Raw genomic sequence first — 56570 nt, forward strand, 5'->3', positions numbered from 1 at the left:
AGGCGCACCGCATGTCCTTCCATGAGATCTTCTCGCTGGACGAGCTCGAGCCCCGTACCATGCGCATCCTGGAGCCCGCCGCCGACGCGCCGGCCCTCACGGACCCGGCCGAGCTCGTGGGCTCCATCTGCCTGGTCCCGGGCCTCGTCTTTGACGGCGCGGGGCACCGCGTGGGCTACGGCGGCGGCTACTACGACCGCTTCCTCGCCTTCTATCCCGGTGACAAGGTGGGCCTCGCGCGAGCCACGCAGCTCTCCTCGAACCCGCTGCCGACCGACCCCCACGACGTCCCGATGGACTTCATAGCCACGGAGGGCTCCGTCTGGAGCTGCCGCGACCGCTGAGCGAGCGCGCGGCCCCGCGCCGGCGCTAGAGCCCGATGTGCTCCGCGAGGTCGTGGATGGCCTTGCGGTAGCCCGCGACCCCCATGCCCATTACGGTCTCGAAGCAGGCCGCGCGGATGTAGGACACCTGCCGGAAGTCCTCGCGCTCCTCAACCTTGGAGATGTGGAGCTCGACCATGGGCAGCCCCACCGCCTTGGCGGCGTCGAGGATCGCGATGGAGGTGTGGGTGTAGGCGCCCGGGTTGATGACGATGCCGTCGTAGGAGCCGTAGGCGTCCTGGATGGCGTCGATGAGGTCGCCCTCGTGGTTTGACTGGAAGCAGGTGCACTCGCTGAAGCCCGCCTCGCGCGCGGCGTCGTGGCAGATGCGCAGGAGCTCCTGGTAGCTCTCGGAGCCGTAGATGTCGGGCTCGCGGATGCCGAGCATGTTGATGTTGGGCCCGTTGATGACGAGCACGCGCGCGTCCGACTCGTCGAGGCCGCCCTCGACGTCGTCCCCGAGGTCGTCGAGCAGGCTCACGAGCTCGTCCACGGAGGTCTCGCCGTCCTCCCCGTCGTCCTCGAGCGGCTCGTCGAGCGGCTCCACGTCGGACTGGGTGAGCGCGGCGTCGCGCAGGGGGTTGGGCGTGATGTGGACGTGAAGCGCCTCGGCGCCCGGCGCGTCCGGCCGCTCGAAGACGCCCTCGGAGGAGTCGATGCCGGTGATGCGCGCGATGGCGTCATGCACGGCCTCGACCTTGCCGGGGCCAAAGACGACCTCGATGCCGCTCGCGCCCCGCTTGACAAATCCGAGGACGCCGCGGGCGGCGGAGAGCTGCTCGGTGTCGACGAGCGTGGGGTCCTGGGTGAGAAGCCTGAGGCGCGTCATGCAGATGTCGTTGGCGACGACGTTTTCCTTGCCGCCCACGGCCGCAAGGACCTCCTCAGCGATCTGTTGCCTGTCCACTTCGCGATCCTTCCCGTCGTAGAACCGCGAGTCAGAGCCCCGTCTCCACTCACCTCTACGCTAGCGTGCGTTGTCTTGCGAGGGACAGTATACGTGGCCCCTCGGGGGGCGTCGCCCTGACCGGCGAGCGACTCGGCGGGCGGTACCGCTTTCGAGAAAAACGCCACAAACCTCAGCCCGCGGCCCCCGAGAGCCCCAGGAGCTCGCAGACGCGCTCCGCGTCGCCCGCGGGCGAGCCCGTGCACGCCACCGTGACGTCTGACCAGGCCCGGTAGAGCCCCATGCGCTCTTGCGCCACCTGCTCGACGCCCCGCGCCTGCGAGACGGGGCGCCCCTCCGTCGAGAGCTCGGCGAGCGGGCGGTCGAGAAGGACCACGCGCCCGTTCTGCCTCAGGAGGTCGCGGTTCTCCGGGCGCGTGACGACGCCGCCGCCGCAGGCGATGACGAGGCCGGAGCGCGCCGCGTAGGAGCCCGTGACGCGCGTCTCGATGGCGCGGAACGCGTCCTCGCCGTCCTCGCGGATGATCTGGGCGGCGTCGCGCCCGCACTCGGCGGCGATGGCCTCGTCGATGTCGACGAAGGGACGGCCGAGCGCCCGGGCGAGCCTTCGGCCGCAGCTCGTCTTGCCGGCCCCGGGCATCCCGATGAGCACGACGTTTTCCGTCTGCGAGGAGAGCTCGCGCTCGATGAGCCCCACGAGGGCGTCGTCGAGCCTGCGCCCCTGGAAGCGCTCGCTCGCGTAGAGCGCCTGCGCGACGAGCATGGCAAGGCCGCTCTCGAAGGGGAGGCCCAGCCGCTCGGCGGCCAGGCAGATCCCGGTGCGGGCGGGGTTGTAGACCACGTCGAGCACGCCCCTGAGCCCTCCGAGCGCACCGAGCGTCGCCTCGTCGACGGGGGAGGCAGGGCAGTTCGGGTACATGCCCACGGGCGTCGTGTTGACGAGCAGGACGGCGTCGGCGTGGCGCTCGGCGAGGGTCTCGTAGGTGTTCTCCCCCGAGCGCGAGACCACGACGACCCGCGCGCCGGCGGCGTGCTCGAGCGCGTCCGACACGGCCTGGCTCGCGCCGCCGCTGCCCAGGACGAGGACCTTCCTCCCCTCGAGCGCGCCCCGAGCGTCCCGCCCGAGGCGCTCGCGGCAGAAGCGCTCGAGCATCCAGGCAAAGCCGAGGACGTCGGTGTTCTCGGCCAGGACGGAGCCGTCGCTCCCGCGCACGAGCGTGTTGGCCACGCCGAGGCGCTCGACGGCCGGGGAGCGGACGTCGGCGAGCTCGGCGGCGAGCCGCTTGTAGGGGATGGTCACGTTGAGGCCGCGCCAGGCGCCCTCGCGGACGAAGGGCGCGACCTCCTCGGGCTCGAGCTCGAGGAGCGCGTAGGGCGCCGAGCCCAGGCGAGCGTGGATCTCGCGCGACCAGCTGTGGCCGAGCGTGCGGCCGAGCAGCCCGAAGGGCGCCCCCCCGAGGTTCTTCTCGCCGGGCACTAGACCACCTCCGCATAGCTTCCGAGAAAGCGGAACTCCTGGCAGAGCCCGCCGATCGTGGACACGAGCGAGGCGAACTCGGGGGAGGCCACGGGGCAGGCGACGTCGAAGTAGAACATGAACTCGAAGTCGCGGCCCGGGATGGGGCGGCTCTCGAGCTTGAGGAGGTTGATGTCGAGCGCGTAGAACTTGGCGAGGAGCTTGTAGAGCGCGCCCGGCTCGTGGCTGAGCACGATCATGAGCGAGGCGCGGTCGGCGCCCGGGTAGACCTCGAGGCGCTTGGAGATGCACGCGAAGCGCGTGTAGTTGTTGTCCGTGTCCTGGACCCCCTCCGAGAGGGGCGCAAGGCCGTAGAGGGCGGCGCAGGAGCGCGAGGAGAGGGCGGCCGCGTCGGCCCGGCCGGACTCGGCGACGCGACGCGCCGCGACGGCGGTGTTCTCGCAGACGTGGACGCGGACGTCGGGCAGGCCCGAGAGGAACTCGGCGCACTGGCTGATGGCCTGCTCGTGGCTGTAGATGTCGCGGATGCCGGCGAGCGTGGCGCCCGGGAGGGCGAGGAGGCTGTGGTCGACCTTCACGCGCGCCGTGCGCACGACGTAGAAGTCGTGCTCCATCATGAGGTCGAAGACCTGGTTCACAGAGCCGGCGGTGGAGTTCTCCACCGGGAGCACGCCGTAGTCGGCCAGGCCCGCCTCGACGTTGCGGAAGACCGCGTCGAAGGTCGGGGCGAAAGCGATGAGCGGCCGTCGGAAGATCCGCTCGGCGGCGATCTGGGAGTAGGCGCCCTCGGTGCCCTGGCAGGCCACGCGCGCGGAGGGCGGGAAGAGCTCGGGGGTCGCCCGGCGCGCGGCCTCGATGCGCCCGAGCAGCTCGTCGTCGCCCGCGTCGCCGAGCAGGGCGTGCTGGCGCGAGCGCGAGGCCTCCATGAGGAGCTCCATGAGCACCTGGGCGTAGGTGCGCAGGTCCTCGGGCGCGCGCGAGGCGGCGTCGGCCACCTTGGCGCGCTCTCGCGTGGGGTCGAAGACGCGCATCCCGTGCGCGCGCTTGTAGGCCGCGACCCCCTCCGAGACCTCGGCGCGCTCTGAGAAGAGGCGGAAGATCTCTGAGTCGATGCGGTCGATTTCGCGTCTGAGGTCGGAGAGCTCGGGCATGGGCTGCCTTTCTTCCTCGGGGGTGGGCACGGGCGTCACTCGGCGGGCCAGGCGAGAAGGACGTCGGCGAGGGCGAGGGCGCAGACGGCCTCGACCACCGGGACGGCGCGGATGACGGCGGTGGTGTCGTGGCGCCCGTGGACCTTGAGCCGCGCGGGCTCCATGCGCGAGAGGTCCACGGAGTCCTGCTCCACCATCACGCTCGAGATGGGCTTGAAGGCGCAGCGCACGAGGACGGGGGCGCCGGTGGTGATACCGCCGAGGATGCCGCCCGCGTTGTTGGTGACGGGCGCGCAGGCTCCGTCGCGCACCTCGTACGGGTCGTTGTTCTGGGTCCCCGTGAGGCGCGCGGCCCCGAAGCCGCGCCCGAACTCCACGCCCTTGACGGCGGGGATGCCAAAGAGGGCGCGCGCCATGACGTTCTCCACGCCGTCGAACATGGGCGAGCCCGCTCCCGCGGGAAGGCCCAGGGCCACGCACTCGACGACGCCGCCCACGGTGTCCTTGCGGGAGCGCGCGTCCATGACGGCCTCGACCATGCGCCGGCCGGCGTCGGCGTCCACGGTGGGCATGCGCCTCCCGTCGGTCACGGCCTCGACCTGCCCCGCGAGGCGCGCGAGCCCGGCGGGGGAGTTGTCGTAGGCGCAGAAGGGCTCGTCGGGGATGCCGGCGAGCTCGGCCACGTGGGCGCAGACGCGCACGCCCCGCCCGGCGAGCCACTGGAGGGCGAGCCCGCCCGCCACGCAGAGGGGGCCCGTGAGCCTGCCGGAGAAGTGGCCGCCGCCGGGGACGTCCTGGGCGCCGTGCCACTTGGCCCAGGCCGTGAAGTCGGCGTGCCCGGGGCGCGGCACCTCGAGGAGGTTGTTGTAGTCCCGCGAGCGCGTGTTGGTGTTCTCGATGACGGCGGCGAGCGGGGCCCCGCAGGTCTCGCCGTCAGGGTTGAGGCCCGAGACGATGCGCGGAAGGTCGGGCTCGCGCCGCGGCGTGCCCCACGGGTCGTTGCCGGGCGCCCGCCGCGCCACGAAGGCGGCGAGCGCCTCCTGGTCGACGTGCATGCCGGCGGGGAGCCCCTCCACCACGCAGCCGACGGCGGGGGAGTGGGACTGGCCGAAGACGGTGACCCTGAGCGCGGTGCCAAAGGACGAGGGCATCAGCTCTCCTTTCCCTGGACGGACCCGCCGAGCGCGGCGAAGTCCTCGAAGAAGGCGGGGTAGGACTTGTTGACGCACTCGGCGCCGAGGATGGTGGTGGGGCCCGCGCAGCGCGTGGCGAGCACCGCGGCCATCATCGCGATGCGGTGGTCGTTCGCGGCGTCCACGACGCCTCCGGCGAGCTCGCCCGCCCCCTCGATGACGAGGCCGTCGTCCATGACGCGCGCCGTGCCGCCAAGGGCACAGATCGCGGCGGAGACCGTCTCGAGGCGGTCGGACTCCTTGAGGCGCAGGCGCGCGGCCCCCGTGATCTGCGTGGTCCCCTCGGCGAGGGCGGCCACGGCGGCGAGGGGCGGGACGAGGTCGGGGCACGACTCGACGTCGATGACGCGGCCCGCGAGACGGTCGGGCGCGCAGGCCGCGCCGTCCGACCCGCGCAGGACGCGGGCGCCGAGCAGGGCGAGGGCGGCCAGGACCTGACGGTCGCCCTGCGTGCTCGCGAGGTCGACGCCGCGGACGGCCACGCCGGCGGTGCCGGGGGCGGCGAGGGCGCCCGCCGCGAGCCAGAAGGCGGCGTTGGACCAGTCGCCGCCCACGGTGACGGAGCCGGGGGAGGAGAGGCCCGCCGGCGCGCTCGCGACGAAGGCGCGCGCCGGGCGCCCCCCGGACTCGGCCCGGGACTCCGAGACCTCCGCGCCGAAGCGCTCGAGCGCGCGGATGGTGAGGTCGATGTAGGGGCGCGACTCGACGGGCTCGGTGACCACGACCTCCACGGGCGCGCGCAGGAGCGGGGCCGCCATGAGCAGGCCGCTCACGTACTGCGAGGACACGTCGCCGGGCAGGGAGAAGCTGCCGGCCCGGAGCCTGCCGCCCACCAGGAGCGGCATCTCGCCCTGGGGCGAGAGCACAGAGCCATGGGCGACGAGCTCCTCGTAGAGGGGGGAGAGCGGGCGCTGGGGGAGCCTCCCTCTGCCGGTGAGGCGCGCCTCGCAGCCGAGTGCCGCCACGACGGGCAGGAGGAACCGCAGCGTCGAGCCCGACTCGCCGCAGTCGAGAAGCGCGCCCCGTCGCGCCTCGGGCAGGTTGTCGGAGGCCGAGGTCCCCGGGACCGGGCGCACGCGGAAGCCGCGGGAGGTCCGGGCAACGCGCGCGCCGAGCGCCTCGAGGCAGCGCACCGTGGCCTCGATGTCCTCGGAGGTGGTGGTGCAGTCTATGTCCGTCACGCCGGGCGCGAGCGCGGCGCAGATGAGCAGGCGATGGGCCTCGGACTTTGAGGAGGGGGCGCGCACCTCGCCGGTCAGCGTCCCGGGCAGGATGGTCACGTTCATGGGCGCACCTCGCCTCGTCCGTCCTCGACGATGCGGGCGAGCTCGTCAAGGGAGACGCGCCGCACCGTGACGCGTCCGATATCCTCCGGCACGACGAGGTTCACGCCGTCGCCGTGCCGCTTCTTGTCGTGCGCCAGGTAGCGCACGAGGGTCTCCGCCGGCAGGTCGCTCGTGGTGGGGAGGCCGTGGGCCGCAACGCAGCGCTCGATGCGCCGGCGCGCGTCGGCCGAGCACCACCCCCTCGCCTCGGACGCGCGGGCGACCATGCAGAGCCCGGCGGCGACGCACGAGCCGTGCCCGAGGGAGAGCTCGCTCGCCGACTCGATGGCGTGGCCGATGGTGTGCCCGAGGTTGAGGGTCTGCCGCAGGCCGCGCTCGCGCTCGTCCGCCTCGACGACGTCGCGCTTGATCTGGACGTTACGGGCCACCACGCGCGTGAGCCGGCCCTCGTCAAGCCTGCTCTGGGTGAGCGGGCGCGCGGCGAGCTCGTCAAGGAGCGACGGGTCGGCGAGGACGGCGTGCTTGACCACCTCGCCGCAGGAGTCGCGGAAGAGCTCGGGCGGGACCGTCGCGAGGCAGCGCACGTCGGCCACGACGGCGGCGGGCCGCCAGAACGCGCCGGCGAGGTTCTTGCCGGCCGCGAGGTCGACGGCGGTCTTGCCCCCCACGGAGGAGTCCACCATCGCGAGAAGCGAGGTGGGCACCTGCACGACGGCGCAGCCCCTCAGGTAGAGGGCCGCCGCAAGGCCGGCGATGTCGCCCGTGACGCCGCCGCCCAGGGCCACGACGAGGTCGTCGCGGCAGAGCTCGCGCGCGGCGAGCCCCTCGAGCAGCTCGGAGAGGGTGGCGAGGTTCTTTGAGGCCTCGCCGGCCGGGAAGGTCAGCCTCCCGGCCACCTCGAAGCCCGCCTCGGCGAGCGAGGCCTCGGCGACGTCGGCGTAGAGGGCGGCCACGGTCTCGTCGGAGATGACGCAGCAGCGGCTCCCGGCGCACGCGCCCCGGGCGACCTCGCCCAGGCGGCCGAGCGCGCCCGGGCCCACGTGGACCTCGTAGACGCCCGTGGACGTCCGCACCGGGACGGTCTCGAGGGCGTCCGGGTTCTTCTCGCTCTTATCGCTCGTCTGCGTCATCGGCCCTCGATCTCCCTCTTGATCCGGTCGCCCTCGGCGAGCAGCGCCTCGAGGCCCTCGGCGTCGCGCGCGTCGAGGGCGCGCTTGTAGGCGGACAGGGCCTCGATGATGCCGCCGAGCTCCTCGGAGAGGTAGTCGGCGTTGTCGAGGAAGAGCTCGGTCCACATGGGGGCGTTGAGGCGCGCCACGCGGGTGAGGTCGCGGTAGGAGCCGGCCGAGAAGCCGTGGTGCTCGCGGGCTGTCGGGCTCTTCACGTAGGCGTTCGAGACCACGTGGGCGAGCTGGGAGGTGAAGGCGATGATGCGGTCGTGCTCGGCGGCGGTGGCAAGGGTGAAGCTGCCAAAGCCGCAGGGCTCGAGGAGCTCCTTCAGGCGCTCGAGCACGTCGGCCCGCTCGAACTCGTCCATCTGGGGCGGCACCACGACCATGGGGGCGCCGCGGAACATCGTGGCGCGCGCGTGCGCGTAGCCGGAGTACTGCGTGCCGGCCATGGGGTGGCAGCCCACGAAGGTGAAGGGCCGGCCGGCGCTGATGGCCTCGCAGCGCTCGCAGACCGCGCGCTTCACGCCCACGGCGTCGATCACGATGGCGCCGGCCGAGAGGAGCGGGGCGTGCTCCTCGAGCCACGCCACGGCTGAGGCGGGGTAGCCGGCGAGGATGACGAGCTCGCAGGTGGGGATGGTCGTCTCGTCGAGCTCGCCGGCGAGGGTGTCGATGAGGGCGAGCTCGAGCGTGGCGCGCGTGCGGTTCCAGGCGAAGGCCTTGGCGCCGGCGGCGGCGAAGGCCTTGGCGAAGGAGCCGCCCATGAGCCCGAGCCCGACGATGCCCACGCGCCCGGGGACGACCTCGGGCGCGAGCGTCCGCGCCGCCACCTAGGCCTCCTCTACGTCGGCCGTGACGGCCTCGCGGATGAGGGCGAGGCGGCGCATGGCGTCGGCGAACTGGGACGGGGTGAGCGCCTGGGCGCCGTCCGACCACGCCTTGGAAGGGCAGTCGTGGACCTCGATCTCAAGGCCGTCGGCGCCCGCGGCGCAGGCGGCGTAGGCGGCCGGGCGCACGTAGCGCGTGTAGCCCGTGGCGTGGCTCGGGTCGCCGATGACGGGCAGGTGCGTGAGGTGGTGGAGCACCGGGATCGCGTTCACGTCGAAGGTGTTGCGGGTGCGCGTCTCGAAGGTGCGGATGCCGCGCTCGCAGAGCATGACGTTGAGGTTGCCCTCGCTCATGATGTACTCGGCGCCCATGACGAGCTCGTCGATCGTCTCCGACATGCCGCGCTTGAGCAGGACCGGCACCTGGGTCTTGCCCACCTCCTTGAGCAGGGTGAAGTTCTGGGCGTTGCGCGCGCCGACCTGGAGGACGTCGACGCCGCGGTCAAGGAAGGCGCCCACGTCGCGCGGGTCCATGATCTCGGTCACGACGGGCATGTCGAGCTCGGCGCCCGCCTCCATGAGCAGGTCGAGCCCGCGCTCGCCCATGCCCTGGTAGGCGTAGGGGGAGGTGCGGGGCTTGTAGGCGCCGCCGCGCAGCATCGTGGCGCCGGCCTCCTTGCACGCGCGGGCGATGCCGATGAGGTTGTCCCCCTCGACCGAGCACGGGCCGGCGATCACCTGGAAGTGGCCACCGCCCACGAGCACGCCGTGGCCGCAGTCGACGACGGTGTCCTCGGGGTGGAACTTCCTGTTGGCGAGCTTGAAGGGCTCGGAGACGCGCTGGACGCGGTCGACGATGTCCATGCTCTCCAGGAGGAAGGGGTCGATCTGGGTGGTGTCGCCGATGATGCCCACGATGGTCTCGTTGGCGCCCTGCGACACGTTGGTGCGAAAGCCCCGGTCCTCGATCCAGCGAACGAACTGGTCGAGCTGCTCGGCGCTCGCGGTCTCCCTGACTACTGCGATCATGTGCTCTCCTGCACTCGTGGCCAAAAGTGGTCGCGATGATACCACGGGCGTGTGACCGCCAGGTTACGGCGCGCCCGGGCGCGGGGGCTGCGCGGCGGGTGCGTACGGTCCCGTCGGGCACGGTCCCGCCGGGTACGTACGCTTGCGGCGGATACGTACACTTTTTGCGGGTACGTACACGAAATGAGGTCCTTCTCGCAACGCCGTTCTTTATTTCTGCAGGTAGAGAGCTTGCTGAGGAGTGTACGTAACCAGCCTGGGTGTACGTAACCGTTGGAAGTGTACGTACCCGGCGGGAGTGTACGTAACCCACCGGGAATGAGGGCCGGGGCGCGCCGGCAAGAGGGGCGAGAAGGACCTCGTCCCATCGGGGCGCACAAAAGAAGCCCGGGCCCCTTACGGGACCCGGGCGGGCTCTGCGTGGTGCGCCCAGGGGGATTCGAACCCACGACCTTCTGCTCCGGAGGCAGACGCTCTCATCCACTGAGCTATGGGCGCGCGCAGGGGCCAGTATAGCGGATTTCCGGCGCGGCGGGCGCGAGGTTGTCCCAAGTGCGCGCGCCGCCCACGTCCCGGGCGGGCGCGGCCCTCCCTTTCGTAGGCTTTCGGTGGGCGCCCCAAGGGCGTGGCACAATGGTCCGCACCCGGAGCGAGAGGGGAGAGATGGCCCAGACCAACCAGACCAGGCAGAGCCCGGCCGCCCGTGGCCTCACCGACGAGGAGGTGGCGGCCCGCGTGGCCGACGGGCGCACCAACGCCAACACCGACGTGCGCACCAAGTCCGTGGGGCAGATCGTGGCCGAGCACGCCCTCACGCTCTTCAACGCCGTGAACCTCCTGCTCGCGGTGCTCGTCCTCCTCACCGGCCAGTACCGCAACATGCTCTTCATGTGCGTGGTCGCGGCGAACCTGCTCATCGGCGTCGTCCAGGAGGTCCGCGCCAAGCGCATGGTCGACCGGCTCACCATCCTCACGCAGAAGGAGGTGACGGTCGTGCGCGCCGGGGGCGAGCGGACGCTGCCTCCCGCCGAGCTCGTGGCCGACGACCTCGTGCGCCTTGCCCACGGCGACCAGGTGCCCGCCGACGCCGTCATCGTGGAGGGCTTCGTCTCCATGAACGAGAGCCTGCTCACGGGCGAGTCAAAGCCGGTCTCCAAGGGGCCGGGCGACGAGCTGCTCTCGGGCAGCTTCGTGGACGCGGGCAGCCTCCTCGCGCGCGTGACGCGCGTGGGCGCCGAGGGCTACGCGGCGCGCATCAACGCGGAGGCCAAGTACGTCAAGGCCGTCCGCTCGGAGATCCAGGACACGCTCCGCGCGATCATCCGGCTCGGCACGGCGGTCCTCGTGCCGCTGGGCCTGGGCCTGTTCCTGCGCACCCGCCTCATGGACGGGGCCGCGCTCGAGGACGCGGTCCTCACCTCCGTGGCCGCCGTCATCGGCATGATCCCGCAGGGGCTCGTCCTGCTCACCTCTTCGGTCCTCGCCATCGCGACCTTCCGCCTGGGCCGGCGCATGGTCCTCGTCCAGCAGGCCTACTGCGTGGAGACGCTCGCGCGCGTGGACACGCTCTGCCTCGACAAGACCGGCACCATCACGACGGGCGAGATGGAGGTCGGAAGCGTCGTGGCCGCCCCGGGGGCCTGCGAGGGCGACGTCGAGGACGCCCTCGCCCGGATCGCGCGGGCCAACGAGGCGGACGCCAACGAGACCTCGCGCGCACTGCTGCGGCACGCGGCCGAGAAGGACCTCGCGCCGGAGCCCGCCCGCCGCGCCGTGCCCTTCTCCTCGGCCCGCAAGTACTCCGGCTGCGTCACCGCGGACGGCCGCGCGCTCGTCATGGGCGCGGCCTCCTTCGTGCTCGGGCGGGGGCGCACGGGCGAGGCCGACGCGCTGGCGAGGGCCTTCGACGCCACCGAGCGTGTGCTCGTGGTGGGGGAGTGCGCGTCCTTCTCGGACGAGGGCGAGATCGTGGGCGAGGTGCGCCTGCTCGGGTGCGTGGCCATCCGCGACGAGATCCGCGCGACCGCGGGCGAGACGATGCGCTTCTTCCTCGAGCAGGGCGTGGAGCTGCGCGTCATCTCCGGCGACGACCCGCGCACCGTGGCCGCCATCGCCGAGCGGGCGGGCGTTCCCGAGGCCGGGCGCTACGTGGACGCCACGACGCTCGACACCCCCGAGAAGCTCGACGCGGCGGTCGACGAGGCGCGCGTCTTCGGCCGGGTGACGCCGCAGCAGAAGCGTGACCTCGTGCGGGCGCTCCACCGCCGCGGGCGCACGGTGGCCATGACGGGCGACGGCGTGAACGACGTGCTCGCGCTGCGCGAGGCGGACTGCTCGGTGGCCATGGCCTCGGGCTCGGCCGCGGCGAGAAACGTCTCCGAGATCGTGCTCGCCGACAACGACTTCGCCCACATGCCCGAGGTCGTGGCGGAGGGCCGCCGCTCGATCAACAACCTCCAGCGCTCGGCCTCGCTCTTCCTCGTGAAGACCGTCTTCACGGCCGTGCTCGCGCTCGTCTGCATCGTGATGCCGCCCTACCCCTTCATCCCCATCCAGATGTCGCTGCTCTCCACGGCGGTGATCGGCATTCCGTCCTTCGTCCTGGCGCTCGAGCCCAACCACGAGCTCGTGCGGGGCAACTTCCTCGTCAACGTGCTCGCGCGCTCGCTTCCCGCCTCGGCCGCCATCGTCTGCGCGCTTCTCGCCGAGCTCGTCTGCGGGCGCGCGCTCGGCCACTCCTTCGGGGAGATCTCGTCGGTCTGCACCGTGCTCGTGGCCTTTGTGGGGGTCGCCCTCGTCTGGCGCATCTCCCAGCCGATGACGCCCCTGCGCGCGGCGCTGCTCGCCGTCATCATCGCCATTGTTGCGCTTGGGTGTACGCTCCTGGCCCCGTTCTTCGAGATCGTGGACTTTACGGGTAGCATGGGAGCGGTGATCGTCGCGGCGGGGATCGTCGCCGTGGCCTTCTTCTGCTGGCTGTACGACCGCTCGCTCGCCAGGCTCGGCTCGAGCGAGCGCTTCCTTGAGTTCGTGAGAAAGGTGGAGGGCAGAAATGACAGCAACTAGCAACCTTGCGGCCGCGGTGCGCGCGGCGCGCCGCCCCGTCACCCTCGAGGCCGGCGGCATCGAGCGGCACGCGCACGTGGTGTCCGGCATCCCCGGCGCCGAGCGGCTGCCCCGCTCCCTCGTCGTCCTTCTCGAGAACGTCGTGCGCCGCGCCGCCAGCGACGACGACGCCGTCCGCATGGCCGAGGCCGTGGTCTCGGCGGGCCTTGCGGGCACGGCCGGCGACGAGATCGAGTTCATGCCCGCCCGCGTGCTCTTCCAGGACTTCACGGGGGTGCCCGTCTTCGTCGACTTTGCCGCCATGCGCGACGCGATGGTCGAGCTCGGCGGGGACCCGCTGCGCGTGAACCCGCAGATCCCCTGCACGCTCGTGGTGGACCACTCCGTCATCGCCGACGACGCCGAGTGCGCGGGCGCCGTCGAGTCAAACCAGGAGACCGAGGCCGCCCGCAACCGCGAGCGCTTCGCCTTCCTCAAGTGGGCGAGCCGCTCCTTCCAGAACGTCGAGATCGTGCCGCCCGGCGGCGGCATCTGCCACCAGCTCAACATCGAACGCTTCGCGAGCGTCGTGACGACCGACGCGCTCTGCCGCTCCGAGACCCCCATGGCCTGCTTCGACACGCTCGTGGGCACCGACTCGCACACGCCGACCGCCAACGGCGCGGGCGTCCTCGGCTGGGGCGTCGGCGGCATCGAGGCCGAGGCCGCCGCGCTCGGCCAGCCCGTCTCCATGCTCGTCCCGCCCGTGGTGGAGCTGCGCCTCACGGGCGCGCTCTCGGCGGGCGTCTCCGGCATGGACGTCGCGCTCACCGTGGCCGAGCGCCTGCGCGCCGAGGGCGTCGTCGGCTCCTTCGTCGAGGTCACGGGCCCGGGCGCGTCCGAGCTCTCCGCGACGCAGCGCGCCTGCGTCTCCAACATGACGCCGGAGTACGGCGCCACGGTCACGCTCTTCCCCGTGGACGACGTCACCCTGGGCTACCTCGCCCTCACCGGGCGCGACGCCGGCGAGCTCGCCTTTGCGCGCACCTACCTCGAGGCGCAGGGCGTCCTCGGCGACGCCGGCGGCCGCGTCTACGCCCGCACCATCGAGCTCGACCTCGCCTCCGTCGAGCCGTCGCTCGCCGGCCCCTCGCGCCCGCACGACCGCGTGGGCGTCTCCGGCGTCCGCGAGCGCTTCGAGTCCGCCGCGCGCGCGGCGGGCCGCGACCTCTCCGCCACCTTCGAGGTCGAGGGGGCGGGCGAGCTCTCCCACGGTGCCATCGCCATCGCCGCCATCACGAGCTGCACCACGGCGACCGACCCGGCCATGATGGTCGCGGCCGGGCTCCTCGCGCGCCACGCCCGCGAGCGCGGCCTCGCGCCGCGGCCCTGGGTCAAGAAGATCCTCGCCCCGGGCAGCCAGGCCACCGAGCTTCTGCTCGAGCGCTGCGGCCTCACCCGGCCCCTTCGCGAGCTAGGCTTCTTCACCTGCGGCTTTGGCTGCATGAGCTGCATCGGCAACTCCGGCGACATCAAGGCGTGCCTCGCGCCCCACGCCGCCGAGATGGAGCTCACGAGCGTGCTCTCCGGCAACCGCAACTTCGAGGGCCGCATCTCGCCGGACGTGAGCCAGAACTACCTCTGCGCGCCCGCGCTCGTGGTGGCCTACTCGATCGCGGGCACCATGGACGTGGACCTCACGCGCGAGCCGCTCGGCATGGACGCGGACGGCCGGCCGGTCATGCTCGCCGACGTCATGCCGACCGACGAGGAGGTCGCCTCCGCCCTCGCGGCGAACCTCGACGCGGGCCTGTTCGCCGAGGCGTCCGCGGGCCTCATGGAGGGCTCGCCCGCCTGGCGCGCCATCGAGTCCTCCCAGTCCGCGACCTTCCCGTGGGACCCCGACTCCACCTACGTCCGTCGCGCGCCCTACTTCGACATCGCCCGCGCCCAGGACGTGGTCGAGGTGGCGGGCGCCCGCGCGCTCGCGCTGCTCGGCGACTTCGTCACGACCGACCACATCTCGCCCGCGGGCTCCATCGCCGCGGACTCCCCGGCGGCCCGCTACCTCGAGGCCCACGGCGTCGAGCGCCAGGACTTCAACACCTACGGCGCCCGCCGCGGCAACCACGAGGTCATGGCGCGCGGGACCTTCGCCAACGTCAAGCTCAGAAACGCGCTCGCCGACGGGCGCGTGGGCGGCTGGACCAAGAACCTGCTCACCGGCGAGCTCCAGCCGATCTTCGACGCCGCCGAGGCCTACCGCACGGCGGGCGTGCCGCTCGTCGTGGTGGCCGGCAAGCTCTACGGCTCCGGCTCGAGCCGCGACTGGGCGGGCAAGGGGCCGCTGCTCCTCGGCGTGCGCGCGGTCATCGCGGAGAGCTTCGAGCGGATCCACCGCTCCAACCTCGTCCAGATGGGCGTGCTGCCGCTCCAGTTCGCGGAGGGGGAGGGCGCCGAGTCGCTCGGCATCCGGGGCGACGAGACCTTCGACGTCGCGCCCGTGGACCTCACGGGGGGCCTGCCCGCGAGCCCGCGCACCCGCGTCGTCGCCACCAGGCCCGACGGCACCTCCTTCAGCTTCGAGTGCGTTGTGCGCATCGACACCCCGATGGAGGGCGCCTTCCTCGCAAAGGGTGGTATCCTCCCTTACGTTCTTGACGTCCTGCGCTCGGCGTAAAGGGGGCTGCCGCGCACATGATCTGCTCCACCTGCGGTTCTCGCATCCCTGACGGCTCGCACGTCTGCCCGATGTGCCACGCGCCCCAGGACACCACCCAGAGCCTCTCGCTCGACGGCGCCACCTGGTGCCCCGGCTGCGGGGCCCTCGTCGGCCCCGGGGTCGAGGTGTGCCCCAAGTGCGGCACCACCGTCGCGCCGTCCGGCCCCGGCCGGCCCGTGCGCGACCTCGACCTCCCCGAGATCGGCAACACCGACGCCCTCGACCTCACGGCCGTCCCGCAGATCGAGAGCGCCATCCCCTCCGCCGACGACGCCGCGACCCCGGGCGCCCTGCGCGACCGCATCCCGCGCCCCCGCGCCTTTGCGTTCGCCGCCCTTCTCGCCCTGGTCGTGGTGGGCGGCGTCGCCCTCTACATCACGCACCCCTGGGACCCCAGCGCCACGAGAATCTCCGCCGAGGTCCCGGCCGACACCTCCATGCAGGGCTTCCCGGGCTTCGTGGAGAGCCTCAGGGGGCAGGACGTGAGCAAGGCCGACCCCTCCTCGGCTCAGACGGCCGAGGAGGTGATCGCCGAGAAGTTCGAGGCCCTCTCCGAGCTCTCCGCCCGTGCCGACGCGTGCGAGAAGGACCTCTCGTCGACGGGCGTCTCCGGCACCGCGGAGGAGCGCGCCGCGGGCCTCGACGCCGCCCGCGGCGTGGCCATCGACGTCTCCAACCTCATCACCAAGATCGACGCCCTCGGCACGAGCGACTCCGACCACGCCGAGGACGTCGAGCACCTGAAGACCCTCTCGAGCTGGCTGCGCAACCGCTGCGACGCCCTGAGCGCCGCCTGGGAGCTCTCGTCCGCCTCCGATGACCCGGAGGCGGACTCCGAGCGCATCCTCGCGCGCGCCGAGGCGGGCGCGGACTACGCGCGCCTCTTCGAGGAGAACTTCGAGGCGTGGTCCTAGCCCCGGCTTCTCTGCCGAATCTGTGAAAGAAGTCGCTTCCTGCTAGAATTAGTGAGCTGGAAGTACCTAGAGCCGTGCCGCGGCACGTTCGCACAGGAGGGGACATGGGCTTCATCCAAGACCCGCTCTACACGCCCACCTACGAGGTCATCGGCGACGAGGTCGCCGTCTTCGACACCTCCCGGGGCACCATCCGCGTCCGCCTTGACGGCGACGGCGCGCCCGTTCACGTGGCCAACTTCTGCGAGCTCGCCACGGGCGGGTTCTACGACGGGTTGAAGTTCCACCGCTACGTCCCGGGATTTGTCATCCAGGGCGGCTGCCCCAACACGCGCGAGATGTCCCCCGAGGACGTCGCCGCCGGCCGCGTGGGCCCCACGGGGCGCCCCGGCACGGGCGGCCCCGGCTACCGCATCCGCGAGGAGTACAGCACCAACCCGCGCAACTCGCACGAGGACCGCGCGCTGGCCATGGCCCGCTCCATGGACCCCAACTCGGCGGGCTCGCAGTTCTACTTCTGCCTTGGCCCCCAGCACGGCCTTGACTCCGGCTACACGGTCTTCGGCCAGACCGTCGAGGGGGGAGACGTCATCGGCGAGCTGCGCCAGGGAGACGTCATCAACGCCGTGAGGATCGAGCACGAGCGCGCCTAGCCGGCGCCTGAACTTGGAGGTTTTCCGTGAATCAGCAGGCTTACGAATCAGGCAAGCTCGCCTATCAGAACGCCGATTGGCTCGGCGCGGTCACCCGCCTCTCCGACGCCCTCGAGCCCGGCGAGGTCTCCGGTGAGGTCAACCACCTGCGCGGCAACGCCTACATGAAGCTCGGCCAGTTCGACTCGGCGGCCGGCGCCTACGAGGCCGCCCTCGCCGACGACGCCTACGGCAAGCGCGGGGCCCTCAGCTGCAACCGCGGCCGCGCCCTGCTCGCCGCCGGTCGCGCCCAGGAGGCCGTCGCCGCGCTGACCGACGCCGTCGCCGACTCCTCCTACGCGACGCCCTACAAGGCCTACATGGCCCTCGGCTCCGCCTACGAGCGCCTCGGCGACGTCCGCAACGCCGGCATCGCCTACCGCAGCGCCGCGATCGACGAGTCCAACCCGTCCCCGTCCGTCGCGCTCTCGAGCCTGGGCGGCTGCTTCATGCGCCTCGGCCGTGCCGTCGACGCCGTCGAGGCCTACCGCACCGCGCTCGACTTCACGACCCCGCTCGAGGACCAGAACCGCATCTGGTGCGACCTCGCGCTCGCCTACGTGGCCGCCAACCGCATGTCCGAGGCCGTCGACGCCTTCGGCCACGCCACCGCCGACGGCACGTTCGCGCTCTCCCCGGAGGCCCAGACGTCCTACGACGCGGCACGCCGTGCCGTGGCCGCCCTCGACGAGCGCCGCCCCTCCGAGACCGACGCCTTCCTCGCCGCGGCCGGCTACGGCGGCGGCTACGACCCGCTCGACCCGAGCGGCGCCTCCGACGCGCTCATGCCCTCCCCCGAGGACACCGGGTTCTTCTCGGTCACCGAGGAGGACCTCATGGCCGCCGACGCCGAGCAGCGCAAGGTCCGCCGCAAGCACCGCCACACCGGCCTCAAGGTCTTCATCGTCATCCTGGTCCTGCTCATCCTCGCGGGCGCCGCGGCCGGCTTCCTGTACTTCAGGGGCTATGGCTGGCCCACCCAGGAGTCCGTCGCCGAGCAGCTCTTCGACGCCAAGACCTCGGGCTCCGACATCGCCCAGTTCATGACGAGCGGCACGCCCACCTCCCAGGTGCAGGAGGTCTCCGACGTCCTGCCCGCCGGCGCCACCGTCACCGTGGACGGCGTCGACCGCTCCATGACCTCCTCGACCGTCCACGTCGTCGCCACCACCTCGCAGGGCGGCGAGCAGCGCTACGCCATCGAGATGCTTCGCGACGGCGTCGGCTGGAAGGTCTCGCAGGTCACCCCCGAGTACGCCTCCAATGCGAACGAGGACTAGGCGGTAGCATGTCACTTTTCGACCGACTCTTCGGAGAGTACAGCGGCGACCTCGCCATCGACCTGGGCACCGCCAACACGCTCGTGGCCGTGCGCGGCCAGGGCATCGTCATCAACGAGCCCTCGGTCGTCGCCATCGACAAGAGCGAGAGCCGCGTGCTCGCCGTGGGCGCCGACGCCAAGCGCATGATTGGCCGCACGCCGGGCTCGATCATCGCCGAGCGCCCGCTCAAGGACGGCGTCATCGCCGACTTCGACGTCACCGAGGTCATGCTCCGCTACTTCATCGAGAAGGCGCGCGGGACGCACTACCCGTGGTCCCCGCGCCCGCGCGTCGTGGTCTGCGTCCCCTCGGGCGTCACCTCCGTCGAGAAGCGCGCGGTCTTCGAGGCCACCATCTCGGCAGGCGCCCGCCAGGCCTACCTCATCGAGGAGCCGATGGCCGCGGCCATCGGCGCCGACCTCCCCATCGAGGACCCGACGGGCTCCATGGTCGTCGACATCGGCGGCGGCACCACCGAGGTCGCCGTCATCTCCATGGGCGGCATCGTCGTCTCCCAGTCCATCCGGACGGCGGGCGACGAGTTCGACCAGACGATCCTCCAGCACGTCCGCGACGCCTACAACCTCTCCATCGGCGAGCGCACGGCCGAGGACATCAAGATCAAGGTCGGCTCCGCGGCCCCGCTCGCCGAGGAGCTCGACGTCGAGGTCAACGGCCGCGACGTGATGAGCGGCCTGCCCAAGAGCGTCCGGATCGAGAGCGAGGAGATCCGCCGCGCGCTCGACCGCCCGCTCGACGAGGTCACCAAGGCCGTCAAGGACGCGCTCGACGTGACCCCGCCCGACCTTGCCTCCGACCTCATGTACTACGGCATCCTCCTCACCGGCGGCGGCGGGCTTCTCCGCGGCCTCGACCAGCGCCTGCGCGAGGAGACCGGAGTGCCCGTCAACGTGAGCCCCACGGCGCTCGAGAACGTCGTCAACGGGTGCGCCAAGGTCCTCGAGGCCAACGCGCTCTCGGGCGGCTTCGTCCAGTCCGCGGGCCAGTAGGCGTGCCTCTTTCCGGGTCCCGTCGGCCCCAGCGGCCGACCATCGGCAACAGCAGACAGTCAACGGGCGGGCGCGCCCTCGTCGTGTGCGCCCTCCTCTCGGTGGCCCTCTTCACCGTGAGCTGCAGGCTCGGTGACGAGGGCCCGCTCGCCCTCGTGAGGGGCGGCTTCCAGGCCGCCACCTACCCGGTCCGCTACCTCGGCGCCACCATAGCGGCCCCCTTCCAGGGGCTCGGCAACGTGGTCACCAACCTCACCGCGGACCAGGCGACCCTCTCCGAGCTCAGGCAGGAGAACGACGAGCTGCGCGCCCGCAACGTCGCGCTCGAGGAGGACGCCAGGACCGCCGAGCGCCTCCAGGGGCTGCTCGACCTGCGCGACGCGAACAACCTCCAGTCCACGGCGGCCCGGATCATCTCCGGCCCCTCCGACTCCTGGTCCACGACCGTGACCATCGACAAGGGCACCTCCTCGGGCCTCACCGTGGGCATGCCCGTCACCGCGTCGAGCGGCGTCATCGGCCAGATCGTGGCGTGCGGCCCCGTCACCTCCACCGTGCGCCTCATCACCGACGAGAACTCCTCGGTCTCGGCCATGGTCCAGTCGAGCCGCGCCCAGGGGATGCTCGAGGGCACGGTCACGGGCCAGGTGCAGCTCTCCCTCATACGCTCCGGCCAGCAGGTTGCCATCGGTGACGTGGTGGTGACGAGCGGCCTTGGCGGCGTCTTCCCCAAGGGCCTGCCCCTCGGCGAGGTCACGAGCGTCGAGGAGACCCCCGGCGCGCTCTACCTCGACGTCACCGTCGAGCCCTTCGCCCGCGCCGAGAGCTCGGAGGAGGTCCTCGTCATCACCTCGCTCACCGAGGAGCAGCAGGCCACGGCCGAGGACATCGCGGCGGCCGACGCCCAGGAGACGGGTGCGGCGTCCTCCGGGGACCAGCAGCAGGACACGACGGAGTAGGGGAGGCGCGGATGCAGGTCGCAGACAGGACGCGCGACGTCAGGGGGACGGTCCTTCTCGCCGTCGCCTGCGCGGTTCTCCAGCTCGCCGTGGCGCCCAACGTGGGCATCGGCAACGGGCGCGCCAACTTCGCCCTCGTCTTCGCGGCCTGCGTCGCCCTGCGTCACGGCGGCCGCAGGGGCGTCGTCACGGGCTTTCTCTCGGGCCTCTTCTTCGACCTCTCGACGACCGGCCCCATCGGCCTCATGGCCTTCTGCCTCACCGTGGCCTGCTACGCCCTCGGCATCGAGGTCCGCGACCGCATGGCCGGCGAGCTCTCCTCCACGATGGCCCACTTCGCCGCCGTCAGCCTCGGCGTCTCGCTCGTCTACCACCTCGCCATGCTCCTCGTGGGCCAGGCCGGGTCGCTGATCGACGTCGTCGTCTTCAGGACGCTTCCCACCTGGGCGCTCACCGTGGTCTCCTTCCTGCCCTTCGCCTACTACTACTCGCGCCTGCGCGCCTCCGGGCCCGAGCTCGGCGCGGGTCGCCTCTCGCGACGGGGCCGCTAAGGGGCGCGGATGGACCTCTCCCTTGTGATCATCATCGCGTGCGCGGTGCTCGCCGTGGCGCTCATCGTGGTCTTCCTCGTCTTTGGCCGAGGGGAGCAGGCCTTCACGCTCGACATCGGCGGCTCGTCTCCGCGCGCCTCGGGCGGCTCCGACGCCTCCCCCGAGAAGACCCTCTCCTCGCGCCTCGTCGGGCTCGCCGTCGTGGTGGGCGGCGTCTTCGCCACGCTCGTGGCCCGCCTCTGGTCGATGCAGCTCGTCTCGAGCGAGCAGTACGCCGAGCAGGCCGAGTCCAACCGCACCAGCACGGTCTACACCCAGGCCCCGCGCGGGCGCATCCTGGACCGCAACGGCGTGGAGCTCGTGGGGAACCGCCCGAGCCTCACCGTCGCCGCGAGCTCCGAGGTCCTTGACGACGAGGTCGAGGTCACCCTCCTCGCCAACCTCATCGGCATGCCCGCGCAGGCCGTGCGCCGCAAGCTCCAGGACACCACCGAGGGCTACCAGAGCCTGCGCACGATCTCGGTGGACGTCTCTCGCCGGGTCGTCGCCTACGTGGGCGAGCACCCCGAGGTCTTTCCCGGCGTGCGGGTCCAGGAGCGCACGCAGCGCTCCTACCCCTTCGGGACCCTCGCGGCCCACGTGGTCGGCTACACCGGCACCGTCACCGACGACCAGCTCAAGGCGAGCGCCGAGGGCGGGGAGGGCACGGTCGCCTACCGCTCCGGCGACGTGGTGGGCCAGACCGGCATCGAGTACGAGTACGAGAGCGTCCTGCAGGGCGTCCGGGGGGAGCAGGTCGTCTACGTGGACGCCCACGGCAACGTGCTGGGTGAGTCCACGAGCATCGCGCCGCAGAGCGGCTCGGACCTCGTCCTGACCATCGACGTCAACGTTCAGAAGACGGCGGAGGAGTCCCTCGCGCGCATCCTCGAGGAGCAGCGCGCGAGCGGGCGGGCGGCCGTGGGCGGCTCGGTCGTGGTGCTCGACTGCACCAACGGCGAGGTCCTCGCCATGGCGAGCGCGCCGACCTTCTCGCCGAGCTCCTTCGTCGGCGGCATCTCCACGGCCGACTGGGACGCCCTCCAGGCCGAGGGCTCCAACTACCCCATGCTCAACCGGGCCATCGCGGGACAGTACGCGCCCGGCTCGGTCATCAAGCCGCTCACCTCGTTCGCGGCGCTCGACAAGGGCATCGCGACCCCGCAGTCGAGCTGGTACTGCACCGGCTGGTGGACCTGGTCGGGCAACCAGTCCGACACCGCGGGCATGCGCTGCTGGAAGCGCAGCGGGCACGGCGCCATCGGGCTCTCCGGTGGCATCACCTACTCCTGCGACGTGGTCTTCTACGAGATCGGCAAGGGCTTCTACTACTCGGAGAGCGACCCGGAGGGCATGCAGGAGACCTTCCGCCGCTACGGGCTCGGCTCGGCGACGGGCATCGATCTGCCCGGCGAGGAGGTCGGGCGCGTCCCGGACGCCCAGTGGAAGTGGGACCACTACAAGAGCATGGGCTACTCCGACGAGGACTGCACCTGGCAGGGGGGCGAGAACGCCAACCTCGCCATCGGGCAGGGCGACCTGCTCGTGACGAGCCTCCAGATGGCCACCGCCTACTGCGGCATCGCCAACGGCGGCCCCGTCTGGCGTCCGCACCTCATGAGGGGCGTGCGCTCCCGCATCGGCGACGGGCTCGTCTCCGAGTACCGCTGCGAGCAGCTCGCCGACGTGGAGGAGGACGCGGGCTTCCGCGACGTGGTGGCCACCGGCATGCAGGGCGTCGTCTACGAGGAGGACCCCGCGCAGACCTCCCACTGGACCAACCTCGACGTCACGGTCCGAGGAAAGACGGGCACGGCCGAGCAGACCGCGTCGGACCGCTCCGTCTGCTGGTTCGGCGCCTACGCGCCCGCCGAGGACCCCAGGTACGTCGTCTTCTCCAACGTCGACGGCGGATCGGGCGGCGGCGCCACGGCCATGCTCGTGGTACGCGACGTCTTCGGGCAGATCTACGGGCAGCCCGACACCTCGACCGTGCCCGTCGCGGGAATCGACTAGGGAGGCTCGCCATGGCCGCAGACATCACCGGACCCGGGGCCGAGCGGGGCCCCCTCGGCGCGCTTGTCGCCCGCCGCGGCGGCAGGGGCTCCTCCGAGGGCAAGCGCGTGGGGCAGCGCCAGGGCCCGCTCTCGGGCCTCTACCTCTCGCAGCTCATCCCGACCCTGCTCATCCTCATCGTGAGCGTGGTCACCATGTGGTCCTGCTCCCTCGCGCTCGAGGACGCCAACTTCGTGAGCCACCTCGCCGGCATCGGCCTGGGCCTTGCGGTCGCCTTTGTCATCTGGCGCTACGACACGCGGGCCCTCTCCGGCATGACGACGGCCCTCTTCGTCCTGGCCTGCGTCCTCATGCTCCTGCCCAAGGTTCCGGGCCTCGGCTGGGAGGGCGGGCTCGGCATGGTCGGCTGGGTCAAGATCGGGCCGCTGCGCTTCCAGCCCTCCGAGCCCGGCAAGCTCGTGGTCATCCTTCTCATGGCGTCGGCCTGCGCCCAGTACAACGGCAAGATCGAGTCCCTGCGCGACTACGTGAAGCTCTGCGGGACGCTCCTCGTCCCGCTCCTGCTCATCATGATCACGGACCTCGGGACCGGCCTCATGATCTTCTTCGCGGGCGCCACCATCATCATCTGCAGCGGCGCGCCCCGCACGTGGATCTTGGTCACCATAGCGCTCATCGTGGGCATCGCGGCGCTCGTCGTGGTGACGTCGTCCATCGAGGGGCTCCCGCACGTCCTGCAGCCCTACCAGCTCAAGCGCCTCACGGTCTTCATCGACCCCGAGGGCGCCACCACCGACGACGGGTACAACCTCCTCCAGGCCAAGATCGCCATCGGCTCGGGCGGGCTTCTGGGCAAGGGAATCGGGAACGCCTCGCAGATGCTCACCGGGTTTCTCCCCGAGGCCCACACCGACTTCATCTTCGCGACCTTCGCGGAGGAGTTCGGCTTTCTCGGGTCGGTGGGCCTGCTCGCCCTGTTCACGTGGATGATCCTGGCCACGGTCTTTCTCGCCATGCGCGTGGAGTCGCCCTTCTCCAAGCTCCTGCTCGTGGGCTGTGCCGCGATGTGGCTCTTCCAGGTGCTCGAGAACGTGGGCATGTGCATCGGCATCATGCCCATCACGGGCATCCCGCTGCCCTTCATGAGCTACGGCTCCTCGTCGATGATCTCCCAGCTCGCCGCCGTGGGAATCGTCCAGTCCGTGTGGCGGCACCGCCAGAAGGTCGCCTAGGCCCGAGGGCCCGTCCCGTTGGGAGATTGAGATGTCAGCAAGCAAGGTATCGGCCGGCCGCGTGCTCGAGGTGCTCTCCTCCGCGCTCGAGGCCCGGCGCGACCGCGACGCCCGCGTCTGCGTGCGGGTGCACGTGGACGCGGACTGCCCGCGCGCCGTGGCGCTCGCGGTGCGCGACGCCCTCGTCGCCGAGCGCGCGGGGGGCGTCGTGGAGGTTCGGGACGCGACCGACGACCACGGCGAGGCGCCCGACGCCGTCGTCGTGCTCGCGGGGCGGGGGGACTGCGGCGGGCTCGTGGGCTCCTACGCCCGCGCCGGCGTCCCCGTCTGCGTGGTCGTGGAGGGCGCCCTCGACGCGCCCGAGCCCGAGCTCCCCGAGGGGGCGCGCGACCTCGTGGGCGTCCTGGCCGTCTCGGAGCCGACGGACGTGCCCGCGCGGCTCGCGGGCTGGCTGGCGGGCCACGCGCCGCGCGCCATCGCCCTTGCCGCCAACTTCCCCTTCTGCCGGCGCGCCGTCACCGACGAGCTGATCGCGCGCTCGGCCGCCGAGAACGCGGTCGTCGGCGCCGTGGCCCTCATCCCGGGCTCGGACCTCCCGATCATGTGCGCCAACCAGTCCAAGCTCGCGCTCGACATCGCCTGCGCCTACGGCCGCCCCACCGACCTCGAGCGCGTCGCCGAGGTGGCGGGGGTCGTCGGCGCGGGATTTGCCTGGCGCGCGCTCGCCCGCGCCGCGCTCGGGCTCGTCCCGGGGCTCGGCGGCCTCGTCAGGGCCGGCGTGGGCTTTGGGGGGACCCTCGCGTGCGGCCGGGCCCTGAGGGCCCGCCTCGAGGCGCAGGACGCCCCGCGCCCGCGCGGCGGCATGGCCGCGCGCCCGTCCGCCGCCGCCATGCCCGCGGCGGACGGCTACGTGACCATTGGGGGCGATGTCGCGTGAGGGCCCGTCGCGAGAACCTCTTCCACCTGCTCGAGCCGCTGCTTCCCCACGTTGAGCACCCCGCCCGCTACCTCGATCACGAGTGGGGGTCCTGCCAGGACCAGGAGGGGCCCTTCCACCTCTGCATGGTCTACGCAGACGTCTACGAGGTGGGCCAGCCCAACCTCGGCGTCTCGATCCTCTACGAGCGCGTGAACGCCGAGGAGGGCATGAGCTGCGAGCGCTGCTACCTGCCCTGGAAGGACATGGCGGGCCTCATGCGCGCCCACGGCGTGCCGCTGCTCTCCCTCGAGGGCGCCGCGCCCCTGGCCTCCTTCGACGCCATCGGCTTCACGCTCGCCCACGAGCTCATCGCCACCAACGTCCTCGAGACGCTCGACCTTGCCGGAATCGCCCTCACCGCTGAGGAGCGCGACGAGGACGACCCCATCGTCCTGGCCGGCGGGCCCTCGGCCTGGAACTGCGAGCCCGTCGCCGCCGTCTTCGACGCGGTGCTCCTGGGCGACGGGGAGGAGTCCATCGTCGAGGTCTGCGCCTGCATCCGCGACGCCCGCGCCGAGGGGGTCCCCCGCGCGGAGCTCCTGCGGCGCCTCGCCCGCGCCCCGGGCACCTACGTCCCCTCGCTCTACGAGGTCGTCGTTGACGAGACCACCACCCGCTGGGGGCGCGCGGTGCCGCGGGCGGGGGAGGGGGCGCCCGAGGTCGTGCTCAAGCGCTGCATCCCCGACCTCTCCGAGACGCCCGCGGTGGCCCAGCGCATCGTCCCCTACATGGGCATCGTCCAGGACCGGCTCTCGCTCGAGGTGCTGCGCGGGTGCGCCCGCGGCTGCCGCTTCTGCCAGGCCGGCATGACCTACCGCCCCGTCCGCGAGCGCCCGGCCGAGCAGGTCGTCTCCTGCGGCGTCGAGGGGCTTCTCGCCAGCGGGCACAACGAGGTGTCCCTCACCTCGCTCTCGACGACCGACCACTCCCAGTGCGCCCGCATCCTGAACGAGATGAACGGGCGGCTCGAGGGGAGGGGCATCCGCATCTCGATCCCCTCGCAGCGCCTCGACTCCTTTGGCGTCGAGATGGCGGCCGCCGTGGCGGGCGGCAAGCGCGGGGGCCTCACGTTTGCCCCTGAGGCCGGCAGCCAGCGCCTGCGCGACGTGATCAACAAGAACGTGACCGAGGAGGACCTCGAGCGCGCGGCGAGAAACGCCTTCGAGCAGGGATGGCGCCGCATGAAGCTCTACTTCATGATGGGCCTGCCCACCGAGACCGACGAGGACGTCGTGGGGATCGCGCGGCTCGCCGAGCGCGTCCTCGAGATCGGGCGCGAGGTCGTGGGCCGCGGCGCCAAGAGCGGCGTCTCGGTCTCCATCTCCGTGGCCGTGCTCGTGCCCAAGGCGTTCACCCCCTTCCAGTGGGAGGGGCAGCTCGCCCCGGACGAGGTGCGCCGCCGCCAGCAGCTCCTCCTCTCCGAGGTCCGCGATCGCGCCATCCGCGTCTCCTACCACGGGGCGTCCGTCTCGCTCGTGGAGGGCGCCCTCTCCAAGATGGGCCGCGCGGGCTTTGGCCTCGTGCGGGCCGCATGGGAGCGCGGCGCGCGCTTTGACGCCTGGACGAGCGAGTTCTCCATCGACGTCTGGGAGCGCGCCGCCGAGGCGTGCGGGCTCGACCTCGTCGACGTGGCCTGCGAGCGGTTCCCGCTCACGGCACGGCTCCCCTGGGAGCACACCTCGCCCGGCGTCTCGACGGGCTACCTCCAGCGCGAGTGGCGGCGCGCGGCCGAGGGCGTCACGACCCCCGACTGCACCCGGGCGAGCTGCACGGGCTGCGGCGTCTGCCCGACCCTCGGCGTCCAGAACAAGATCCAGGAGGTGCGCGCATGACCCGCCTTGCGAGCCAGCCCTACGAGGGCCGTCCCCAGGACCTCCCCGTGAAGGCCGACCTCGCCCGCCTGCGGGTGGCCTACGTCAAGGACCGCCGCCTCGCCTACCTGGGGCACCTTGACCTCATCTCCACCGTCGAGCGCTGCGTGCGCCGATCGGGGCTGCCCTTCTCCATTGGCAACGGCTTCGCCCGGCGCATGCGCATCCAGTTCTCGAGCGCCCTTCCCGTCGGCGCCGCCTCGGACTGCGAGCTCTTTGACCTGCGTCTCGTCGAGCGCGTGGACGCCGAGGAGGCGCTCGCCGCCCTGCGCGCGGCCACGCCCGCGGCGCTCGCGCCCTACCGCGCGGCCTACGTGGACGGCCGCCTGCCCGCCCTGGAGGCCTGGCTCAACCGCGCGGAGTGGTCCGTGGAGCTCGGGCCCGCGTGCCCGGCAGACGAGCTCCTCGAGGCCATCCGCGAGGTGGCGCGCCGAGGGGAGCTCCGCTACCTGCGCGGGGAGAAGGAGAAGGTCGTCGACCTCACGCGGACGCTCGGCGGCTACGAGGTGGGCGAGGACGAGGCCGGCGGCCTGACGGTCGGCCTTGACACCCGCTCCGGCCCCGGCGGCGCGCTCCGGCCCCAGGTCCTTCTCGACGCGGCCTTCGCCGAGATGGGCCGTCCCGCCCCGGAGGGCCTGCGCGTGAGGAGGACGCGCCAGCTCCACGAGGAAAGTGGGCGTCTTGTGGAACCTTTCGGGCCCTTTTGCGCGGACGGCGACACACCAGTATCCTGAGTCAGGTCGCATCGACGTGGCACGGCGTGCGCTGCCGTCTTTTCCCTTACGGTATCCGCAGGTCACGGCAACTCTTCGTTGACGAGCCCGGACGGTGCTAGTAATATAAGCAACTGTTGCATTCACGCCAGCAATGAAGGGTTTCGCACATGTACGCAATCGTAGCAACTGGTGGCAAGCAGTATAAGGTTGCCGAGGGCGACGTCATCGACGTCGAGAAGCTCGACGCGCAGCCTGGCGACAAGGTCGAGCTCCCCGTCCTTCTCCTGAACGACGGCGCCAAGACCATCGTTGGCTCTGCCCCGCTTCAGGACAAGAAGGTCACCGCCGAGGTCGTCGAGCAGTTCAAGGGCGAGAAGGTCCTCATCTTCAAGCTCAAGAAGCGCAAGCGCTATCACCGCGTCAAGGGTCACCGTCAGAACCTGACGAAGCTCAAGGTCGTCGAGATCCCCGCGTAAGTCTCTCCTCGGTTTTAGAAGGCAGGTACTCCCATGGCACACAAGAAAGGCCTCGGCTCCTCCCGCAACGGCCGTGACTCCAACGCCCAGCGCCTCGGCACCAAGCGCTACGGCGGCCAGTTCGTGAAGGCCGGCGAGATTCTCGTCCGTCAGCGCGGCACCCACATCCACCCCGGTGACAACGTCGGCATCGGCAAGGACGACACGCTCTTCGCCCTCACCGCCGGCACCGTTGAGTTCACCAAGGGCGTCAAGCGTCGCGTGCACGTCCGCGAGGCGTAAGACCCCGGCTCACTCGAGTCCCAAGGGCCCTGACCGTTTGGTCGGGGCCCTTTTTCGTGCGCGTGGGACGCCTTGGGCATGCGCCTCGGGTGGCCAGGCACGTCCGCTCGCAGCGGGTGCGTACGATCCGGACGGGTACGTACACTCTGACTGGTTACGTACACTCAGTCGCAACGTCTCTACCTGCGGAAACGCAAAAAGGACGGGCGAGAAGGACCACTTTTCGTGTACGTAACCGAAAGAAGTGTACGTAACCGCCACAAGTGTACGTACCCGGGGCGGCGCCCGCACCAGGCGCGGACGCGCCGTAAGGTCATCCACCGCGTCCGTGCCCGGGGCGGCGCGGCCCGCGTTGGACGTGCCCGTTCGGTTGCCGTACCATGGGGGTCCGACCAAAGGAGACACTCGTGGAGAACACGTTCACCGACCTATCTCACATCAACGTGCGCGGCGGCGACGGAGGGGCGGGCTGCATGTCCTTCCGCCGAGAGGCCTTCGTCCCCAAGGGCGGGCCGGACGGCGGCGACGGCGGGCGCGGCGGCGACGTCGTCGTCGAGGCCGACCCCCAGCTCTCCTCGCTCATCGACTACCGCTACAAGCACCACTTCAAGGCCGAGCGCGGCACCCATGGCCAGGGCGCCCGTCGCCACGGGCGCGACGGCGCCGACCTCGTGCTGCGCGTGCCCGTGGGCACGGTGGTCCGCGAGCTCGACCCCGCCACGCAGACCCCCCTCTACGACATCGCCGACCTCACGCATCCCGGCGAGCGCGTCGTGGTGGCGCCGGGGGGCGCCGGGGGGCGCGGCAACATCCACTTCGTCACCTCCGTGCGCCGGGCCCCCGCCTTCGCCGAGAAGGGCGAGCCCGCGCGCGACCACTGGATCGAGCTTGAGATGAAGCTCATGGCCGACGCGGCCCTCGTGGGCATGCCGTCGGTGGGGAAGAGCTCGATCATCGCGCGCGTGAGCGCGGCCCGCCCCAAGGTCGCCGACTACCCATTCACCACGCTCGTCCCCAACCTGGGCGTCGCGCGCGCCGCGAGCGGCCAGTCCTTCGTCCTGGCCGACGTCCCCGGCCTCATCGAGGGCGCGAGCGAGGGCAAAGGGCTCGGCCACCAGTTCCTGCGCCACATCGAGCGCACGGCGCTCATCCTCCACGTCGTCGACGTCACGGGCGGCTACGAGGGCAGGGACGCCGTGGATGACTACCGCACCATCAACGCCGAGCTCGCCGCCTACGCCAGCGAGCTCGCCTCCCGGCCGCAGATCGTCGTGGCCAACAAGTGCGACCTGCCGGGCACCGAGGAGGCCGTTGAGCGCCTGCGCGCCGTCGCCGAGGCGGACGGCCATGCCTTCTTCGCCGTCTCGGCTGCCACGGGCACCGGCCTCGACGCGCTCGTGACCTCGTGCGCGGCCGAGGTGGCCCGCCTCAGGGCCGAGGCCGCCCAGGAGGCCGAGGCCGCGCCTCAGGACCTCTCCGAGCGCTGGGAGCTCGAGCGCCAGCGCCGCGAGCGCGCCTTCTCCATCGCCCGCGAGGAGCGCCACGCCTGGCGCGTCAGCGGCGCCAACGTGGAGCGCATGGTCATCCAGACGGACTGGGACAACGACGAGGCCGTGGCCTACCTCCAGCACCGCTTCGCTCGCTCCGGCCTCGACGACGCGCTCGCGCGCGCGGGCGCCGTGAACGGCGACGAGATCCGCATTCTCGAGCTCGCCTTCACCTTCGAGGGCGACCGCCGCGACGAGCCGGCCCCCGCGGCGGACGAGAAGGACCTCGCCCCCGAGGACGTCGTCGAGGACGGGACCGGGGACGGCGAGCGCTCGTGAGCGCGCCCTCGCTCGTCGTCGCCAAGGTCGGCTCCTCCACGCTCGTCGACGCCGAAGGCGCCGTCGACGGCGCCTTCATCGAGGCCCTCTGCGACCAGGTCGCGCGCCTCGTGCGCGGCGGCACCCGCGTCATCCTCGTCTCCTCCGGCGCCGCGGCGGCGGGCCGCGAGGTCCTGGGCCTGACCGAGCGCCCGCGTGACATCGCGACCCTCCAGGCCTGCGCCGCCGCCGGCCAGGCGCGCCTGACCCAGGCCTACGCCGACGTCCTGCGCGACCACGGGATCGTCTGCGGCCAGGTCCTTCTGACCCGCCGCGACGTCGTGGACCGCGACGGCTACCTCAACGCGCGGCGGACCCTCGGGCGCCTGCTCGACCTCGGGGTCGTGCCCGTGGTGAACGAGAACGACACGGTCTCGGTGGCCGAGTTCGCCTTCGGCGACAACGACATGCTCGGCGCCATCGTCGCCGCGCTCGTGGGCGCCGACCTCTATGTGATCTGCTCCGACGTGGAGGGGCTCTACACGGCAAACCCCCAGGATGACCCCTCCGCCCGCCTCGTCAGGCTCGTCCGCGAGGTCGACGCCTCCGTCAGCGCCATGGCGGGCGGCGCCGGCAGCAGCTACGGCACGGGCGGCATGGCCTCCAAGCTGAGGGCCGCCCGCGCGATGCTCGCCGCGGGCATCCCCACCGTCATCTGCCAGGGCCGCCGGCCCGACGTCCTGCTCGAGGTGGCGTCCGGCGCCGAGGTGGGCACGCGCTTCGAGCCCGCCTCGGGAGCGGGGCACGAGGGCGGCCGAAAGCTCTGGATCGGGCTCGCCGAGGTCCCGCGGGGCACGCTCGTCCTTGACGAGGGCGCCGCCCTCGCCGTCACGGAGCGGGGCGCCTCGATCCTGCCCGTCGGGGTCCAGGGCGTCGAGGGGTCCTTCTCGGCCGGCGACGTCGTCACCGTGACGGGGCCCGCCCATGACGTGATCGGGCGCGGCGTCGTGAGGTACTCCTCCGAGGACATGGCGCGCGTGCGCGGGCTCAAGCTCGACGTCATCGCGCGCTTCCTCGGCGAGGAGGCCGCCCAGCCCGCCGTGCACCGCGACGACCTGCTCGTCCTCTAGAAAGGCCTCAAGGAAGGGAGCCATCATGACCGAGGCACGTACGAAGGCGTCGCTCGCCCGCGCGGCCGCGCCCGCGCTCGGCGCCGCTCCGGCCGCCGCTCGCTCGCGCGCCATCGAGCTCGCCGCCGAGCGGATCCTCGCAGCCTCCGCCGACATCTGCGCCGCCAACGCGCGCGACCTTGCCCGCGCCCGCGCGGCCGGCATGCCCGCGCCGCTCCAGGACCGCCTCCTGCTCGACGAGCCGAGGCTCGAGGCCATCGCGGCGTCGCTGCGCCAGGTGGCGCTCCAGGACGACCCGATCGGCGAGGTCGTGGGCGGGCGCACCCTCGACGCGGGCGTGCGCGTGACGCGCGTGAGGGTCCCCCTCGGCGTCGTCGCCATCGTCTACGAGGCGCGGCCCAACGTGACCGCCGACGCCTTTGCGCTCTGCGTCCGCTCGGGCAACGCGTGCGTGCTCAAGGGCGGCTCCGCCGCGAGCGAGTCCTGCGCGGCGCTCGCGGCCGCCTGCCGCTCCGCGCTCGCGGCGGCAGGGCTTCCCGAGAACGCCCTCCAGTACGTCGAGGACGACGCCTCTCACGAGGCGACCCGCGAGCTCGCGCAGGCCACGGGCCTCGTCGACGTGCTCATCCCGCGCGGTGGCGCCTCCCTCATCCGCTTCTGCGTGGAGAACGCGACCGTCCCCACCATCGAGACGGGCACCGGCAACTGCCACGTCTACCTCCACGAGCAGGCGGACCCCGACAAGGCCCTTGCCATCGTCGTGAACGCCAAGTGCTCCCGCCCGGGCGTCTGCAACGCCGCCGAGTCGCTGCTCGTCGACGCCGCGGCGGCCGAGCGCCTTCTCCCGCCCGTCCTTCTCGCCCTAGCCGAGCGCGGGGTCGAGCTCGTCGGCGACGAGCGGGCGCGCTCGGTCGCCGCGGCGGCGGGCGTCTCCATGGGGGAGGCGACCGAGGCCGACTGGGGCACGGAGTACCTCGACCTCAAGATGAGCGTGCGCTGCGTGGACGGCGTCGACGCGGCCGTCGCGCACGTGAACCGCTACGGCACGGGCCACTCCGAGGCCATCGTGAGCGAGTCCTTCGCCGCCTGCGAGGCGTTTCTCGCCGGGGTCGACGCGGCGGCGGTCTACGCCAACGCCTCGACGCGCTTCACGGACGGCGGGGTCTTTGGCCTCGGCGCCGAGATCGGCATCTCCACCCAGAAGCTCCACGCGCGCGGCCCCATGGGGGCGGGCGCGCTCACCACGACGAAGTACGTCGTGCGAGGGGACGGGCAGACGCGATGAGCTTCGACGCCGCCGCGCTCGCCGCGCACGACCTTCCCCTGCTCGGCTCCGACCCCGGGCGGGCCTACCGGCTCGGCATCATGGGCGGCACCTTCGACCCGATCCACTACGGGCACCTCGTCGCCGCCGAGCAGGCCTTTGACGACCTTGGGCTCGACCTCGTGGTCTTCATGCCCGCCGGGCGGCCCGCCTTCAAGCTGGACGCCCAGGTCAGCTCGGCGGAGGACCGCTTCGCGATGACGCTTCTCGCCACGGCGGACAACCCCCACTTCGTGGTCTCCCGCTTCGAGATCAGCCGGGAGGGCGTGACCTACACCGCCGACACCCTGCGCCTGCTGCGCGGGCTCTACCCGGACAACGTCGAGTTCTACTTCATCACCGGCGCCGACGCCATCGCGGAGATCGTGGCCTGGCGCGACGCCGCCGACATCGCTCGGCTCGCGCACCTTGTGGCCGCGACGCGGCCCGGCTACGACCTCGACCGCGCCTGGGACACCATCGACGCCTCGGGGCTCGCGTTCGACGTCACCTACCTCTCCGTGCCCGCGCTCGCCATCTCCTCGAGCTACCTGCGCGAGCGCGTGGAGGCCGGCCAGAGCCTGCGCTACCTCACGCCCGACCAGGTGACGGGCTACCTGCACAAGCACGGGCTCTACGGCGCGACGCGCAACCGCTACGGCCAGACCGGCGAGGAGGTGGCGTGATGGGGGAGCGCACCGTCACCTACGGGCCGGCCGAGGCCGCCCTCATCGAGCGCCTCGAGGCCGACCTCTCCCTCCAGCTCGCCGCCAAGCCCAAGCGGCTCGCGCACTCCCTCTCCGTCGCGCGGACCGCCGAGCGGCTCGCGCTCGCCTACGACGTCGACCCCTTCCTCGCGCGCGCCGCGGGGGTCCTCCACGACTGGGAGAAGGCCACGCCCGCCCGCGAGCTCGTCGCCCACGCCCGCGCGCTCGGGGTCGACCTGGGGGTGGACCTCGACCTCGTCCGGCCGCTTCTGCACGGCATCGTGGCCGCCCGCGTGCTCCCGGGGCGCTACCCCGAGCTTCCCGCCGCCGTATGGCGCGCGATCGAGGTCCACACGACGGCCGCCGCGGACATGACGCCGCTCGACGAGGTCCTCTTTGTCGCGGACGGGATCGAGCCCCTGCGCCCGGCGACGCCCGGGATAGAGCGCACGCGCTCCCTTGTGGGAAAGCTCCCGCTCGACGAGCTCTTCTGGGAGTCCTTCGTGGGTGGAATCGTCTACGTCCTCGAGGGCTCCCGCTACCTCTATCCGGGTACCATAGAGGTGTACAACGCGCTCGCGCTCAGGCGCGCGGGCCACACGAACGAGACCCGTTAGGAGACCGCATGCCGCTCACCCCGCTCGAGATCGCCCGCGTCGCCGCCGGTGCGGCGGACGACAAGAAGGCCGAGGACCTCGTCCTTCTTGACCTCTCCTCCAAGACCGACGTCTGCGACTACTTCCTCATCTGCACCGGCGCCAACGCTCGCCAGGTCGACGCCATCGTGGACGAGGTCCGCGAGAAGGTCTCGAAGAACTGCGGCATCTCGCCGCTCTCCTGCGAGGGCAGGGAGTCGCTCTCCTGGGTGCTCATTGACTACGGCTGCGTCGTGGTGCACGTCTTCCGTCCCGAGACGCGCGAGTACTACCGGCTCGAGAACCTCTGGGGCGACGCCCCGCGCGTGGAGCTCTAGCCCGGCGCCCCCGCGTCCTTGTGCAGGGGCGCGGTGTCCGAGGTCCTCCCCCTGAACCTGAGGTCGCGCCCCAGGCTCACCGCGTCCTCGCCGAAGCGCTCGCGCACGGCGTCCGTGACGCGGCCGAGCGAGGGGCGCGCTGGCGCGGCCTGCCCGCCCTGCCGGTCCGAAAAGAGCGCGAGCTGCTCTGCCGGGGCCTCCCCGAAGCCCGAGACCCCCACGCCGACGAGGCGCACGTGCTGGCCCGGGGACCAGAGCCCGTCGAGAAGCCCCACCGCGGCCTCGCCGAAGACGCGCTCGTCGTCGGTCGGCGCGCCGAGCGCGCGCTGGGCCGTCCTCGCGTGGCGCGCGTCGTACTTGACCTTGAGGGTCACGGTGGAGCCCCGCAGCCCCTTCGCCCTGAGCCGGCGCCCCACGACGGAGGCCACGTGGCGCACCGCCGCCCGCACCTCCCCCGGGTCGGTGAGGTCCTGCCCGAAGGTCCGCTCGTTGGAGACCGACTTCACCTCCTCGGGCGCCGCGGCCTCGGCCACCTCGCCGCGCTCGAGGCCCGCCGCGCGGAGCGCCAGGCGCGGGCCCGTGACCCCGAGGGCGGCCCGGAGCGAGCGCGGGTCCTGGCGCGAGAGCTCGCCCAGGGTGCGCACGCCCATCTCGCGCAGGCGCGCCTCCGTGGCGGGGCCGACGCCGCTCAGCGCGCCCACGGGGAGCGGCGCGAGGAAGGCGCGCTCGGTCCCCGGAAAGACCACGGTGAGCCCCCGGGGCTTCTCGCGCTCCGAGGCGATCTTGGCCACGGTCTTGTTGACCCCCAGCCCGATCGAGCAGGTCACCCCGAGCTCGGCCACCCGCCCCTGCACCCGCCGGCAGATCGCGACGGGGCTCTCGCGCGAGAAGCGCCCCGGCGTGACGTCGAAGAAGGCCTCGTCGATGGAGACCTGCTCCACGAGCGGGGTCTCGTCGAGCAGGATGCCCATGACGGCCGCGCTCATCTCGCGGTAGCGGGCAAAGTTGCCGCGGGTCCAGATGGCGTCGGGGCACAGGCGCGCGGCCGTGGCCGCGGGCATGGCGGAGTGGACGCCGAAGCGCCGCGCCTCGTAGGAGGCCGTCGAGACCACGCCGCGCCGGTCGGGGCTGCCGCCCACGATGACGGGCAGGCCGCGCCACTCGGGGTGGTCGAGCTGCTCGACGGAGGCGAAGAAGGCGTCGAGGTCGAGCAGGCCCACGGCAGGGCCCCGCCACTCGAACGGGGGCTCGGCCGCGGGCCCGTCTGTGCGTCTCGTCCCTTCCATGAGGGGATTATAGCGTGCGGGCTAGAGCAGGACGGAGAAGGTCGTGCCGCTCTCGGCGTCCGACTCGGCCCAGATCCGCCCGCCGTGCGCCTCGACGATGCTCTTGGCGATGGCGAGCCCGAGCCCAAACCCGCCCTGGGCCTGGCGCTCGCGGGCGCGGTCGGTGCGGTAGAAGCGGTCGAAGAGCCGCCCCAGGTCCTCGGGCGCGATCGGCTCGCCCTGGTTGCTCACCCGAAGAAGGGAGCGGCGGCCCTCGGGGGCCAGGCCCACGCGCACGGCGGTGTCGCGGCGCGCGTACTTGGTGGCGTTGTCGAGGAGGGTCCGCACCACGCGGCCGAGCTGGTCGGGGTCGCCCGTCACGTGGACGCCCGGCGCGAGCTCGCACTCGATCCGGCAGCCGCGCTCAAAGGCGACGGCGTCGAACTCGAGGGCGCAGCCGGAGACGAGCGCCGTGAGGTCCACGTCCTCGGAGCGGGGCAGCCCCTGGCCGCCCTCGGCGCGCTGCTCGTCGGCGCGGGCGAGGGTGAGGAGGTCCTCCACGAGCCCCTTCATGTGGCCCGCCTCCTCGGAGGTGCTCTCGACCCAGCGGCGGGCGTCGTCGGCGAGCCCCTCGTCGGCGGAGAGGATCTGCGTGTTGGCAATGATGACGGCGAGCGGGGTCTTGAGCTCGTGGGAGGCGTCGGAGATGAAGCGACGCTGCCGCTCCCAGGCCTCCTCGACCGGCCGCAGGACCCAGCGCGAGAGCTGGCTCACCGCCACGAAGAGCGCGCCCATCGCCACGGCAAAGACGACGAGGTCCGTCATGGCCTGGGAGCGCAGGGCGGCGTCGCGCGAGTAGGTGTCCACGAGCGCGATCCGCCAGCCCTCCGTGGTGCCGGCGCGCATCCAGGCGATGGGGTAGTCGGCGCTCTTGCCCTGCGTGGCCGAGGTCGAGAGGGCCTCGCCGATGACGTCGTAGAGCGTCCGCTCGGGGATGGAGACGGGCGAGGAGCTCCGGTCGAGGACCGAGCCGTCAAAGGTGACGTCCACCGTGACCGCGAGCATGATGTCGGCGCTCTGCTGGCCCGTCTCGTCGCCGATCTGGGCCACGGCCCAGCCCTCGCCGGCGAGCGCCCGCCTGAGAAGCGCGTTCGTCACCGCGTCCTGCGTGGTCATCGACGAGACGAGCGTCGAGCCGAGGGCGGCGATGAGGACGAGGCCCACGAGGGCCATCGTTATGGCGACGAACTCCCTGCGAAGGCGCGCGAGCATCCGGCACCCGCCGCGCTACGAGCCGAAGACCTCGAGCCGGTAGCCGAGCATCCGAAGGGTGGTGATCTGGACGGTGGAGCCCACGTGGGCGAGCTTCTTGCGCAGGAACGAGACGTAGGCCTCCACGGAGTTCTCCGAGGCCTCGTCGTCGCCCCACACGCGGCGCAGGAGGTCCTGCTTGGAGACGACGCGGGCGCTCGAGGACATGAGGGTGCGCATGACCTCGAACTCCTTGCCGGACAGGTGCACGCTCGCGTCCCCGCAGGAGAGGTCGTGCGTGGTGAGGTCCAGGACGAGGTCGGCAAACTCCACCTGGTCGAGCATGACGTCGCCGCGGCGGCGGGTGAGCGCGCGCAGGCGGGCGAGGAGCTCGGGCGCCTCGAAGGGCTTGGTCATGTAGTCGTCCGCGCCCGCGTCGAGGCCCTCGACCTTGTCCTCGGTGGTGGTGCGGGCCGTGAGCATGAGGACCGGGGTCGAGACGCCCTGGCGGCGCATCTCGTGCACCACCTCGCAGCCGTCCATGCCGGGCAGCATCACGTCGAGCACGACGGCGTCGTAGCCGCCGGCAAGGGCCAGGGACAGCCCGGCCTTGCCGTCGTAGGCCGTCTCCGCGTGGTAGGAGGCATCGGTGAGGATGCGCGCGATGGCGTCGGCGAGGTTTCGCTCGTCCTCGACAACCAGAACGTTCATGGGGTCTCCTCTCGCTCGCGCACTGCGCGTCATTTACCGCTGCTATCCTACCCATCGGCGCTGAAATTCTTCTGAATCCTCCCCGCTCACGTGGGCTCCTTTGTCCCGTTCACAAAAACTGCACCTTGCGACGTAAGGGAAGAACGGTAGAATAACAAGTCGTTTTGTGGCTATGCGGTGCGGCCAATCCATCTGCTACGCGCACCGCCCGTTTGGAGGAGTTTCCATTGGCAGTCAAGATTCGCCTGGCCCGTCACGGTGCCAAGAAGCGCCCGTACTACCGCGTCGTCGTCGCCGACGGCCGCATGCCGCGTGACGGACGCTACATCGAGGAGGTCGGCCGCTACAACCCGCTGACCACCCCCAAGGTGATCGACATCAACATCGAGAAGGTCGACGAGTGGATCGGCAAGGGCGCCCAGCCCACCAACGCGGTCTCCCACCTCATCGAGATCGCCCGCAACGGCCAGCCCGCCGTCGAGAAGAAGGCCAAGCTCTCCAAGAAGGCCGCTGCCAAGGCCGCCGCTGCCGCCGAGGCTGCCGCTGAGGCCGAGGCCGACGCCGAGTAGGCCTCCCATGGAGGCCACTGGCAGCGTCGTCGAGACCGAGGGGCAGGAGCTGCCCTCCGACAGGGTCGCGGACCTCGTGGAGTACATCGTCTGCGGGCTCGTCGACGACGAGGGTGCGGTCTCGCTCGACGTGACGGACGGCGAGGAGGGGGCCCTCATCGAGGTCACCTGCTCCGAGCAGGACGCCGGTCGCGTCATCGGTCGCAAGGGCCGCACGATCAAGGCCATCCGCACGCTCGCCCGCGCGCTCGGACAGCGCGTCGGGACGGCCGTCGAGGTCGAGGTCGTGGGTTAGACCGCATGCGAGAGCGCTACAGAACCATAGCCCGCGTGGCGAAGGCCCACGGGAGAAGAGGGGAGGTCGTGACGGAGCCCGTTCACGGCCTTCCCTCGCTTGTGACAAAAGGCCTGCGCGTGGCGGTGCTGCCGCCCGAGCTCACGGGGGACCGCTGGCACGAGGTGCGCGCCTGCTCCTCGGACGACCGCTCGGGGCAGCTCGTCTCGCTCTCGGGCGTCGACGACCTCGCCTCCGCGGAGCGGCTCGTGGGGCGCGTCCTTCTCGCGCGCGAGAAGGACCTTCCCGCCGACCTCGCCCTCCACGACGCGGAGCGGCTCGTGGGACGTCTTGTGAGGAACGTCGCGGACGGGCTCGAGGGCCCGATCGTCGAGGTCATGCGCGGCCCCGCCAACGACGTCTGGGCCGTGGAGGTACGGGGGCGCGAGGTGCTGCTGCCCGTCGTTGACGACGTGGTGCGGGAGGTGCCCGAGACGGGCCCCGTCCCGGTGCGCGTGCCGCGGGGCCTTGGCTGGCCGGGCGAGGAGGGGAGTGACGCATGATCTTCGAGACGCTCTCGGTCTTCCCGGAGGTGTTCGGGCCCTACCTCGACGCCTCGATCATGGGCCGCGCGCGGCGCGCGGGGGTCTTCGAGTTTCACGCCCACGACCTCCGCGACTGGACGCACGACCGCCATCGCACCGTCGACGACGCCCCCTTCGGGGGCGGCCAGGGGATGCTCATGAAGCCCGCGCCGATCTTCGAGGCCGTCGACGACCTCTCCCGGCGCGGGCCTGCGCCCCACGTGGTGTTCTTCTCGCCCTGCGGCCGGCGCTTCGACCAGGGCGTCGCCATGGAGCTCTCGCGCCGCGAGCGCGTCCTTCTGGTGTGCGGCCGCTACGAGGGGATGGACGAGCGGGCCTACGCCCTCGCCGACGACGTCGTCTCCCTTGGGGACTTCGTGCTGACCGGCGGCGAGCTCGCCGCGCTCGCGGTCATCGACGCCACCGTGCGGCTCCTGCCCGGCGCGCTCGGCGACGAGATGAGCGCCGTCGACGAGTCCTTCTCGTTCGACGGGCTCCTCGAGTACGCGCAGTACACCCGCCCGGCGAGCTATCGCGGCATGGACGTCCCCGAGGTGCTCCTCTCGGGCGACCACGCCCGCGTGGACGCCTGGCGGCGCCAGAGCGCCATCGAGCGCACCGCGCTCTGGCGGCCCGACCTCATCGAGAGCGCCCGCCTCACCCCGGAGGAGCGCACGCGCGCCCTCGAGGTCATGGCGCGCGGGAAGGGAGGCAGCGATGCCTGAGAGGGACGAGCTCACGCCCGGCCCCCCGCCCGAGGGCTCGGGCGGGCGCACGGTCGCCTCGCGCTACGGCTGGGTCGTCGGAGCGCTCGCGGCCGCCGCGGCGCTCGCCTGGGGCATCAGGACCTTCGTCGCGATGCCCTACTACGTCCCCACGGGGTCCATGCTCGACACGATTCACGAGGGCGACCTGCTCATAGGGGAGAAGGCCTCGCTCGCATGGAGGCCGCCCGAGCAGGGCGACGTCGTGACCTTTGTGAGCCCGCTTGACGGCGAGACCCTCATCAAGCGCGTCATCGCGGTGGGCGGCCAGACCGTCGACCTCAGGGACGGCGCCGTCTTCGTGGACGGCGAGGCCCTCGACGAGCCCTACACCCTCGGCAGGCCCTCCTACTCGCTCTCGGACCTCGCGGGCTCGGCCGGCATCGCCTACCCCTACACCGTGCCCGAGGGGTGCGTCTGGGTCATGGGCGACAACCGGACCAACTCCCGCGACTCGCGCTACTTCGGCCCCGTGAGCGTGGATGACGTAACATCGAGGGCGGCGTTCATCTACTGGCCGCCCCAGAACATCGGGCTCCTGTAGCCCCGCGACGCAAGGAGAAGAACGGTTATGAGCGAAAACGCGCTGACGTTCCAGGACATGATCCTCGCCCTCGAGCGCTACTGGGCCGGGGCGGGCTGCACCATCATGCAGCCCTACGACTCCGAGGTGGGCGCGGGCACCTTCCACACCGCCACCACCCTGCGCTCCCTCGGCCCCAAGCCGTGGCGCACCTGCTACCCGCAGCCGTGCCGCCGCCCGGCAGACGGCCGCTACGGCGAGAACCCCAACCGCATGCAGCACTACTACCAGTTCCAGGTCCTGCTCAAGCCCTCGCCGGTGGACTCCCAGGACCTCTACCTCGGCTCGCTCAAGGCGATCGGCATCGACCCCGCCGAGCACGACGTGCGCTTCGTCGAGGACGACTGGGAGAGCCCCACGCTCGGCGCCTGGGGCCTTGGCTGGGAGGTGTGGCTGAACGGCATGGAGGTCACGCAGTACACCTACTTCCAGCAGGTGGGCGGCATCGAGGTCGACCCGGTGCCGGTGGAGATCACCTACGGCCTCGAGCGCATCGCCATGTACATCCAGGGCGTCGACTCGGTCTACGACCTCGTGTGGAGCTACCTGCCCGACGGCACGCCCATGACCTACGGCGACGTCTTCCTCGAGAACGAGCGCGAGTTCTCCGCCTACAACTTCGAGGTCGCCAACGTCGAGATGATGCGCCAGAAGTTCGACGACTACGAGCGCGAGTGCCACGCGTGCCTCGAGGCGCGCCTGCCGCTTCCCGCCTACGACTGCGTCATGAAGTGCAGCCACGCCTTTAACCTGCTCGACGCGCGCGGGGCCCTCTCCGCCGTCGAGCGCGCCAACTACATCCTGCGCGTCCGCGCCGTCGCCAAGGCCTGCTGCGAGGCCTACCTCGCCGAGGTCGCCGGCCAGGCGGACGAGAAGAACACGAAGGGGGAGGTGGCCTAGATGGCCGAGACCCGAGACTTCCTGCTGGAGATCGGCTGCGAGGAGATGCCCTCGGCGCCGCTCATCAACGCCGTCAAGCAGCTCGGACCGCTCGTCGAGCGCGGCCTTGACGAGGCGGGGCTCGCGCACGGCGCGGTCCGCGTCCTGTCCACCCCGCGCCGCCTCGCCGCGATCGTCGAGGGCGTCGCGTGCCAGACTGAGGCCGTGCGCGAGGTCAGGCGCGGCCCGGCGGCGAGCATCGCCTTCGACGAGGCCGGCGCCCCCACGCGCGCGGCGGAGGGCTTCGCCCGCAAGTGCGGGGTCGACGCCTCCGCGCTCGTCCGTCGCGTTGACGCCGACGGCCGCGAGTACGTCTTCGCCGAGCGCAGCGAGGACTCCAGGCCCGCCCTCCCCATCCTCTCCGAGCTCTCGGAGCGCGTCATCGGCTCGCTCGAGTGGCCCAACTACCGCAGCCAGCGCTGGGGCTCCGAGCACCAGACCTTCGTCCGCCCGATCCGCTGGATCTGCGCGCTCCTGGGCAGCGAGGTCGTCCCGGTGCGCTACGCCGACGTCACGAGCTCCAACGTGACCCGCGGCCACCGCGTCCTGGGCCCCGGCGAGCACGTCGTCGCCGAGCCCGCCGCCTACGAGGGCGTCCTCGAGGCCGCGGGCGTCCTCTCCGAGGAGCGCAGGCGCGAGCGCATCGCCGCCGGCATCGCCGAGGTCGAGGCCGAGCGCGGGGGAGCCCGCGTCGACACGCCGCGGCGCGTCCTCGACGAGGTCGTGAACCTCTGCGAGTGGCCGACCGTCGTCGTGGGCACCTTCGACGAGGAGTTCCTCGAGGTGCCGCATGAGATCATCTGCGAGTCGATGCTCTCCAACCAGCGCTACTTCCCGATCTACGACGCCAAGGGCGACCTCACCCGCGAGTTCGTCGTGGTCATGAACACCCGCCCCGAGAACGCCGCGCGCGTGGTCGACGGCAACGAGCGCGTGGTCCGCGCCCGCCTCGACGACGCCAAGTTCTTCTACGAGGAGGACCTCAGGCGTCCCCTCGAGGACTACCTGCCGCGCCTGGCCGAGGTCACCTTCCAGGAGCGCCTGGGCACCGTGCTCGACAAGGCGCGCCGCATGGAGCGCCTCGCCCCGGTCGTGGCCACGGCCTCCCTCGGCCTCGACGACGGGCGCGCCCGCCTCGCCGGGCGGGCGGCCCTGCTCGCCAAGGCCGACCTCGTGACCCAGGCCGTCGTCGAGTTCACGAGCCAGCAGGGCGTCATGGGCGGCTACTACGCGCTCGCCTCGGGCGAGGACGCCGAGGTCGCCGAGGCCATCCGCGACCACTACCACCCGCGCTTCGCCGGCGACGAGCCGCCCGCGGGCCCGGTCGGCGTCGCCGTGGCGGTGGCCGACAAGCTCGACACCATCTGCGGCATGTTCGCCATCGGGCAGCCGCCCACCGGCTCCTCCGACCCCTTCGCCGTCCGCCGCAGCGCGATCGGCGTCATCGCGATGCTGCGTGGCGCCGCCTACGACGCCCTCGGCGAGCTCGTCGCCACCTCGCTCGACGCCCTTGCCGAGCAGGGCATCGAGTTCGACCGAGCCGAGACCGAGGCCGCGGTCCGCACCTTCTTCCAGGGCCGCCTCGCCTCCATCGCGCGCGAGGAGGGCGTCTCCCCGGACACGATCGAGGCCGTCTCGGCCGTGGGCGTCGTCGACCCGCGCGCCTTCTTCGCCCGCGCCCACGCCCTCGAGGACGCGCGCCGCGCCGAGGCCTCCGTCTTCGACGACCTCGCGCAGGCCTACGCCCGCGCCGCGCACCTGAGCGACCCCTCGCTCGGGACCGCGGTGGACGAGACGCTCCTCGGCGACGCCGAGCGGGCCCTTCTCGCCGCCTGCGACGAGGGCGCCGCGCGCGTCGCGGGCGCGCTCGCGGCCGACGACTTCGCGGGGGCGCTCGGCGCTCTCGCCGACCTCAAGGCCCCCATCGACCGATTCTTCGACGACGTCCTTGTCATGGACGAGGATACTGCGGTAAGGGAGAACCGCCTGAGGCTCCTCAACCGCTTCGTTGAAGTCTTCGTGGGGGTTGCCGACATCAGCGCGCTCACCCGAAAGAAGTAGGCTAGGCTGGGGCCGGGCACGACCCGGCTCCGCTCACAAGGGTACAGGAGGACAGACATGGCCAAGCTCGACCTGGACGACGACCTCTTCGGTCAGGTTGTCCCGCTCATCTACGTTCTTTCCGACGCGCGCGGCGAGACGGCCAACACCGTCGTCATGGCCGCGGCGGCGCAGTTCGGCGACGGCTCCGTCGAGATCGAGCGCCTCTCCAACGTCAAGGACGTCGAGACCGTGCGCTCCTACTTTGACGAGCACTTCGACGCCGACCGCCCCTGCGCCGTGTTCCACACCTTCGCCAACGCGACCCTGCGCCGCGAGATTCGCCGCGAGCTCGACCGCCGGGGCATCCCCTCGATCGACCTGCTCGGTCCGGCGGTCACCGTCATCTCCACGCTCACGGGCGAGGAGCCCACGCGCGAGATCGGCGCCGTCTACAACAACGATGAGAGCGCGCCCAAGTAAGGGCAAATCGCATCCCATGTTACTACCAGTGGGGTCGGGCCGTAGGGCTCGACCCCACATTCTGTGCCATGTCACCGCTCACCTACCCACACCAGCCGGACGCCCGAAACACCCTTGCCGCGCAGCGGGGCGTTGCTACCATGACTGAGTGCCGCGCGGAGCGCGCCTTCGCGCACGGCCCCGTAGTAGGTGCGCGACCCCACGGGGGAGCGCGAGGACTCAAGAAGCAAGGGGACAGTATGGCTGAAAAGCACGTGTACCGCTTCGGCGCCGGCATCGACGGCGTCGACGTCACGGAGACCGCCGGCGATTCCGTCGACGTTTCCAAGTGGATCGTCGGCGGCAAGGGCGCCAACCTCGCCGAGATGGCTAAGATGGGCCTTCCGGTTCCTCCCGGATTCTCCGTCACCTGCCAGACCTGCGTCGCGTACTCTACCGCCGGCAACGTCTGGCCCGAGGGTGTGCTGGACGAGATTGACGCCGCCCGCGAGGACCTCGAGGGCCGCATGGGCAAGAAGCTCGGCGATCCCAACGACCCGCTGCTCGTCTCCGTGCGCTCCGGCGCGCCGTTCTCCATGCCGGGCATGATGGACACGGTCCTGAACCTCGGCCTCAACGACGTCTCCGTCCACGGCATCATCGAGCAGACCGGCAACCCGCGCTTCGGCTGGGACTCCTACCGCCGCTTCGTCCAGATGTTCTCGAGCGTCGTCATGGGCGTCGAGGGCCAGCTCTTCGAGGACGCCATCACCGCCAAGAAGGAGGAGAAGGGCGTCAAGCTCGACACCGAGCTCACCGCCGAGGACCTCGAGGACCTCACCAACACCTTCAAGAACATCTTCGCCGTGAACGTCGACTCCCAGGCGCACCCCGAGGTCACCGTCGACGGCCGCGCCGCCTTCCCGCAGGACCCGAGGCTGCAGCTGCGCCTTGCCATCGAGGCGGTCTTCGGCAGCTGGATGAACGAGCGCGCCATCATCTACCGCAAGCAGAACAAGATCTCCGACGACCTCGGCACCGCCGTCAACGTCCAGGTCATGGTCTTCGGCAACAAGGGCGAGACCTCCGCGACCGGCGTCGCCTTCACGCGCAACCCCGCCGACGGCACCAAGGAGTTCTACGGTGACTTCCTGGTCAACGCCCAGGGCGAGGACGTCGTGGCCGGCATCCGCAACACCGAGCCGATCTCCGACCTCAAGAAGGTCCCGGGCCTCGAGGAGGCCGGCAAGCAGCTCGAGGAGATCTTCCTGCTCCTCGAGGAGCACTACCGCGACATGATGGACATCGAGTTCACCATCGAGCAGGGCAAGCTCTGGATGCTCCAGACCCGCGTGGGCAAGCGCACCGCCATGGCCGCGCTCGCCATCGCCATGCAGTTCGAGCACGAGGGCCGCATCTCCAAGGAGGAGGCGGTCATGCGCGTGGCGCCCGAGCAGCTCGACCAGCTCCTGCACCCGCAGTTCGACCCCAAGGCCGACTTCAAGGTCCTCACCAAGGGCATGAACGCCTCGCCGGGCGCCGCCGTGGGCAAGGTCGTCTTCTCCGCCGACGACGCCGTCCACTGCGCCAACAAGGACCAGCCCTGCATCCTCGTCCGCTGGGAGACCACCCCGGACGACCTCAAGGGCATGGTCGCGGCCGAGGGCATCCTCACGAGCCACGGCGGCAAGACGAGCCACGCGGCCGTCATCGCCCGCGGCATGGGCGCGCCGTGCGTCTGCGGCGCCGAGGCCCTGAAGATCGACGCCAAGAACAAGGAGGTCGTGGTCTCCGGCACCGACGTGGTGCTCCACGAGGGCGACGTCATCTCCATCAACGGCACCACCGGCGACGTCATCCTGGGCGCCGTGCCCCTCGTTCGCCCCGAGCTCACCGGCGACCTCGAGACCATCCTCGAGTGGGCCGACGCCGTGCGCGCCGACGCCTCCCGCGGCCGCATCATCGGCGTGCGCGCCAACGCCGACAACCCCGAGGACGCCAAGCTCTCCCGCGACTTCGGCGCCGAGGGCATCGGCCTCGACCGCACCGAGCACATGTTCCTCGGTGACCGCAAGGAGATCATCCAGTCCTTCATCCTGGCCGACGAGCCCGGCGCCAAGCAGCAGGCCCTCGGCAAGCTCCTCAAGGTCCAGACCGAGGACTTCCTCGGCATGTTCGAGGCCATGGACGGCAACGCCGTCATCGTCCGCCTGCTCGACCCGCCCCTGCACGAGTTCCTCGACGACCCGCGCTCCTACGCCGTCGAGCTCGCGCACGCCGAGGACCGCGGTGAGTCCGACGTCCAGCTCAAGGCCCGTCGCGACCTGCTTGCCCGCCTCGACTCCTTCCAGGAGGCCAACCCCATGCTCGGCCTGCGCGGCTGCCGCCTCGGCATCGTGTACCCCGAGCTGACCGAGATGCAGGTCCGCGCCATCGCCAACGCCACCGCCACGCTCAAGAAGCGCGGTCTCGACCCCAAGCCCGAGATCATGGTTCCCCTGGTCTCCACGGTCGAGGAGCTCAAGGTGGTCCGCGAGCAGATCGAGTCCGTCGTGGCCTCCGTCGCCGAGAAGACCGGCGTGGAGCTCTCCATCCCGGTGGGCTGCATGATCGAGATCCCGCGTGCCGCGGTGACCGCCGACGAGATCGGCAAGTACGCCGACTTCTTCTCCTTCGGCACCAACGACCTCACGCAGATGGGCTTCGGCTTCTCCCGTGACGACGTCGAGAGCGCCTTCATCCCGCTGTACCTCAGCAAGAAGATCCTCAAGACCAACCCGTTCGAGACGCTCGACGCCGGCGTCGCCAAGCTCGTGAAGCTCGGCGTCGAGGGCGGCCACCAGGCCAACGACAAGATCATCTGCGGCGTCTGCGGCGAGACCGGCGGTGACCCGGACTCCATCCAGATGTACTATGACCTCGGCCTCGACTACGTCTCCTGCTCGCCGTACCGCGTGCCCATCGCGCGCCTCGCGGCGGCCCAGGCCAAGATCAAGTCCAACGGCGGCGCGCAGAAGCTCGCCTAGCCTCACGGACGACCCGTGTCGGGGAGGGAAGGGGAGCGATTCCCCTTCCCTCCCTTTCTCGTAGAGGGAGGGAAGCCATGAGAGTGACCCGGAGGGAGGACCTCGAGCGCGCCGAGCACGAGCGCCTCTCGCCCGACGCGACCTTCGCCGACGCCTCTCGCGGTCGGCGCGCGCCCGAGCCCGCCGACCCGCTGCGCACGTGCTTCCAGTGCGACCGCGACCGCATCCTCCACTCGAAGAGCTTTCGCAGGCTCGCCCACAAGACCCAGGTCTTTCTCGCCCCAGAGGGGGACCACTACCGGACGCGGCTCATCCACACGCTCGAGGTCGCCCAGGTGGCGCGCTCCATCGCCCGCCCCCTCGGCCTCAACGAGGACCTCACCGAGGCCATCGCCCTCGGACACGACCTTGGCCACACCCCCTTTGGGCACGTGGGCGAGCGGGCGCTCTCATACGCCATCGCCCGCCACCGCGGGCTCGACCCGGACGCACCGTCCTCGCTTCGGCTCTTCTCGCACAGCGAGCAGGGCGCGCGCATCGTCGAGCTCCTCGAGCGCGACGGGTGCGGCCTCAACCTCACCCGCGAGGTCGTCGACGGCATCCGAAGCCACTCCGGCGGGGCCCGTGCCCTCACGCCCGAGGGGCGGATCGTGGCGCTCTCCGACCGGATCGCCTACGTCTGCCACGACATCGACGACGCGGAGCGGGCGGGGCTCCTGCGCGAGTCCGACCTGCCCCAGGCGCCCTGCGACATCCTGGGCCGCAGCTCCTCGGAGCGCATCGAGCGGATGGTGCGCGACGTGGTCACCATGAGCTCGGCCGCGGGCGATGTCAAGATGTCGGCGCCGCTCTGGGGCGCCATGATGTCGCTCAGGTCCTTCCTCTTCAGGAACCTCTACTCGCACGGCGACGCCAAGTCCGAGGAGCCGAAGGCCTACGAGCTGCTCGTGGCGCTCTTCGAGCACTTCGTGACGCACCTCGACGAGGTCCCGTCCGAGTACCGCATCCACGACGGCGACGCCCCCGACGTGCAGGTCGCCGACTTCGTGGCCGGCATGACCGACCGCTACGCCGTCCGCGTCTTCGAGGACCTCATGATTCCCCGCTCCTGGCGCTAGCTCGCGGGCGACCCTCTGCTACCATTCCCCTGAAGGCATCGGACGAAGGGGGAGACGTTGGCTGGACGCGGCAAGGGAGGCTGCCTCACGGCGGTCGCGCTCGTGCTCTCGCTCATGGTGGTGGCCGTCGGCGCGGGGCTCGTGCTGCTCGTCGCGACCAACGGCGCGGGGCCGCAGGCGATCGTGGAGGCCACAGACGAGCTTGAGCCCCGGCCCTTCGACGAGTACACGTGGGAGGAGCTCTCCCGCGTCTCCGCCCTCATCGCCGAGGCGCCCACCGACGAGGAGGGGCGCTCCGTGGCGGCAGACTGGAACGTGGGCGTGGGCGACGCCCGGCTCCTCGCGCTCGACGACGGCACCACGGTGGAGGCCCGCGTCGTCGGCATCCGCCACGACCAGCGCGCCGACGGCTCCGGCCCGGCCGGCATCACGCTCATGCTCTCGCCGATCTCCCTCGAGCCCATCAACTCCGGCGACGAGGACACCGGCGGCTGGGAGACCTCGGAGCTGCGGGCCTGGCTCGCGGGGGAGGGCGCCGAGCTTCTGCCCGACGAGCTCGCCGCCGTCGCCGTGCCCGTGACCAAGCTCACCGTGAACGCCGTGAGCGTCTACGGCGAGCTGGCCGAGGACGCGGCCCCCACGGCAACGACCGACACCCTCTGGCCCTTCTCCGTCGCCGAGGTCTGCGGCCCCATCTCCTGGAACGCCGACGAGTACGGCGCCTACACCGAGTACGTTGACGTCACGCGCTACGACGCGCTGCTCTCCGCGGAGGGCTCGCAGTACGCCTACTTCGCCGAGTCCGGCGTCACGAGCGACTCCGACCCCTCCCACGTGCTCGGGCTCTCCCTGCGCGGCGCCTCCTGCGCCTGGTGGTACCGCACCGCCGTGCCCTACACCTACCGCGACTCCGCGACCCGCTACTTCTACCAGGTCATGTCCTCGGGCTTCCCGTCGTCTCTCAGCGAGGCGAGCGTTCCGGCGGGCGTCGTCGTGGGCGTCTGTATCTGAGTTGTGTGCATCTTGTCCAAACGGGCTCGCTGTCATATAATCAACCGCTGTGTGTAAGCCTATGTGCCGTTCGCGTGCGTCGGCACCTCTAGAGAGACAAGGAAAGAACATGGACTACATCCGCGCTATCGAGCGCCAGCAGATTCGCGAGGACATCCCCGCCGTCCGCGTTGGCGACCACGTCAAGGTGCACTACCGCATCACCGAGGGCGACCGCACCCGCGAGCAGGTCTTCGAGGGCGACGTCATCCGCATGAGCGGCGAGGGCGCCCGCGAGACCTTCACCGTCCGCAAGATCAGCTTCTCCGTGGGCGTCGAGCGCACCTTCCCGCTCCACAGCCCCAAGATCGCCAAGCTTGAGGTCGTCCGTCACGGTGACGTCCGTCGCGCCAAGCTCTACTACCTCCGCGACCGCGTCGGCAAGGCCGCCCGCATTCGCGAGAAGCGCGACTAGCCCCACGCACAGACGTGCCTTCGGCCGCCCCCTCGGGGGCGGCCTTCTTGTATGGAGGTGAGCCATGGACACGACGCCCCGTCCCGTGACGGCCCGCGAGGTCGTCGCCACCATAGCCGACGCACCGCTCGAGGAGGCGCGCACGCTCGTGGAGCGCTACGCCGACGACCCCCGCAAGCAGGTCCGCCACGCCGTCGAGGTCGCGCAGAGGCGCATCGCGCGCGAGGAGGCCGAGCGCGAGCGCGTGCTTGCCATGTACTCCCTCATGCGCTCCGAGGGCGGGGAGGGGCTCGTCCTCGGCGTCGACGAGGTGGGCCGCGGCGCGCTCGCGGGCCCTCTCACCGTCGCCGCCGTCGCCCTGCCCGACGAGCCCGTCATCTGGGGCCTCAACGACTCGAAGCGGCTTGCCCCCGCACGGCGCGAGGCGCTCGCCGCGCGCGTCGCGGAGGTCGCCCTTGCCGTGGGGATCGCTCACGTGGAGCCCGAGGCCATCGATGCCGTGGGGATGGCCTGCGCCCTCAGGCGCGCCATGGCGCGCGCGATCGCGGACGCGGGGGTGGAGCCCGCGACGGTCCTCATTGACGGCAACCCCGTCCACGTGCACGAGCGCGAGCGGTGCCTCGTCAAGGGGGACGCCCGCGTGGCCTGCATCGCGGCGGCCTCCATCGTGGCCAAGGTCGCCCGTGACGCCCTCATGGTCTCCTACGACGACGAGTGGCCGGGCTACCACCTCGCCGAGTCGAAGGGCTACGGCTCGGCGGAGCACATCGCAGCCATCCGCGAGCGCGGCCTCACCCCGATCCACCGCCGCTCCTTTTGTGGAAACTTTCTCGAGACGCCCGCCCTCTTCTGATCGGCCCCTTCTGACCGCGCGCCGCTCCCGTCACGTCCGCGCGGCCCCTCCCTGCGCCGTCGCCCGGCGCCCGATCTGACCCGGAACCCGCGCGCACGTCCCGCGCGCGTGCGGCGGAACCCTCGCGTCAGCGCCTCGTGGCACGCTGCCACCCACCACAGGCGAGAGCGAGGAGGCTGCGATGCTGGACACGAACGAGCACGAGCGCGCATGCGAGGGCGAGGCGACCGAGAGGCCACGGGAGGCGACGCCTGTCAGCGAGCTCACGCCGCGCGAGCTTGGGATGCGGGGCGAGGACATCGCCGCCGCCTACCTCGAGCGCCACGGCTGGGCCGTGCTCGAGCGCAACTGGCGCTGCGACTTCGGCGAGGTCGACATCGTCGCGCGCGAGGACGGCAGGGGGAGCGACGTGGTCCTTCTCGAGGTCAAGACGCGCCTTGCGCTTGGCGAGCGGGCCGACGTCATGCCTGAGCTGGCCGTCGACCGGGCCAAGCGCGACCGCTACCGGATGCTCGCGCTCTGCTACGTGGTCGCGCACCCCGAGGTCGAGACCGTGCGCTTTGACGTCATCGCGATCAACGTGGTCAGGGAGGGCGGCGCGCGGCTCCGCCACCTCTCGGGCGCGTTCAGCCTGGACAGCTGATGGAGGCCGGAGGCGCCGTCGTGACGACGGCCACGCTCTTCGGGACGGACGCGCGCGTCGTCGACGTCGAGGTGAGCGCGCTTGGCGGCCTGCCGGGCATCGACATCGTGGGCATGCCCGACACCGCCGTCCTCGAGGCGCGCTCGCGCGTGCGCTGCGCCCTCAGGGGGTGTGGGTTCACCCTGCCGCGCCTGCACGTGACCGTGAGCCTCGCCCCGGGCGAGCTCAGGAAGTCCGGCACGGGCTTTGACCTTCCCATCGCCGTGGCCATTCTCGCGGCCACCCACCAGCTCCCTCCCCGGGTCGCCGACGGCTGCCTGCTCGTGGGGGAGCTCGCGCTCGACGGCTCGGTCTGCCCGGTCCGCGGAGCGGCCGCCTACGCCGCGCTCGCCGCGGAGCGCGGGCTCACCCTCGTGGCGCCCGCGCAGCAGCCGCTGCCGGGCGCCTGGGGCGCGGGCGCGCGGGGCATCAGCCACCTCGCGCAGATGCGGGGCGGGGTCGACGCGCTGCCCGCGCTCGAGGCGGAGGCCGCCGTCCCCGCCGCATGCGCGCCCGCCCTCGACTTCGCCGACGTCGTCGACCAGGAGCTCGCCAAGCGGGCCATGGTCATCGCCGCGGCGGGCTCCCACGGCGTGCTCATGATCGGCCCGCCCGGCGCCGGCAAGACCATGCTCGCGCGGTGCCTGCCGACCATCCTTCCGCCGCTCGACGAGCGCGAGGCCGCCGAGGCCATGCTCGTCCACTCCGTCGCCGGCCAGCCGATCGAGGCGCTCGCCCGTGGGGAGCGGCCCTTCCGCGCTCCCCACCACTCGATCTCGCTCGGCGGCCTTGTCGGGGGAGGCAGGCCCGTCCTGCCCGGGGAGGTGTCGCTCGCGCACAGGGGGGTGCTCTTCCTCGACGAGCTCCCCGAGTTCTCCCGCGTGGCGCTCCAGGCGCTGAGGCAGCCCCTCGAGGAGCACGAGGTGCGCATCGGGCGGGTCGACGGGACCTACGTCTTCCCCTGCGACTTCCAGCTCGTCGCGGCCGCCAACCCCTGCCCCTGCGGCCACCTCGGGGACCCGGGCCACGAGTGCGTCTGCCCGCCCGGCCGCGTCCTCTCGTACCAGGCGAAAATCGGCGGGCCGCTCCTCGACCGGATCGACGTCGTCGTGGACGTGGCGCGGCCGTCCGGCTCCAAGGTCATCCGCTCTCAGGCCGGGACGGGCTCCTCGCAGATGCGCGACCAGGTCATGGCCGCCCGCGAGTTTGCCGCGTGGCGCGCGGGCCGCGAGGGGGAGGCGGCCGGGGGCGCCGTCGCCGCGGCCCACCTCGACCCCGCGGCGCTTGCGGCCTTCGAGGGGATGGCCGAGCGCCTCTCGCTCGGCGGGCGCTCCATCGTGCGTGTCGCCCGCGTCGCGCGCACGATCGCCGACCTCGGCGCGCGCGAGCTCGTCGGCGTCGACGACGTGGTCGAGGCGCTCGGCTTCCGCTCGAGGGATGCCTCGTGAGCGCGGCGGGCGAGGGGCGCTGGGAGCTCGGGCGCGACGACGCGCGCTACCCGGCCGCCCTTCTCGATCTGGAGCGCCCTCCCGAGGTCCTCTACGGCCGGGGCGACCCCGAGGCCCTCGCGGGACCGTGCGTCTCGGTGGTCGGAGCGCGGCGCGCGACCCCCTACGGGCTCGCCGTCGCGGAGATGGCGGCCCGCGTGGCCGCGGAGTGCGGCGTGACCGTGGTCTCGGGGGGCGCGATGGGCTGCGACCGCGCCGCGGGGCTCGCGGCGCTGCGCGCCCGGGGCAGGACCGTCGTGGTCTCGGGCTGCGGGGCCGACCTCACCTACCCGGCGGCCTCTGCCGACCTCTTCGACGCGGCGCTTGCGGCGGGCGGGGCCGTCGTCTCTCTGGAGCGCTGGGGCCAGGGGCCCCGACGCTGGGCGTTTCCCAAGAGGAACGCCGTCATCGCGGCCCTCTCCGAGGTGCTCGTCGTGACGGAGGCGGGGCTGCGCTCCGGCACGATGTCCACCGCCGAGGCCGCGGCGGCCCTGGGCCGGACGGTCTACGCCGTCCCGGGGTCGATCTTCTCCCCGGGCTCGGCGGGCACGAACCTCCTCATCGCCGAGGGGGCGCGCGTCATCCCCGACGAGCGGGCGCTCGAGGTCTCGCTCGCCCTCGACTACGGCGTCGCGCGCTTTGCCACGGGCGGGCGCGAGGGAGGGGAGGGACCGGTGGCGGCGGCCCTCATCGCCTCGCCCGCCCGGCCCGACGAGCTCGCCGAGCGCCTCAACGAGAGCGTCCTCACCGTCCTCAGGACCCTCTCCGACTACGAGGCCAGAGGAATCGTGGAGCGGCTGCCGGACGGGAGATACTCGCCGACGCGGGCCCTCCTCTTGGGTCACAATGGTGGGCCGAGGACATGACGGCGCGCGTCGCCGGGAAGGAGCAGGCATGGAAGGGTTCGTGACGGTCGTCGGCGCGGGTCTCGCGGGCAGCGAGTGCGCGCTCCAGCTCGCCCGCAGGGGGGTGTGCGTGCGCCTCGTGGAGCAGCGCCCCGAGAGAAGGTCGCCCGCGCACCACACCGACGGCTTCGCCGAGCTCGTCTGCTCCAACTCGCTCAAGTCCACCCGGCCCGAGACCGCGGCGGGCCTGCTCAAGCACGAGCTCGACCGCATGGGCTGCGAGCTCTTGCCCATCGCCCGCGCGGCGGCGGTGCCGGCGGGCGGGGCCCTCGCCGTCGACCGCGAGGCGTTCTCCCGCGAGGTCACCCGCCGCGTCGAGGCGCACCCCCTCATCGAGGTGGTGCGCGCGGAGGCGACCTCGATCCCCGAGGGGCCGAGCGTGATCGCTGCCGGGCCGCTCTGCTCCGACGCGCTCTTCGCGGCGGTCGCGAAGGCGGTCGGGGGCGAGAGCATGAGCTTCTTCGACGCGGCGGCGCCCATCGTCGACGCCGAGTCCGTCGACCGCTCGGTCGCGTTCGCGCAGTCGCGCTACGAGGAGGGCCGGGGCGGCGACTACCTCAACTGCCCCCTCGACCGGGCGGAGTACGACGCCTTCATGGAGGCGCTCCTCGGCGCCGAGCGCGTCATCGCGCGCGACTTCGAGCAGGCCGACCTCTTCTGCGCCTGCCAGCCCGTTGAGGAGGTGGCCCGCACCGGCCACGACTCGCTGCGCTTCGGCGCGCTCAAGCCGGTCGGGCTCACCGACCCCAGGACGGGGCGGCGCCCGTGGGCGGCAGTGCAGCTGCGCGCGGAGACCGCCGACGCCGCGGCCTACAACCTCGTCGGCTTCCAGACCAACCTCACCTGGCCCGAGCAGCGCCGCGTGTTCCGGATGATCCCGGGCCTCGCCGAGGCCGAGTTCCTGCGCTACGGCGTCATGCACCGCAACTCCTTCGTGGACGCCCCCCGCGCGCTCGACGCGACCTTCAAGATCCCCGGCACCTCCGCGCGCCTCGCGGGGCAGATCACGGGCACGGAGGGCTACGTCGAGGCCGTCGCCTCGGGGCTGCTCGCCGCGCTCAACACCTACGCCGAGCTCATCGAGGCCCCGACCGTGGCCCTGCCCCGCACGGGCGCCCTGGGCTCGCTCGTCGCCTGGGCGACCGACCCCGCCACGACCGACTACCAGCCCATGCACGTCAACTACGGCATCGTGCCGCCGCTCGAGAACCCGCCCCGAAGGAAGGCCGAGAAGCGCGCCGCGCTCGCCGAGCGCGCCCGGCGCGACCTCGACGCCTACCTCGCCGGCAGGCCCGAGCTCTTCCCGGCCCCGCGCGCGTGAGCGGGCGGGCGGCGCCCGCGGGGCGCACAGACGACGCCGAGGGGCTCGCCGAGCTCGTCGACGCGTTCTGCCGCCACCTCGCGGAGGTGAGGAACTTCTCGCCCAACACGGTCCGCGCCTATCGCGCGGACCTGGGCTCGTTCGTGGACTGGTGCCGCAGGGAGGGCGTCCGCCCGCTCACGGTCACCCACCGCGAGCTCAGGCGCTACCTCGGCGAGCTCGCCCGCGCCGGCTACGCCGCGCGCACCGTGAACCGGCGGCTCTCGGCCCTGCGCGGCCTCTACCGCTGGATGCTCAGGGAGGGCGTCGTGACCTCTGAGGCGGCCTCGGCGCTCGCGAGCCCCAAGACGGCGCGCGACCTGCCGCGCACGATGTCCGACGCCGACGTGACGGCCCTCCTGGGCACCTGCGACGCGTCCCATCCCGACGGGCTCAGGGACCGGGCCTTCCTCGAGCTCCTCTACGCCACCGGCGCGCGCGTCTCGGAGGCGGCCGGCCTGCGCGTGGGGGACCTCGACCCGGAGCGCTCCCAGGCGCGCCTCTTCGGCAAGGGGTCCAAGGAGCGCATCGTGCCGGTCTACGACTCCGCGCTCGCGTGGGTCTCCCGCTACCTCTCCGAGGCGCGCCCGCGCCTCCTCGCGGGCCGGGCCGACCACGGCGCGCTCTTCGTCTCCACGCGCGGCAACCCCATGTCCGCCGACGCGCTGAGGACCGTCTTCGAGCGCCACGTGGCGCTCGCGGGGCTCGACCCGCGCCTCACGCCCCACGCGATGCGCCACACCTTCGCCACCGAGCTCCTCTCGGGCGGGGCGGACCTGCGCAGTGTCCAGGAGCTCCTCGGCCACGAGAGCCTCCAGACGACCCAGGTCTACACGCACCTCTCGGTCGAGCGGCTGAGAGACGCCGCCCGTCGGGCGCATCCCCGCTCGTAGAGCGCCTGTGGAGACGCCCGGGGGCCTCGACAGGGACGGGGAAAGGCGCTATACTTCCAACCCGTTGTGCACACGCACGGCATGTCGCGTACCAGCGCGGCACCATCTCGCACGCGCGATGACCCGCCCGCCGTGGTGCCCGGGGCTTTTAGCCAGGCCTCGGGTGGCGTCTCGGGGATGACTCGCGCGGAGGACCAACCACAGGAGGTTACCATGGCTAAGATCACTATCCAGACCCTGCTCGACGCCGGCTGCCACTACGGCCACCAGACCCGCCGCTGGAACCCCAAGATGAAGCCCTACATCTTCGGCGAGCGCAACGGCATCTACATCCTCGACCTCAAGCAGACCATGCTCGGGGCGGACAAGGCCTACACCTTCCTCAAGGAGACCGCGTCCAAGGGCGGCACCGTGCTGTTCGTGGGCACCAAGAAGCAGGCCCAGGAGCCCATCGCGGCCCAGGCCGAGCGCTGCGGCATGCCCTACATCAACCAGCGCTGGCTCGGCGGCATGCTCACCAACTTCGTGACCATCCGCTCCCGCATCCAGCGCATGGAGGAGCTCGAGGCCATGGTCGAAGACGGCCGCATGGCCCTTCTCCCCAAGAAGGAGCAGGCCGTGCTCTCCAAGGAGCTCGACAAGCTCCAGGCCAACCTCGGCGGCGCCCGCACCATGACGGCCCTCCCGCAGGCCATCTTCGTCGTTGACTCCAAGCGCGAGGAGATCGCCGTGCGCGAGGCCAACCGCCTGCACATCCCCGTCGTGAGCCTGCTCGACACCAACTCCGACCCCGACGTGGTCGACTACGGCGTCCCCGCCAACGACGACGCCATCCGCTCCGTCTCCCTCATGTGCGAGCTCGCGGCCGACGCCGTGCTCGCCGGCTCCGGCAAGGAGCAGATCACGGCCGAGGAGATGGCCGCCCCCGCCCAGACCGACGCCGAGCCCGCGGCCGAGGCCGTCGCGGCCGAGTAGTCATCCCTTTCGAGAAGAGGAGAACAACCATGGCACAGGTTACCGCCGCTCTCGTCAAGCAGCTCCGCGAGATGACCGACTCCCCGATGATGGAGTGCAAGAAGGCCCTCGTCGAGGCTGACGGCGACATCGAGAAGGCCGTCGACATCCTCCGCACCATGGGCATCGCCAAGGCCGTCAAGCGCGCCGGCCGCG

Annotated in this window: 53 protein-coding genes and 1 tRNA gene (2 of these 54 only partly in view); 42 read left to right on the plus strand and 12 right to left on the minus strand. The window is 71.9% G+C overall.

The genetic code is table 11. The annotated features are described in order from the left end of the window. Positions 1 to 344: the 3' portion of a 5-formyltetrahydrofolate cyclo-ligase gene (locus B5F84_RS04625; protein WP_087321359.1), read on the plus strand. Its footprint begins 259 nt before the window's first position; the window shows 344 of its 603 coding nt (coding positions 260–603); the start codon falls outside the window, past its left edge; it ends in the stop codon at positions 342 to 344. 25 nt (positions 345 to 369) lie between these two features. Here B5F84_RS04625 and aroQ read toward each other — a convergent pair whose 3' ends face one another. From aroQ to B5F84_RS04670, 9 genes are all read right to left on the minus strand, one after another. Beyond that, the gene (aroQ, locus tag B5F84_RS04630) at positions 370 to 1290 is read right to left on the minus strand and encodes a type II 3-dehydroquinate dehydratase (protein ID WP_087321361.1); all 921 of its coding nucleotides are present in this window, start codon (positions 1288 to 1290) and stop codon (positions 370 to 372) included. A gap of 172 nt (positions 1291 to 1462) precedes the next feature. Then, the gene (locus tag B5F84_RS04635; RefSeq protein WP_087321363.1) at positions 1463 to 2767 is read right to left on the minus strand and encodes a shikimate kinase; all 1305 of its coding nucleotides are present in this window, start codon (positions 2765 to 2767) and stop codon (positions 1463 to 1465) included. After that, a complete protein-coding gene (locus B5F84_RS04640; protein WP_087321365.1) occupies positions 2767 to 3918 on the minus strand; it encodes a bifunctional chorismate mutase/prephenate dehydratase in 1152 nt (383 codons plus the stop codon). The genes B5F84_RS04635 and B5F84_RS04640 overlap by 1 nt, the downstream gene beginning before the upstream one ends. Positions 3919 to 3953: 35 nt before the next feature. Further along, positions 3954 to 5069, minus strand: coding sequence for a chorismate synthase (gene aroC, locus B5F84_RS04645; RefSeq protein ID WP_087321367.1), 1116 nt, complete (start codon positions 5067 to 5069; stop codon positions 3954 to 3956). Beyond that, the gene (gene aroA, locus B5F84_RS04650) at positions 5069 to 6397 is read right to left on the minus strand and encodes a 3-phosphoshikimate 1-carboxyvinyltransferase (protein WP_087321369.1); all 1329 of its coding nucleotides are present in this window, start codon (positions 6395 to 6397) and stop codon (positions 5069 to 5071) included. The genes aroC and aroA overlap by 1 nt, the downstream gene beginning before the upstream one ends. After that, positions 6394 to 7527 (minus strand): 3-dehydroquinate synthase, encoded by a 1134-nt coding sequence (gene aroB, locus B5F84_RS04655; RefSeq protein ID WP_087321371.1) that lies wholly within the window; start codon positions 7525 to 7527, stop codon positions 6394 to 6396. Before aroB ends, aroA begins: the two co-directional genes overlap by 4 nt. Further along, positions 7524 to 8399: a prephenate dehydrogenase gene (locus B5F84_RS04660; RefSeq protein ID WP_255375235.1), complete on the minus strand. Its 876-nt coding sequence runs from the start codon at positions 8397 to 8399 to the stop codon at positions 7524 to 7526. Before B5F84_RS04660 ends, aroB begins: the two co-directional genes overlap by 4 nt. Next, positions 8400 to 9425 (minus strand): 3-deoxy-7-phosphoheptulonate synthase, encoded by a 1026-nt coding sequence (gene aroF, locus B5F84_RS04665; protein WP_087321373.1) that lies wholly within the window; start codon positions 9423 to 9425, stop codon positions 8400 to 8402. A 421-nt stretch (positions 9426 to 9846) separates the two neighbouring features. Beyond that, positions 9847 to 9923, minus strand: a tRNA-Arg gene (locus B5F84_RS04670). A 165-nt stretch (positions 9924 to 10088) separates the two neighbouring features. Between B5F84_RS04670 and B5F84_RS04675 the strand changes: the two genes are divergently transcribed. The 21 genes from B5F84_RS04675 to rsfS all read left to right on the plus strand — a co-directional run bounded on the left by B5F84_RS04675 (position 10089) and on the right by rsfS (position 34169). Next, positions 10089 to 12491 carry an HAD-IC family P-type ATPase gene (locus B5F84_RS04675; RefSeq protein WP_087321375.1) on the plus strand — a complete coding sequence of 801 codons (2403 nt, stop codon included), beginning with the start codon at positions 10089 to 10091 and terminating at the stop codon, positions 12489 to 12491. After that, a complete protein-coding gene (acnA, locus tag B5F84_RS04680) occupies positions 12478 to 15150 on the plus strand; it encodes an aconitate hydratase AcnA (protein ID WP_087321377.1) in 2673 nt (890 codons plus the stop codon). Before B5F84_RS04675 ends, acnA begins: the two co-directional genes overlap by 14 nt. 17 nt (positions 15151 to 15167) lie before the next feature. Next, on the plus strand, positions 15168 to 16106 hold the full coding sequence (locus tag B5F84_RS04685; RefSeq protein WP_087321379.1) for a zinc ribbon domain-containing protein: 939 nt from the start codon (positions 15168 to 15170) through the stop codon (positions 16104 to 16106). 104 nt (positions 16107 to 16210) lie between these two features. Continuing rightward, positions 16211 to 16759: a peptidylprolyl isomerase gene (locus B5F84_RS04690; protein WP_087321381.1), complete on the plus strand. Its 549-nt coding sequence runs from the start codon at positions 16211 to 16213 to the stop codon at positions 16757 to 16759. Positions 16760 to 16785: 26 nt separating this feature from the next. Continuing rightward, positions 16786 to 18078: a tetratricopeptide repeat protein gene (locus B5F84_RS04695; protein ID WP_087321383.1), complete on the plus strand. Its 1293-nt coding sequence runs from the start codon at positions 16786 to 16788 to the stop codon at positions 18076 to 18078. Positions 18079 to 18086: 8 nt separating this feature from the next. Then, entirely contained in the window at positions 18087 to 19130 is a 1044-nt protein-coding gene (locus B5F84_RS04700; protein WP_087321385.1) for a rod shape-determining protein, read from the plus strand. A gap of 2 nt (positions 19131 to 19132) precedes the next feature. After that, on the plus strand, positions 19133 to 20089 hold the full coding sequence (gene mreC / locus B5F84_RS04705; protein WP_087321387.1) for a rod shape-determining protein MreC: 957 nt from the start codon (positions 19133 to 19135) through the stop codon (positions 20087 to 20089). An 11-nt stretch (positions 20090 to 20100) separates the two neighbouring features. Then, on the plus strand, positions 20101 to 20640 hold the full coding sequence (mreD, locus tag B5F84_RS04710) for a rod shape-determining protein MreD (RefSeq protein WP_087321389.1): 540 nt from the start codon (positions 20101 to 20103) through the stop codon (positions 20638 to 20640). A gap of 9 nt (positions 20641 to 20649) precedes the next feature. After that, a complete protein-coding gene (gene mrdA, locus B5F84_RS04715) occupies positions 20650 to 22695 on the plus strand; it encodes a penicillin-binding protein 2 (RefSeq protein ID WP_087321392.1) in 2046 nt (681 codons plus the stop codon). Between the two features lie 11 nt (positions 22696 to 22706). Beyond that, positions 22707 to 23927, plus strand: a complete 1221-nt coding sequence (locus B5F84_RS04720; RefSeq protein WP_087321394.1) for an FtsW/RodA/SpoVE family cell cycle protein — start codon at positions 22707 to 22709, stop codon at positions 23925 to 23927. 31 nt (positions 23928 to 23958) lie between these two features. After that, the gene (locus B5F84_RS04725; protein WP_087321395.1) at positions 23959 to 24864 is read left to right on the plus strand and encodes a hypothetical protein; all 906 of its coding nucleotides are present in this window, start codon (positions 23959 to 23961) and stop codon (positions 24862 to 24864) included. After that, the gene (locus tag B5F84_RS04730; protein WP_087321397.1) at positions 24861 to 26738 is read left to right on the plus strand and encodes a TIGR03960 family B12-binding radical SAM protein; all 1878 of its coding nucleotides are present in this window, start codon (positions 24861 to 24863) and stop codon (positions 26736 to 26738) included. Before B5F84_RS04725 ends, B5F84_RS04730 begins: the two co-directional genes overlap by 4 nt. After that, positions 26735 to 27511, plus strand: coding sequence for a TIGR03936 family radical SAM-associated protein (locus B5F84_RS04735; protein WP_087321399.1), 777 nt, complete (start codon positions 26735 to 26737; stop codon positions 27509 to 27511). Before B5F84_RS04730 ends, B5F84_RS04735 begins: the two co-directional genes overlap by 4 nt. A gap of 149 nt (positions 27512 to 27660) precedes the next feature. Continuing rightward, a complete protein-coding gene (rplU, locus tag B5F84_RS04740; RefSeq protein ID WP_087321401.1) occupies positions 27661 to 27969 on the plus strand; it encodes a 50S ribosomal protein L21 in 309 nt (102 codons plus the stop codon). A 33-nt stretch (positions 27970 to 28002) separates the two neighbouring features. Further along, positions 28003 to 28251, plus strand: a complete 249-nt coding sequence (gene rpmA / locus B5F84_RS04745) for a 50S ribosomal protein L27 (RefSeq protein WP_087321403.1) — start codon at positions 28003 to 28005, stop codon at positions 28249 to 28251. A 380-nt stretch (positions 28252 to 28631) separates the two neighbouring features. Then, positions 28632 to 30077: a GTPase ObgE gene (gene obgE, locus B5F84_RS04750; RefSeq protein WP_204205504.1), complete on the plus strand. Its 1446-nt coding sequence runs from the start codon at positions 28632 to 28634 to the stop codon at positions 30075 to 30077. Continuing rightward, complete coding sequence (gene proB / locus B5F84_RS04755) at positions 30074 to 31186, plus strand: glutamate 5-kinase (RefSeq protein WP_087321407.1); 1113 nt, start codon at positions 30074 to 30076, stop codon at positions 31184 to 31186. Before obgE ends, proB begins: the two co-directional genes overlap by 4 nt. A gap of 25 nt (positions 31187 to 31211) precedes the next feature. Then, positions 31212 to 32471 (plus strand): glutamate-5-semialdehyde dehydrogenase, encoded by a 1260-nt coding sequence (locus tag B5F84_RS04760; protein WP_087321409.1) that lies wholly within the window; start codon positions 31212 to 31214, stop codon positions 32469 to 32471. Beyond that, positions 32468 to 33175 carry a nicotinate-nucleotide adenylyltransferase gene (gene nadD, locus B5F84_RS04765; protein WP_087321411.1) on the plus strand — a complete coding sequence of 236 codons (708 nt, stop codon included), beginning with the start codon at positions 32468 to 32470 and terminating at the stop codon, positions 33173 to 33175. Before B5F84_RS04760 ends, nadD begins: the two co-directional genes overlap by 4 nt. Then, a complete protein-coding gene (gene yqeK / locus B5F84_RS04770) occupies positions 33175 to 33813 on the plus strand; it encodes a bis(5'-nucleosyl)-tetraphosphatase (symmetrical) YqeK (protein ID WP_087321413.1) in 639 nt (212 codons plus the stop codon). Before nadD ends, yqeK begins: the two co-directional genes overlap by 1 nt. An 8-nt stretch (positions 33814 to 33821) precedes the next feature. After that, the gene (gene rsfS / locus B5F84_RS04775; RefSeq protein ID WP_087321415.1) at positions 33822 to 34169 is read left to right on the plus strand and encodes a ribosome silencing factor; all 348 of its coding nucleotides are present in this window, start codon (positions 33822 to 33824) and stop codon (positions 34167 to 34169) included. Here the strand turns inward: rsfS and dinB are convergent. From dinB to B5F84_RS04790, 3 genes are read right to left on the minus strand one after another with little or no spacing between them, the layout of a single operon-like run. Then, entirely contained in the window at positions 34166 to 35455 is a 1290-nt protein-coding gene (dinB, locus tag B5F84_RS04780) for a DNA polymerase IV (RefSeq protein ID WP_087321417.1), read from the minus strand. The two genes, rsfS and dinB, sit on opposite strands and share 4 nt — an antisense overlap. 21 nt (positions 35456 to 35476) lie before the next feature. Continuing rightward, the gene (locus B5F84_RS04785) at positions 35477 to 36706 is read right to left on the minus strand and encodes a HAMP domain-containing sensor histidine kinase (protein ID WP_087321419.1); all 1230 of its coding nucleotides are present in this window, start codon (positions 36704 to 36706) and stop codon (positions 35477 to 35479) included. Between the two features lie 15 nt (positions 36707 to 36721). Beyond that, the gene (locus tag B5F84_RS04790) at positions 36722 to 37396 is read right to left on the minus strand and encodes a response regulator transcription factor (RefSeq protein ID WP_087321421.1); all 675 of its coding nucleotides are present in this window, start codon (positions 37394 to 37396) and stop codon (positions 36722 to 36724) included. 227 nt (positions 37397 to 37623) lie between these two features. Here B5F84_RS04790 and rpsP point away from each other — a divergent pair, with 227 nt between their 5' ends. From rpsP to tsf, 20 genes are all read left to right on the plus strand, one after another. Then, positions 37624 to 37965 carry a 30S ribosomal protein S16 gene (gene rpsP, locus B5F84_RS04795; RefSeq protein WP_087321423.1) on the plus strand — a complete coding sequence of 114 codons (342 nt, stop codon included), beginning with the start codon at positions 37624 to 37626 and terminating at the stop codon, positions 37963 to 37965. Positions 37966 to 37972: 7 nt separating this feature from the next. Beyond that, positions 37973 to 38260 carry a KH domain-containing protein gene (locus B5F84_RS04800; protein ID WP_087321425.1) on the plus strand — a complete coding sequence of 96 codons (288 nt, stop codon included), beginning with the start codon at positions 37973 to 37975 and terminating at the stop codon, positions 38258 to 38260. Between the two features lie 5 nt (positions 38261 to 38265). Continuing rightward, positions 38266 to 38802 (plus strand): hypothetical protein, encoded by a 537-nt coding sequence (locus B5F84_RS04805; RefSeq protein ID WP_087321427.1) that lies wholly within the window; start codon positions 38266 to 38268, stop codon positions 38800 to 38802. Beyond that, complete coding sequence (gene trmD, locus B5F84_RS04810; RefSeq protein WP_087321429.1) at positions 38799 to 39548, plus strand: tRNA (guanosine(37)-N1)-methyltransferase TrmD; 750 nt, start codon at positions 38799 to 38801, stop codon at positions 39546 to 39548. The genes B5F84_RS04805 and trmD overlap by 4 nt, the downstream gene beginning before the upstream one ends. Next, positions 39541 to 40131, plus strand: coding sequence for a signal peptidase I (lepB, locus tag B5F84_RS04815; RefSeq protein ID WP_087321431.1), 591 nt, complete (start codon positions 39541 to 39543; stop codon positions 40129 to 40131). Before trmD ends, lepB begins: the two co-directional genes overlap by 8 nt. Positions 40132 to 40158: 27 nt before the next feature. Next, entirely contained in the window at positions 40159 to 41070 is a 912-nt protein-coding gene (locus B5F84_RS04820) for a glycine--tRNA ligase subunit alpha (RefSeq protein ID WP_087321433.1), read from the plus strand. After that, positions 41071 to 43170, plus strand: a complete 2100-nt coding sequence (gene glyS, locus B5F84_RS04825; protein WP_087321435.1) for a glycine--tRNA ligase subunit beta — start codon at positions 41071 to 41073, stop codon at positions 43168 to 43170. A 57-nt stretch (positions 43171 to 43227) separates the two neighbouring features. Then, entirely contained in the window at positions 43228 to 43632 is a 405-nt protein-coding gene (locus B5F84_RS04830; RefSeq protein ID WP_087321437.1) for a kinase/pyrophosphorylase, read from the plus strand. Between the two features lie 239 nt (positions 43633 to 43871). Continuing rightward, positions 43872 to 46637: a pyruvate, phosphate dikinase gene (gene ppdK / locus B5F84_RS04835; RefSeq protein ID WP_087321439.1), complete on the plus strand. Its 2766-nt coding sequence runs from the start codon at positions 43872 to 43874 to the stop codon at positions 46635 to 46637. A gap of 77 nt (positions 46638 to 46714) precedes the next feature. Further along, entirely contained in the window at positions 46715 to 47755 is a 1041-nt protein-coding gene (locus B5F84_RS04840; RefSeq protein ID WP_087321441.1) for a deoxyguanosinetriphosphate triphosphohydrolase, read from the plus strand. Between the two features lie 57 nt (positions 47756 to 47812). Beyond that, complete coding sequence (locus B5F84_RS04845; protein WP_087321443.1) at positions 47813 to 48766, plus strand: DUF6273 domain-containing protein; 954 nt, start codon at positions 47813 to 47815, stop codon at positions 48764 to 48766. A gap of 109 nt (positions 48767 to 48875) precedes the next feature. Then, positions 48876 to 49220 (plus strand): 50S ribosomal protein L19, encoded by a 345-nt coding sequence (gene rplS / locus B5F84_RS04850; RefSeq protein ID WP_087321444.1) that lies wholly within the window; start codon positions 48876 to 48878, stop codon positions 49218 to 49220. 64 nt (positions 49221 to 49284) lie between these two features. Continuing rightward, a complete protein-coding gene (locus B5F84_RS04855; protein ID WP_087321446.1) occupies positions 49285 to 50073 on the plus strand; it encodes a ribonuclease HII in 789 nt (262 codons plus the stop codon). Between the two features lie 181 nt (positions 50074 to 50254). After that, entirely contained in the window at positions 50255 to 50716 is a 462-nt protein-coding gene (locus B5F84_RS04860; RefSeq protein ID WP_087321448.1) for a YraN family protein, read from the plus strand. After that, positions 50716 to 52203 (plus strand): YifB family Mg chelatase-like AAA ATPase, encoded by a 1488-nt coding sequence (locus B5F84_RS04865; RefSeq protein WP_087321450.1) that lies wholly within the window; start codon positions 50716 to 50718, stop codon positions 52201 to 52203. Before B5F84_RS04860 ends, B5F84_RS04865 begins: the two co-directional genes overlap by 1 nt. Further along, positions 52200 to 53108, plus strand: a complete 909-nt coding sequence (locus tag B5F84_RS04870) for a DNA-processing protein DprA (RefSeq protein WP_087321452.1) — start codon at positions 52200 to 52202, stop codon at positions 53106 to 53108. The genes B5F84_RS04865 and B5F84_RS04870 overlap by 4 nt, the downstream gene beginning before the upstream one ends. A 28-nt stretch (positions 53109 to 53136) precedes the next feature. Then, on the plus strand, positions 53137 to 54468 hold the full coding sequence (trmFO, locus tag B5F84_RS04875; RefSeq protein ID WP_087321453.1) for a methylenetetrahydrofolate--tRNA-(uracil(54)-C(5))-methyltransferase (FADH(2)-oxidizing) TrmFO: 1332 nt from the start codon (positions 53137 to 53139) through the stop codon (positions 54466 to 54468). Beyond that, complete coding sequence (locus B5F84_RS04880; protein WP_087321455.1) at positions 54465 to 55400, plus strand: tyrosine recombinase; 936 nt, start codon at positions 54465 to 54467, stop codon at positions 55398 to 55400. The genes trmFO and B5F84_RS04880 overlap by 4 nt, the downstream gene beginning before the upstream one ends. 213 nt (positions 55401 to 55613) lie before the next feature. Further along, the gene (gene rpsB, locus B5F84_RS04885) at positions 55614 to 56375 is read left to right on the plus strand and encodes a 30S ribosomal protein S2 (RefSeq protein WP_087321457.1); all 762 of its coding nucleotides are present in this window, start codon (positions 55614 to 55616) and stop codon (positions 56373 to 56375) included. 29 nt (positions 56376 to 56404) lie between these two features. Then, positions 56405 to 56570, plus strand: the 5' portion of a protein-coding gene (gene tsf, locus B5F84_RS04890; RefSeq protein ID WP_087321459.1) for a translation elongation factor Ts. It continues 704 nt past the right edge of the window; only the first 166 of its 870 coding nucleotides appear in the window; the start codon lies at positions 56405 to 56407; its stop codon lies off the right edge, out of view.

It is taken from the genome of Olsenella sp. An290 (assembly GCF_002159535.1).
Taxonomy (GTDB): domain Bacteria; phylum Actinomycetota; class Coriobacteriia; order Coriobacteriales; family Atopobiaceae; genus Thermophilibacter.

What these genes read in the sequence shown, in the direction of transcription:
- B5F84_RS04640 (WP_087321365.1), bottom strand. Translation starts at nt 3,918, where the DNA reads ATGCCCGAGCTCTCCGACCTCAGACGCGAAATCGACCGCATCGACTCA.
- aroC (WP_087321367.1), bottom strand. Translation starts at nt 5,069, where the DNA reads ATGCCCTCGTCCTTTGGCACCGCGCTCAGGGTCACCGTCTTCGGCCAG.
- rpsB (WP_087321457.1), top strand. Translation starts at nt 55,614, where the DNA reads ATGGCTAAGATCACTATCCAGACCCTGCTCGACGCCGGCTGCCACTAC.
- lepB (WP_087321431.1), top strand. Translation starts at nt 39,541, where the DNA reads ATGCCTGAGAGGGACGAGCTCACGCCCGGCCCCCCGCCCGAGGGCTCG.
- B5F84_RS04675 (WP_087321375.1), top strand. Translation starts at nt 10,089, where the DNA reads ATGGCCCAGACCAACCAGACCAGGCAGAGCCCGGCCGCCCGTGGCCTC.
- aroB (WP_087321371.1), bottom strand. Translation starts at nt 7,527, where the DNA reads ATGACGCAGACGAGCGATAAGAGCGAGAAGAACCCGGACGCCCTCGAG.
- mrdA (WP_087321392.1), top strand. Translation starts at nt 20,650, where the DNA reads ATGGACCTCTCCCTTGTGATCATCATCGCGTGCGCGGTGCTCGCCGTG.
- rsfS (WP_087321415.1), top strand. Translation starts at nt 33,822, where the DNA reads ATGCCGCTCACCCCGCTCGAGATCGCCCGCGTCGCCGCCGGTGCGGCG.
- B5F84_RS04855 (WP_087321446.1), top strand. Translation starts at nt 49,285, where the DNA reads ATGGACACGACGCCCCGTCCCGTGACGGCCCGCGAGGTCGTCGCCACC.
- B5F84_RS04860 (WP_087321448.1), top strand. Translation starts at nt 50,255, where the DNA reads ATGCTGGACACGAACGAGCACGAGCGCGCATGCGAGGGCGAGGCGACC.
- B5F84_RS04790 (WP_087321421.1), bottom strand. Translation starts at nt 37,396, where the DNA reads ATGAACGTTCTGGTTGTCGAGGACGAGCGAAACCTCGCCGACGCCATC.
- B5F84_RS04700 (WP_087321385.1), top strand. Translation starts at nt 18,087, where the DNA reads ATGTCACTTTTCGACCGACTCTTCGGAGAGTACAGCGGCGACCTCGCC.
- trmFO (WP_087321453.1), top strand. Translation starts at nt 53,137, where the DNA reads ATGGAAGGGTTCGTGACGGTCGTCGGCGCGGGTCTCGCGGGCAGCGAG.
- B5F84_RS04725 (WP_087321395.1), top strand. Translation starts at nt 23,959, where the DNA reads ATGTCAGCAAGCAAGGTATCGGCCGGCCGCGTGCTCGAGGTGCTCTCC.
- B5F84_RS04735 (WP_087321399.1), top strand. Translation starts at nt 26,735, where the DNA reads ATGACCCGCCTTGCGAGCCAGCCCTACGAGGGCCGTCCCCAGGACCTC.
- B5F84_RS04840 (WP_087321441.1), top strand. Translation starts at nt 46,715, where the DNA reads ATGAGAGTGACCCGGAGGGAGGACCTCGAGCGCGCCGAGCACGAGCGC.
- rplS (WP_087321444.1), top strand. Translation starts at nt 48,876, where the DNA reads ATGGACTACATCCGCGCTATCGAGCGCCAGCAGATTCGCGAGGACATC.
- trmD (WP_087321429.1), top strand. Translation starts at nt 38,799, where the DNA reads ATGATCTTCGAGACGCTCTCGGTCTTCCCGGAGGTGTTCGGGCCCTAC.
- dinB (WP_087321417.1), bottom strand. Translation starts at nt 35,455, where the DNA reads ATGGAAGGGACGAGACGCACAGACGGGCCCGCGGCCGAGCCCCCGTTC.
- B5F84_RS04760 (WP_087321409.1), top strand. Translation starts at nt 31,212, where the DNA reads ATGACCGAGGCACGTACGAAGGCGTCGCTCGCCCGCGCGGCCGCGCCC.
- B5F84_RS04690 (WP_087321381.1), top strand. Translation starts at nt 16,211, where the DNA reads ATGGGCTTCATCCAAGACCCGCTCTACACGCCCACCTACGAGGTCATC.
- yqeK (WP_087321413.1), top strand. Translation starts at nt 33,175, where the DNA reads ATGGGGGAGCGCACCGTCACCTACGGGCCGGCCGAGGCCGCCCTCATC.
- aroA (WP_087321369.1), bottom strand. Translation starts at nt 6,397, where the DNA reads ATGAACGTGACCATCCTGCCCGGGACGCTGACCGGCGAGGTGCGCGCC.
- B5F84_RS04820 (WP_087321433.1), top strand. Translation starts at nt 40,159, where the DNA reads ATGAGCGAAAACGCGCTGACGTTCCAGGACATGATCCTCGCCCTCGAG.
- mreD (WP_087321389.1), top strand. Translation starts at nt 20,101, where the DNA reads ATGCAGGTCGCAGACAGGACGCGCGACGTCAGGGGGACGGTCCTTCTC.
- B5F84_RS04785 (WP_087321419.1), bottom strand. Translation starts at nt 36,706, where the DNA reads ATGCTCGCGCGCCTTCGCAGGGAGTTCGTCGCCATAACGATGGCCCTC.
- B5F84_RS04685 (WP_087321379.1), top strand. Translation starts at nt 15,168, where the DNA reads ATGATCTGCTCCACCTGCGGTTCTCGCATCCCTGACGGCTCGCACGTC.
- B5F84_RS04830 (WP_087321437.1), top strand. Translation starts at nt 43,228, where the DNA reads ATGGCCAAGCTCGACCTGGACGACGACCTCTTCGGTCAGGTTGTCCCG.
- B5F84_RS04805 (WP_087321427.1), top strand. Translation starts at nt 38,266, where the DNA reads ATGCGAGAGCGCTACAGAACCATAGCCCGCGTGGCGAAGGCCCACGGG.
- rplU (WP_087321401.1), top strand. Translation starts at nt 27,661, where the DNA reads ATGTACGCAATCGTAGCAACTGGTGGCAAGCAGTATAAGGTTGCCGAG.
- rpmA (WP_087321403.1), top strand. Translation starts at nt 28,003, where the DNA reads ATGGCACACAAGAAAGGCCTCGGCTCCTCCCGCAACGGCCGTGACTCC.
- nadD (WP_087321411.1), top strand. Translation starts at nt 32,468, where the DNA reads ATGAGCTTCGACGCCGCCGCGCTCGCCGCGCACGACCTTCCCCTGCTC.
- B5F84_RS04800 (WP_087321425.1), top strand. Translation starts at nt 37,973, where the DNA reads ATGGAGGCCACTGGCAGCGTCGTCGAGACCGAGGGGCAGGAGCTGCCC.
- B5F84_RS04720 (WP_087321394.1), top strand. Translation starts at nt 22,707, where the DNA reads ATGGCCGCAGACATCACCGGACCCGGGGCCGAGCGGGGCCCCCTCGGC.
- obgE (WP_204205504.1), top strand. Translation starts at nt 28,632, where the DNA reads ATGGGGGTCCGACCAAAGGAGACACTCGTGGAGAACACGTTCACCGAC.
- acnA (WP_087321377.1), top strand. Translation starts at nt 12,478, where the DNA reads ATGACAGCAACTAGCAACCTTGCGGCCGCGGTGCGCGCGGCGCGCCGC.
- aroF (WP_087321373.1), bottom strand. Translation starts at nt 9,425, where the DNA reads ATGATCGCAGTAGTCAGGGAGACCGCGAGCGCCGAGCAGCTCGACCAG.
- glyS (WP_087321435.1), top strand. Translation starts at nt 41,071, where the DNA reads ATGGCCGAGACCCGAGACTTCCTGCTGGAGATCGGCTGCGAGGAGATG.
- B5F84_RS04865 (WP_087321450.1), top strand. Translation starts at nt 50,716, where the DNA reads ATGGAGGCCGGAGGCGCCGTCGTGACGACGGCCACGCTCTTCGGGACG.
- ppdK (WP_087321439.1), top strand. Translation starts at nt 43,872, where the DNA reads ATGGCTGAAAAGCACGTGTACCGCTTCGGCGCCGGCATCGACGGCGTC.